The 56,622-nt window shown below is 50.3% G+C and carries 59 protein-coding genes and 1 other RNA gene; 58 read left to right on the top strand and 2 right to left on the bottom strand.

The window, feature by feature from the left end; genetic code table 11:
• The first annotated feature begins 44 nt into the window (after positions 1-44).
• The 28 genes from B5D20_RS05005 to B5D20_RS04860 all read left to right on the top strand — a co-directional run bounded on the left by B5D20_RS05005 (position 45) and on the right by B5D20_RS04860 (position 31,164).
• Positions 45-650 carry a DedA family protein gene (locus B5D20_RS05005; RefSeq protein WP_242946601.1) on the top strand — a complete coding sequence of 202 codons (606 nt, stop codon included), beginning with the start codon at positions 45-47 and terminating at the stop codon, positions 648-650.
• 4 nt (positions 651-654) lie between these two features.
• Positions 655-1,380, top strand: a complete 726-nt coding sequence (locus B5D20_RS05000) for a tRNA (adenine(22)-N(1))-methyltransferase (protein WP_078665133.1) — start codon at positions 655-657, stop codon at positions 1,378-1,380.
• Complete coding sequence (locus tag B5D20_RS04995) at positions 1,347-2,462, top strand: Nif3-like dinuclear metal center hexameric protein (protein ID WP_078665132.1); 1,116 nt, start codon at positions 1,347-1,349, stop codon at positions 2,460-2,462. Before B5D20_RS05000 ends, B5D20_RS04995 begins: the two co-directional genes overlap by 34 nt.
• Before the next feature lie 11 nt (positions 2,463-2,473).
• Positions 2,474-2,887, top strand: coding sequence for a ribonuclease HI family protein (locus B5D20_RS04990; RefSeq protein ID WP_078665131.1), 414 nt, complete (start codon positions 2,474-2,476; stop codon positions 2,885-2,887).
• A gap of 30 nt (positions 2,888-2,917) precedes the next feature.
• Positions 2,918-4,564 carry a nucleoside kinase gene (locus B5D20_RS04985; protein ID WP_078665130.1) on the top strand — a complete coding sequence of 549 codons (1,647 nt, stop codon included), beginning with the start codon at positions 2,918-2,920 and terminating at the stop codon, positions 4,562-4,564.
• 54 nt (positions 4,565-4,618) lie between these two features.
• Positions 4,619-5,005, top strand: an RNA gene (gene rnpB, locus B5D20_RS04980) — RNase P RNA component class A.
• Positions 5,006-5,130: 125 nt separating this feature from the next.
• Positions 5,131-5,712: a transcription factor FapR gene (gene fapR / locus B5D20_RS04975; RefSeq protein WP_078665129.1), complete on the top strand. Its 582-nt coding sequence runs from the start codon at positions 5,131-5,133 to the stop codon at positions 5,710-5,712.
• Entirely contained in the window at positions 5,696-6,700 is a 1,005-nt protein-coding gene (gene plsX / locus B5D20_RS04970) for a phosphate acyltransferase PlsX (RefSeq protein WP_078665128.1), read from the top strand. Before fapR ends, plsX begins: the two co-directional genes overlap by 17 nt.
• On the top strand, positions 6,687-7,682 hold the full coding sequence (locus tag B5D20_RS04965) for a beta-ketoacyl-ACP synthase III (protein ID WP_078665127.1): 996 nt from the start codon (positions 6,687-6,689) through the stop codon (positions 7,680-7,682). The genes plsX and B5D20_RS04965 overlap by 14 nt, the downstream gene beginning before the upstream one ends.
• Positions 7,683-7,703: 21 nt before the next feature.
• Complete coding sequence (fabK, locus tag B5D20_RS04960) at positions 7,704-8,651, top strand: enoyl-[acyl-carrier-protein] reductase FabK (protein WP_078665126.1); 948 nt, start codon at positions 7,704-7,706, stop codon at positions 8,649-8,651.
• On the top strand, positions 8,648-9,586 hold the full coding sequence (gene fabD, locus B5D20_RS04955; RefSeq protein ID WP_078665125.1) for an ACP S-malonyltransferase: 939 nt from the start codon (positions 8,648-8,650) through the stop codon (positions 9,584-9,586). Before fabK ends, fabD begins: the two co-directional genes overlap by 4 nt.
• 1 nt (position 9,587) lies before the next feature.
• Complete coding sequence (gene fabG / locus B5D20_RS04950; protein ID WP_078665124.1) at positions 9,588-10,331, top strand: 3-oxoacyl-[acyl-carrier-protein] reductase; 744 nt, start codon at positions 9,588-9,590, stop codon at positions 10,329-10,331.
• Positions 10,332-10,356: 25 nt separating this feature from the next.
• Positions 10,357-10,590 carry an acyl carrier protein gene (locus tag B5D20_RS04945; protein WP_107754271.1) on the top strand — a complete coding sequence of 78 codons (234 nt, stop codon included), beginning with the start codon at positions 10,357-10,359 and terminating at the stop codon, positions 10,588-10,590.
• 71 nt (positions 10,591-10,661) lie between these two features.
• The gene (locus B5D20_RS04940; RefSeq protein WP_078665122.1) at positions 10,662-11,627 is read left to right on the top strand and encodes an NAD(P)H-dependent flavin oxidoreductase; all 966 of its coding nucleotides are present in this window, start codon (positions 10,662-10,664) and stop codon (positions 11,625-11,627) included.
• Positions 11,624-12,865 (top strand): beta-ketoacyl-ACP synthase II, encoded by a 1,242-nt coding sequence (gene fabF, locus B5D20_RS04935; RefSeq protein WP_078665121.1) that lies wholly within the window; start codon positions 11,624-11,626, stop codon positions 12,863-12,865. Before B5D20_RS04940 ends, fabF begins: the two co-directional genes overlap by 4 nt.
• A 5-nt stretch (positions 12,866-12,870) precedes the next feature.
• Complete coding sequence (gene rnc / locus B5D20_RS04930) at positions 12,871-13,599, top strand: ribonuclease III (RefSeq protein ID WP_078665120.1); 729 nt, start codon at positions 12,871-12,873, stop codon at positions 13,597-13,599.
• Complete coding sequence (locus B5D20_RS04925) at positions 13,600-14,646, top strand: elongator complex protein 3 (protein ID WP_078665119.1); 1,047 nt, start codon at positions 13,600-13,602, stop codon at positions 14,644-14,646. It abuts the gene before it with no gap.
• A complete protein-coding gene (smc, locus tag B5D20_RS04920; RefSeq protein WP_159071837.1) occupies positions 14,615-18,175 on the top strand; it encodes a chromosome segregation protein SMC in 3,561 nt (1,186 codons plus the stop codon). The genes B5D20_RS04925 and smc overlap by 32 nt, the downstream gene beginning before the upstream one ends.
• Positions 18,176-18,521: 346 nt before the next feature.
• Entirely contained in the window at positions 18,522-20,246 is a 1,725-nt protein-coding gene (gene acsA / locus B5D20_RS04910; protein ID WP_078665116.1) for an acetate--CoA ligase, read from the top strand.
• 146 nt (positions 20,247-20,392) lie between these two features.
• Positions 20,393-20,797: a hemerythrin domain-containing protein gene (locus B5D20_RS04905; RefSeq protein WP_078665115.1), complete on the top strand. Its 405-nt coding sequence runs from the start codon at positions 20,393-20,395 to the stop codon at positions 20,795-20,797.
• A 273-nt stretch (positions 20,798-21,070) separates the two neighbouring features.
• On the top strand, positions 21,071-22,825 hold the full coding sequence (locus B5D20_RS04900) for an L-lactate permease (protein ID WP_078665114.1): 1,755 nt from the start codon (positions 21,071-21,073) through the stop codon (positions 22,823-22,825).
• A 90-nt stretch (positions 22,826-22,915) separates the two neighbouring features.
• The gene (locus tag B5D20_RS04895) at positions 22,916-24,310 is read left to right on the top strand and encodes an FAD-binding oxidoreductase (protein WP_078665113.1); all 1,395 of its coding nucleotides are present in this window, start codon (positions 22,916-22,918) and stop codon (positions 24,308-24,310) included.
• 5 nt (positions 24,311-24,315) lie between these two features.
• The gene (locus B5D20_RS04890; protein ID WP_078665112.1) at positions 24,316-25,632 is read left to right on the top strand and encodes a (Fe-S)-binding protein; all 1,317 of its coding nucleotides are present in this window, start codon (positions 24,316-24,318) and stop codon (positions 25,630-25,632) included.
• Complete coding sequence (locus B5D20_RS04885) at positions 25,616-26,167, top strand: LutC/YkgG family protein (protein WP_078665111.1); 552 nt, start codon at positions 25,616-25,618, stop codon at positions 26,165-26,167. Before B5D20_RS04890 ends, B5D20_RS04885 begins: the two co-directional genes overlap by 17 nt.
• Positions 26,167-28,302 (top strand): L-lactate dehydrogenase (quinone) large subunit LdhH, encoded by a 2,136-nt coding sequence (gene ldhH, locus B5D20_RS04880; protein WP_078665110.1) that lies wholly within the window; start codon positions 26,167-26,169, stop codon positions 28,300-28,302. The genes B5D20_RS04885 and ldhH overlap by 1 nt, the downstream gene beginning before the upstream one ends.
• A gap of 80 nt (positions 28,303-28,382) precedes the next feature.
• Positions 28,383-29,093, top strand: a complete 711-nt coding sequence (locus tag B5D20_RS04875; RefSeq protein WP_078665109.1) for a FadR/GntR family transcriptional regulator — start codon at positions 28,383-28,385, stop codon at positions 29,091-29,093.
• 24 nt (positions 29,094-29,117) lie between these two features.
• The gene (locus B5D20_RS04870; protein WP_078665108.1) at positions 29,118-30,131 is read left to right on the top strand and encodes an alpha-hydroxy-acid oxidizing protein; all 1,014 of its coding nucleotides are present in this window, start codon (positions 29,118-29,120) and stop codon (positions 30,129-30,131) included.
• Positions 30,132-30,645: 514 nt separating this feature from the next.
• On the top strand, positions 30,646-31,164 hold the full coding sequence (locus B5D20_RS04860) for a YhcN/YlaJ family sporulation lipoprotein (protein WP_078665107.1): 519 nt from the start codon (positions 30,646-30,648) through the stop codon (positions 31,162-31,164).
• Between the two features lie 2 nt (positions 31,165-31,166).
• On the opposite strand, the gene B5D20_RS04855 is transcribed toward B5D20_RS04860, so the two are convergent.
• Positions 31,167-31,673, bottom strand: a complete 507-nt coding sequence (locus tag B5D20_RS04855) for a hypothetical protein (RefSeq protein ID WP_078665106.1) — start codon at positions 31,671-31,673, stop codon at positions 31,167-31,169.
• Between the two features lie 120 nt (positions 31,674-31,793).
• Between B5D20_RS04855 and B5D20_RS04850 the strand changes: the two genes are divergently transcribed.
• The 26 genes from B5D20_RS04850 to B5D20_RS04730 all read left to right on the top strand — a co-directional run bounded on the left by B5D20_RS04850 (position 31,794) and on the right by B5D20_RS04730 (position 50,902).
• Complete coding sequence (locus B5D20_RS04850; protein WP_078665105.1) at positions 31,794-32,429, top strand: methyltransferase domain-containing protein; 636 nt, start codon at positions 31,794-31,796, stop codon at positions 32,427-32,429.
• A 185-nt stretch (positions 32,430-32,614) separates the two neighbouring features.
• Positions 32,615-33,967, top strand: a complete 1,353-nt coding sequence (locus B5D20_RS04845) for a radical SAM/SPASM domain-containing protein (RefSeq protein WP_078665104.1) — start codon at positions 32,615-32,617, stop codon at positions 33,965-33,967.
• Positions 33,968-33,989: 22 nt separating this feature from the next.
• Complete coding sequence (locus tag B5D20_RS13830) at positions 33,990-34,145, top strand: hypothetical protein (protein WP_159071838.1); 156 nt, start codon at positions 33,990-33,992, stop codon at positions 34,143-34,145.
• Between the two features lie 109 nt (positions 34,146-34,254).
• A complete protein-coding gene (gene trxB, locus B5D20_RS04840; RefSeq protein WP_078665103.1) occupies positions 34,255-35,544 on the top strand; it encodes a thioredoxin-disulfide reductase in 1,290 nt (429 codons plus the stop codon).
• Between the two features lie 110 nt (positions 35,545-35,654).
• Positions 35,655-36,425 (top strand): helix-turn-helix domain-containing protein, encoded by a 771-nt coding sequence (locus B5D20_RS04835; protein ID WP_078665102.1) that lies wholly within the window; start codon positions 35,655-35,657, stop codon positions 36,423-36,425.
• An 80-nt stretch (positions 36,426-36,505) separates the two neighbouring features.
• Entirely contained in the window at positions 36,506-36,700 is a 195-nt protein-coding gene (locus B5D20_RS04830) for a 4Fe-4S dicluster domain-containing protein (RefSeq protein ID WP_159071839.1), read from the top strand.
• A 107-nt stretch (positions 36,701-36,807) separates the two neighbouring features.
• Positions 36,808-37,041 carry a hypothetical protein gene (locus B5D20_RS04825; RefSeq protein ID WP_143311799.1) on the top strand — a complete coding sequence of 78 codons (234 nt, stop codon included), beginning with the start codon at positions 36,808-36,810 and terminating at the stop codon, positions 37,039-37,041.
• A gap of 83 nt (positions 37,042-37,124) precedes the next feature.
• Complete coding sequence (locus tag B5D20_RS04820; RefSeq protein WP_078665099.1) at positions 37,125-37,805, top strand: redox-sensing transcriptional repressor Rex; 681 nt, start codon at positions 37,125-37,127, stop codon at positions 37,803-37,805.
• A gap of 158 nt (positions 37,806-37,963) precedes the next feature.
• The gene (locus tag B5D20_RS04815; RefSeq protein ID WP_078665098.1) at positions 37,964-38,662 is read left to right on the top strand and encodes a DUF5714 domain-containing protein; all 699 of its coding nucleotides are present in this window, start codon (positions 37,964-37,966) and stop codon (positions 38,660-38,662) included.
• On the top strand, positions 38,662-39,885 hold the full coding sequence (locus tag B5D20_RS04810) for a sensor histidine kinase (RefSeq protein WP_159071840.1): 1,224 nt from the start codon (positions 38,662-38,664) through the stop codon (positions 39,883-39,885). The genes B5D20_RS04815 and B5D20_RS04810 overlap by 1 nt, the downstream gene beginning before the upstream one ends.
• Positions 39,863-41,176 carry a sigma-54-dependent transcriptional regulator gene (locus B5D20_RS04805; RefSeq protein ID WP_078665096.1) on the top strand — a complete coding sequence of 438 codons (1,314 nt, stop codon included), beginning with the start codon at positions 39,863-39,865 and terminating at the stop codon, positions 41,174-41,176. The genes B5D20_RS04810 and B5D20_RS04805 overlap by 23 nt, the downstream gene beginning before the upstream one ends.
• Before the next feature lie 96 nt (positions 41,177-41,272).
• Positions 41,273-42,358 carry a 4Fe-4S binding protein gene (locus B5D20_RS04800; RefSeq protein WP_078665095.1) on the top strand — a complete coding sequence of 362 codons (1,086 nt, stop codon included), beginning with the start codon at positions 41,273-41,275 and terminating at the stop codon, positions 42,356-42,358.
• 74 nt (positions 42,359-42,432) lie between these two features.
• On the top strand, positions 42,433-42,753 hold the full coding sequence (locus B5D20_RS04795) for a hypothetical protein (protein ID WP_078665094.1): 321 nt from the start codon (positions 42,433-42,435) through the stop codon (positions 42,751-42,753).
• Positions 42,754-42,909: 156 nt separating this feature from the next.
• Positions 42,910-43,890, top strand: coding sequence for a 4Fe-4S dicluster domain-containing protein (locus B5D20_RS04790; protein WP_242952042.1), 981 nt, complete (start codon positions 42,910-42,912; stop codon positions 43,888-43,890).
• A gap of 1 nt (position 43,891) precedes the next feature.
• Complete coding sequence (locus tag B5D20_RS04785; protein WP_078665092.1) at positions 43,892-44,578, top strand: formate dehydrogenase subunit gamma; 687 nt, start codon at positions 43,892-43,894, stop codon at positions 44,576-44,578.
• 27 nt (positions 44,579-44,605) lie between these two features.
• Positions 44,606-46,483, top strand: a complete 1,878-nt coding sequence (locus tag B5D20_RS04780; RefSeq protein WP_078665091.1) for an ASKHA domain-containing protein — start codon at positions 44,606-44,608, stop codon at positions 46,481-46,483.
• A gap of 5 nt (positions 46,484-46,488) precedes the next feature.
• On the top strand, positions 46,489-47,460 hold the full coding sequence (locus B5D20_RS04775; RefSeq protein WP_174182990.1) for an arsenic resistance protein: 972 nt from the start codon (positions 46,489-46,491) through the stop codon (positions 47,458-47,460).
• 22 nt (positions 47,461-47,482) lie between these two features.
• Positions 47,483-47,692: a hypothetical protein gene (locus B5D20_RS04770; protein ID WP_078665090.1), complete on the top strand. Its 210-nt coding sequence runs from the start codon at positions 47,483-47,485 to the stop codon at positions 47,690-47,692.
• Between the two features lie 76 nt (positions 47,693-47,768).
• On the top strand, positions 47,769-47,969 hold the full coding sequence (locus B5D20_RS04765) for an FmdB family zinc ribbon protein (protein WP_078665089.1): 201 nt from the start codon (positions 47,769-47,771) through the stop codon (positions 47,967-47,969).
• A gap of 97 nt (positions 47,970-48,066) precedes the next feature.
• A complete protein-coding gene (locus B5D20_RS04760; protein WP_078665088.1) occupies positions 48,067-48,222 on the top strand; it encodes a histidine kinase in 156 nt (51 codons plus the stop codon).
• A 3-nt stretch (positions 48,223-48,225) separates the two neighbouring features.
• Positions 48,226-48,807 carry a class I SAM-dependent methyltransferase gene (locus B5D20_RS04755; RefSeq protein WP_078665087.1) on the top strand — a complete coding sequence of 194 codons (582 nt, stop codon included), beginning with the start codon at positions 48,226-48,228 and terminating at the stop codon, positions 48,805-48,807.
• Positions 48,800-49,186, top strand: a complete 387-nt coding sequence (locus B5D20_RS04750; RefSeq protein ID WP_200803469.1) for a DUF302 domain-containing protein — start codon at positions 48,800-48,802, stop codon at positions 49,184-49,186. Before B5D20_RS04755 ends, B5D20_RS04750 begins: the two co-directional genes overlap by 8 nt.
• 160 nt (positions 49,187-49,346) lie before the next feature.
• Positions 49,347-49,535: a hypothetical protein gene (locus B5D20_RS04745; protein ID WP_078665086.1), complete on the top strand. Its 189-nt coding sequence runs from the start codon at positions 49,347-49,349 to the stop codon at positions 49,533-49,535.
• Between the two features lie 55 nt (positions 49,536-49,590).
• Complete coding sequence (locus tag B5D20_RS04740; protein ID WP_078665085.1) at positions 49,591-50,178, top strand: YeeE/YedE thiosulfate transporter family protein; 588 nt, start codon at positions 49,591-49,593, stop codon at positions 50,176-50,178.
• Positions 50,179-50,180: 2 nt separating this feature from the next.
• Positions 50,181-50,441 (top strand): sulfurtransferase TusA family protein, encoded by a 261-nt coding sequence (locus tag B5D20_RS04735; RefSeq protein WP_078665084.1) that lies wholly within the window; start codon positions 50,181-50,183, stop codon positions 50,439-50,441.
• On the top strand, positions 50,369-50,902 hold the full coding sequence (locus tag B5D20_RS04730; RefSeq protein WP_078665083.1) for a YeeE/YedE thiosulfate transporter family protein: 534 nt from the start codon (positions 50,369-50,371) through the stop codon (positions 50,900-50,902). The genes B5D20_RS04735 and B5D20_RS04730 overlap by 73 nt, the downstream gene beginning before the upstream one ends.
• On the opposite strand, the gene B5D20_RS04725 is transcribed toward B5D20_RS04730, so the two are convergent.
• A complete protein-coding gene (locus tag B5D20_RS04725) occupies positions 50,899-51,807 on the bottom strand; it encodes a LysR family transcriptional regulator (protein WP_159071841.1) in 909 nt (302 codons plus the stop codon). The genes B5D20_RS04730 and B5D20_RS04725 overlap by 4 nt on opposite strands.
• A gap of 169 nt (positions 51,808-51,976) precedes the next feature.
• Here B5D20_RS04725 and B5D20_RS04720 point away from each other — a divergent pair, with 169 nt between their 5' ends.
• The 4 genes from B5D20_RS04720 to B5D20_RS04705 are packed head-to-tail and all read left to right on the top strand — an operon-like array spanning position 51,977 to position 56,067.
• On the top strand, positions 51,977-54,172 hold the full coding sequence (locus B5D20_RS04720) for a molybdopterin-containing oxidoreductase family protein (protein WP_078665081.1): 2,196 nt from the start codon (positions 51,977-51,979) through the stop codon (positions 54,170-54,172).
• A 3-nt stretch (positions 54,173-54,175) separates the two neighbouring features.
• Positions 54,176-54,715 carry a 4Fe-4S dicluster domain-containing protein gene (locus B5D20_RS04715; protein WP_078665080.1) on the top strand — a complete coding sequence of 180 codons (540 nt, stop codon included), beginning with the start codon at positions 54,176-54,178 and terminating at the stop codon, positions 54,713-54,715.
• A 7-nt stretch (positions 54,716-54,722) separates the two neighbouring features.
• Positions 54,723-55,586 (top strand): NrfD/PsrC family molybdoenzyme membrane anchor subunit, encoded by an 864-nt coding sequence (gene nrfD, locus B5D20_RS04710; RefSeq protein ID WP_078665079.1) that lies wholly within the window; start codon positions 54,723-54,725, stop codon positions 55,584-55,586.
• 10 nt (positions 55,587-55,596) lie between these two features.
• Positions 55,597-56,067 (top strand): molecular chaperone TorD family protein, encoded by a 471-nt coding sequence (locus B5D20_RS04705; protein ID WP_159071842.1) that lies wholly within the window; start codon positions 55,597-55,599, stop codon positions 56,065-56,067.
• Positions 56,068-56,622 lie beyond the last annotated feature (555 nt).

The raw sequence follows: 56,622 nt of genomic DNA, 5'->3' as shown, positions 1-56,622 counted from the left end.
CGGAGAGTGTGATATACTTGGTATGAGAAAGGGTGTGAGAGGAAGTGTGGCAAACGTTTACTAACTGGGTTATGGAGGAAGTGGCCCGTTATGGCTATCTGGCAGTATTCATTGGAATGGTGCTGGAGAGTGCCTGTATACCCATACCCAGTGAGATTATCATGCCCTTTGGGGGCTTACTGGCGGCCCGGGGACAACTCAACTTCTGGTGGGTAGGGCTACTGGGGGCACTGGCCAATGTGGTTGGCTCCTGGCTGGCCTATCTGGCAGGACGTTTTGGGGGCCGTGCGTTTATCGAGAAATACGGCAAATATCTGCTGATTTCCCGCCATCATTTGCAACTGGCTGATCGCTGGTTTGAGGAAAAGGGAGAAATAACGGTGTTTGTTACCCGTTTATTGCCTGGTATTCGGACTTTTATTTCATTGCCGGCAGGGATAGCCAGGATGGATTTTCTGCGCTTTACTCTTTATTCTCTGCTAGGAGTTTTGCCCTGGTCCTATTTTTTAGCTTATCTGGGCTATCTGCTGGGAGAAAACTGGGATAAGCTGACAGCTTATCTTCATACCGCCAATTATTTCCTTTTAGGTACAGCCCTGCTGGTAATAGCGCTCTTGTATTTATGGCAGAAAAAACAACGGCGGAGGTAGCAAAATGGAGCTTTCCCGACGGTTAGAGGCCATTGCCAGAATGGTACCGGCTGGGTCGGTTCCGGCCGACATCGGTACCGATCATGCCTATTTACCCATCGCGCTGGTGGCAGCGGATCATTGCCCCCGGGCAATAGCCGGTGATGTACACCGGGGACCATATCAACTGGCAATGGAGAGAGTGATTAAGGCTGGCTTACAGGACCGTATCTCTGTGCGTTTGGGCGATGGTTTAACCATTCTCCGTCCGGGTGAAGCAGATGGGATTATTATCGCTGGCATGGGCGGCCAGACGATGATTCAGATTTTGACTGCCGGTGCGATGGTGCGGGAAGCCTGTAGTTACCTGATTTTGCAGCCGATGACGGATATTCCCCTGGTACGGGAACAACTGGCAGCCTGGGGCTGGTTTGTTCTGGATGAAGAGTTGTTGCAGGAAGAGGGCAAGTTTTATCAAATTATTAAATATGGGCGCCAGGAAAAACACTGGCCGCAGCCTTTTTCATCCCGGATTACCAGAGTCTTTGGGCCGGCGCTCTTGGCCCGCAAACATCCCCTTTTACTCCCTTATCTGGAGAAGCTGAAAAATGAGACCCGCAAGGTACTGACTGCCCTGGGACAAACTCACAGTCCAAAGGTGCTGGCCAGAAGCAGGGAAATGGAAAAATTCCTCGAACAATTGGGGGAGGTGGAAGCATGGCTAAAATCGGGCAAATCATCAGCTGGATAGAAGAACTGGCTCCCCGCAAATTGGCGGCGGAATGGGATAATGTGGGCTTAATGTTAGGGGATCCAGGGGCTGAAACAGATAAAGTGCTGGTGGCCCTTGATTGCACACCGGCCGTAGCAGAAGAGGCTATTGAGCAAGGAGCCGGGTTACTGGTAACCCATCACCCTTTGATTTTCAAACCTTTGAAAAATCTTCGCTTTGATACGGCGACTGGCCGGTTGCTGGCTCGTTTGATTCAAAATAACATTGCTGTTTATAGTGCCCATACCAACCTGGATAGTGCTGAAAAGGGGATAAATGCCACTTTGGCCCGGGCCCTGAACTTGCAGGATATTCAGGTGCTGGAACCCGGCTGGAGGGAAGAGTATATTAAAATTGTGGTGTTTGTACCGGCTGGCCATGAGGAAGCAGTGCGGCTGGCGATGGCAGAAGCCGGAGCTGGTCATATCGGCAACTATTCCCATTGCACTTTTCAAACCCAGGGTACCGGAACTTTTTTACCATTAACTGGCACAAATCCTTATCTGGGACAGGTAGGGCAACTGGAACGGGCAGAGGAATACCGGCTGGAAACCATTTGTCCCAAAAGCAAACTGAAACGGGTTTTGCAGGCCATGCTGAAGGTTCATCCCTATGAGGAAGTGGCCTATGATCTTTATCCTCTCCTCAATGAGGGCCCGGCTCTGGGACTGGGGCGAATTGGACTTTTACCCCAGCCCCTGACCCTGGCTCAGCTGGCAGCCAGAATCAAGGAAATTGTGTCGGTTGCCCGCCTGCGGTTAGGTGGTAGTCCAGAGCAAACCGTGAAAAAAGTCGCCCTCTGCAGCGGCTCAGGGGCTTCTCTGGCAGCCCGGGCAAAAATGCAGGGAGCTGATGTTTTACTCACTGGAGATGTCAAGTACCATGAGGCTCAGGACATGCTGCAGATGGGGTTGAGTTTTATCGATGCCGGGCATTTTGCCACTGAAGCCTTCTATCTACCCTACTGGGTACGGGAATTACAGCAGAAGGCCGCCGGCGCCGGGGCGATTGTAGAAATCATTCAGTCCACCAGGGAAAAGGAACCCTGGCAGGAAATATAGGAGGCTTAGTCATGAAGGCAATTCTGTTTACCGATGGTGGCTCCCGGGGCAATCCCGGTCCAGCGGGTTGCGGCTGGGTACTGCTAAACCCGGAGGGAGAGGTGCTGACCGAAGGCTGTCATTTTCTCGGGCTGGCAACCAATAATGTAGCTGAATATACGGCTTTGATCAAGGGACTGGCAGCAGCTCAGGCCCTGGGGGTGACTGAGCTGGTGGTGAAGGCTGATAGTGAACTGATGATTCGTCAGCTGAAAGGAATCTATAAGGTTAAAAATGAGGGTTTAAAACCTCTCTTTGCCCGGGTTAAGGAGCTGGCCCGAAATTTTCGCCAGGTCACTTACCAGCACATACCGAGAGAACAGAACCAGCGGGCCGATGCTCTGGCCAACCAGGCCATGGACAGGCAGGCGAGTTTTGAAGCTTGAGAAACCAGAGAAACCGGGGGAGGAAAACCAATGGCACAAGCGGAATTAAAACAGGGGCTGGCAACAACTATCACAGTTGCTGATTATCTAAAACAACAGCATATTATCCCTCGTTCCCCTATTGTAGCAGCCAAAGTCAATAATTTACTAAAACCCCTGACAGCGGAAATTGACCCGGAGCAGGATAAAATCGAATTCGTAGATTTAACTTCTGATGAAGGTTTGCGCATTTACCGCCGCAGTCTTTATTTTTTGTTAACCATTGCTGCCAAACAGTTATTTCCCGAGTGCCAGATCAGCATCGAACATTCCCTGGGTGCCGGGGTCTATTGTGAATTCCGGCCCGCCTGCCCCCTTGACCTCGAAGATGCAGCGCTGGCTCTGGAAAAAAGAATGCGGGAACTGGTCGCTGCCGACTTGCCTTTTACCACCTGGAAAGGCAGTAAAAAAGACGCTTATCAGATTTTATTACAGCAGGGGCACACTGATAAAGCCCGGATTTTACGGAATCGTGTTAGAGGTGAGGTGGAATTAGCCAGGTTTGGAGAGATCTATGATTATTTTACCGGTTTTCTGGTGCCCAGCACCGGCTATTTAACCGTTTTTGGCCTCAGACCCTATCTGGAGGGGTTTGTCTTACAGTTACCTGATAAACAAAACCCCTTCCAGGTGGTGCCCTTTTACGAACAGAAAAAACTGGCTCTGGTTTATGATGAAAGCAAAGACTGGATTCGCAACCTGGACTTACATAATGTGGAAGATATCAATAAAATCATTGGTTCCGGGCAGTTTGCCGACCTCGTTCTGGTGGCAGAAGCCAGACATGAAAAGAAAATCAGCGAAATTGCGGAGGCTATTAGTGCCTGCTGTGAACAGGCCCAGCTGGTACTGGTGGCCGGGCCCTCTTCTTCAGGCAAGACCACCTTTACCCAGCGCCTGCGTATTCAGTTGCTGGCCAGTGGCATCAAACCCCTGGCCATCTCCCTGGATGATTATTTTGTCAATAGAGAAGATACACCGAAGGACGAAAATGGAAATTATGATTTCGAGAGCATAGATGCCCTGGATTTGCCCCTCTTTAATCAGCATCTGGTCCAGCTGCTGGCTGGTGAGGAAGTGGAAATTCCCAGATTCAATTTTGTTACAGGCCGCAGAGAGTGGACCGGGAACAAACTGCAGCTAAAACCCCGTCAGGTTCTAATCATCGAAGGTATTCATGGTTTGAATGAGCGGCTGACGGCTCAGGTGCCATCCTCTCAGAAAATTAAGATCTATGTGAGTGCTTTAACCCATGTCAATATTGACAAAACCAATCAAATCCATTCCTCGGATATCCGCTTGCTGCGCCGCATTTGCCGCGATGCCCAGTTCCGGGGTAGTCCGGCGGCCAGAACCATTGCCATGTGGCCCGCAGTGCGGCGGGGGGAAGAGCGCAATATTTTCCCCTTTCAGGAAGAAGCAGATTTCGTTTTCAATTCCGGTCTGGTGTATGAGCTGGCAGTGCTGAAGAATCTGGCTGAACCTCTTTTGAAGCAGATCACTCCTGACCAGGCAGAATACAGTGAGGCAGTACGTTTGCTGGAGTTTTTACGTTATTTCCTGGCAGCACCGGCAGATGTAGTTCCAAACAATAGTGTTTTGCGGGAATTTATCGGTGGATGCTGTTTTTACCACTAATGGTTAATAGTTTTTCTTGTCAAAGAACTATCGTTCATGGTATTATTTCTTATGCGAGTAAACCGGATGGTCGCGGGAATAAAGGCCGAAAGGCGGATTCCTGAGGAAAGTCCGAGCTCCATAGGGCAGAGTGCCGGATAACGTCCGGTGGAGGCGACTCCAAGGATAGTGCCACAGAAACAAACCGCCTGGCTGAATAGAGGCCGGAGTCCTCGAGGCCGGAGCCCATGAGCCAGGTAAGGGTGGAAAGGTGAGGTAAGAGCTCACCAGCGGTTAGGCGACTAACCGGCTCGGTAAACCCCACTCGGAGCAAGACCGAATAGGGGAGCGTGAAGGCTGGCCCGGCCTGCTCCCGGGTAGGTTGCTAGAGGCGGCTGGCAACAGTCGTCCCAGATAGATGACCATCCTCGACAGAACTCGGCTTACAGGTTTACTCGCAATCCAAAATGAAACTTAGAGACCAATCCGGAGTGGATTGGTCTCTTGTTTTTTATAATGACTTGCATATTTTGAGAAGATTATATATACTACTATTAGTACCAGGTAATAAGAGAAGGTGCTTATTGATGGAAAGACCTTTGAAAAAAGATGAACGTCAGCAGTTACTGGCAGAACATATTCGGCATTCACCCTTCAGTACCGATGAGGAACTGGCCCAGCTCTTTGGGGTGTCGGTTCAGACCATCCGCCTGGATCGGCTGGAACTGGGTATCCCGGAAGTAAGGGAACGCATGAAACAACTGGCAGAAGGACAATGGAGCAAACTCAAGGCGCTGGCAGACACGGATCTAGTCGGGGAGCTGATCGAGCTGGAACTGGGTAAAAAGGGACTATCCCTCCTGACTATTGAGAGCAACATGGTTTTCAGCCGTACCGGGATTGCCCGGGGCCATCTGCTCTTCGCCCAGGCTAACTCCCTGGCCGTAGCGCTGGTGGATGCGCCGCTGGCTCTAACCGGGACTGTCCGGGTTTCTTTCCTGCGCCCTGTCCGGCTGGGCGAGCGGGTTATCGCCCGGGCCGAAGTAGTAAAAATCAAGCAAAACCGCTATTATATTCAGGTAACATCTTCGGTTAAAGGCCAGGATGTTTTAAAAGGCCTGTTTGTTGTATTTGCCCTGGAGGATGATGCTAATGAAAATCGTAGTTGATGCAATGGGCGGGGATCATGCTCCCCGGGAAATAGTAAAAGGGGCAGTGGCTGCGTGCCGGGAGCTCAATCTGGGTATAATTCTGGTAGGTCCGGCTGAACAGCTGCGGGAGGAAATAACGGCTGCCGGTGGGGATGGACTGATGATTGAAATTGTGGATGCACCGGAGGTAATCGGGATGGATGAACATCCCGGCCAGGCAGTCCGGAAAAAACGCAATTCCTCACTGGTTGTTGGCGTGAAACTGGTGAAAGAAGGAAAGGGGGCAGCCTTTGTATCTGCCGGTAATACCGGTGCCGCCATGGCTGCTAGTTTGCTGGGCTATGGTCGTATTAAGGGGATTAACCGGCCGGCTATTGCCACAGTCATGCCGACCCTGACGGGCCGCTGTCTGGTGCTGGATGTAGGGGCTAACGCCGAAGTAGATGCCAGTAATCTGTTGCAGTTTGCCTGGATGGGCAGTATATATGCAGAAAAAATCCTGGCTATCCCTAATCCCAGAGTGGGTTTGTTGAATATCGGGGAGGAAGAGAGCAAAGGGACTCCGGTAGTGCAGGAAGCCTACCAGTTACTGAAACAGCAGTCAGGACTAAATTTTATAGGCAATGTGGAAGGGCGCGACCTGCCCATGGGAGTGGCTGATGTCGTTGTCTGTGATGGTTTTACCGGTAACGTAGTATTGAAACTAGCAGAGGGATTAGCCAGAGCTTTGCTGGGTATGATTAAAGAAGCAGCTGCGCAGTCCATCCTGGCCCAGGTGGGTGGATTACTGATGAAGCCAGCTTTTACTGCCCTGAAGGAAAAAATGGATTACCGGGAATATGGTGGTGCCCCATTACTGGGCTTACAGGGAATAACTATCATCAGTCACGGCAGTTCTGATGCCCGGGCGATTAAAAATGCTATCAAAGTAGCAGCGCGTTGTGTTGAGCAACAAGTAACAGAAATTATTAGCCGTTTAGGAGATGAGTACGATGAGGGAAAATAAACTGAGAGCTACCATTGCCGGCATCGGTGCTGCTGTGCCGGAACAGATCTTGACCAATTTCGATCTGGAGAAAATGGTGGATACTAATGATGAATGGATTCAGACCCGAACAGGGATAAAGGAACGGCGGATTGCCCCTGAGCAGATGGCCACTTCCCATCTGGCCATCGAGGCAGCCCGGGAGGCCCTGGCCCAGGCCCGGCTTTCCCCGGATGAACTGGACCTTATTCTGGTGGCCACTGTGACCCCTGACTATCCCTTTCCAGCTACAGCTTGTTTGGTGCAAGCTGCCCTGGGGGCCAGCCGTGCAGCAGCCATGGACTTATCGGCGGGATGTACCGGCTTTATCTACGCTTTAACGGTAGGAGCCCAGTTTATTGAGACCGGTCTTTACCGGAATGTGCTGGTGATTGGGGCAGAAGTACTGTCCCGGATCATAGATTGGACTGACCGCAATACCTGTGTGTTGTTTGGTGATGGGGCCGGAGCGGCAGTGCTGACCCCTGCACAGCCCGGTTATGGGTTCTTATCCTTCGAACTGGGGGCTGATGGCGGCGGGGCTGAATTGCTGTATATGCCGGCAGGCGGAAGCCGCCAGCCCATTACTCCGGAGGTACTGGCTCAGCGACTCAACAAGATTTATATGAATGGCCGGGAAGTTTTTAAATTTGCAGTGCGCATTATGGGAGATGCAGCAGATGCGGCTATTCGCAAAGCAGGCCTAACTTATGCCGATATAGATTATTTTATACCCCATCAGGCCAATATCCGCATTATTGAAGCTGCTGCTAAACGCCTGGAATTACCTATGGAAAAAGTTCATGTTAATGTTGATCGCTATGGTAACACATCAGCAGCTTCCATTGGCCTGGCACTGCAAGAGGCGGTAGCAGCAGGGAAAATTTCTTCAGGCGACTATGTGGTTCTGGTCGGTTTTGGCGCTGGACTGACCTGGGGAGCGATCACCCTGCGCTGGGGTTAAAACGGGAGAGGAGGGAAAAGAATGTTATTCAAAACTCCCTTATGTGATTTACTGGGAATTGAATATCCCATTTTCCAGGGAGGTATGGCCTGGGTGGCTACTGCCGAACTGGCAGCCGCTGTTTCCGAAGCCGGTGGACTGGGAATTATCGGCTCCGGCCATGCTCCGGCGGAGTGGGTTCAGGACCAGATTCGCCAGGTTAAAGAAAGAACCAGTAAACCTTTTGGTGTCAATGTGATGCTCATGTCCCCTCATGTCAAAGAGGTGATGGAGGTTATTGTCCGGGAAAAAGTGGCAGTGGTGACTACCGGAGCGGGAAATCCCGGGGTTTACATGCCAGCTCTGAGAGAAGCCGGGATCAGAGTGATTCCGGTGGTGGCCTCAGTGGCCCTGGCCCAGCGCCTGGAACGCCAGGGGGTGGATGCCATCATCGCCGAAGGTACGGAGTCCGGCGGACATGTGGGAGAATTGACGACCATGGCTCTGGTACCCCAGGTGGTAGATGCAGTCAGGGTACCGGTAATAGCTGCTGGCGGTATTGCTGATGGACGGCAATTTCTGGCGGCTCTGGCCTTAGGAGCTGTCGGGGTACAAATGGGAACCAGATTTATGTGTGCCAGTGAATGTACCATCCATCCCGCAGTTAAAGAACAAATCCTTAAGGCTAAAGACCGGGATACAGTAGTTACCGGGCGTAGCACCGGGCATCCGGTCCGGGTAATCAAGAATAAGCTGGCTCGTCAGTTTGAGGAAATGGAAAAGCGCTGTGCCCCGCCGGAAGAGATTGAAAAACTGGGAGTAGGCAAAATGCGGGCGGCCATGATTGACGGAGATGTGGAATATGGCTCCCTGATGGCCGGGCAAGTAGCAGCGATGGTCAAGAAAATTCAACCTGCTGCTGAAATCATCCGGGAGATTGTGCAGGAAGCTGAAGCTGTCCACAGCCGGCTGAGGGGGTTGGGAGGATGAAACTAGCTTTTGTCTTCCCGGGCCAGGGTTCCCAGTATGTAGGAATGGGCAAAAACCTGGCTGAGACTTATCCGGAAGCAGCAGCTGTCTTTCAGGAAGCTGATGCAGTCCTGGGCTTTAAGCTTTCCGAACTCTGCTTTAACGGTCCGGAAACGGAACTGGTAAGAACAGCCAACACCCAGCCGGCTTTGCTCACAGTCAGTGTAGCTGCATTAAGGGTACTGGCCAATGCAGGGATTCAACCAGCAATGGTAGCTGGACACAGTCTGGGAGAATATTCAGCTCTAGTAGCAGCAGAAGTGCTGTCCTTTGCTGATGCTCTACGGCTGGTGCGGCGGCGCGGGGAACTGATGCAGGAAGCAGCACCTCCGGGAACCGCCGGAATGGCAGCGATCCTGGGCCTGGAGAGGGAACAGGTAGTAGCTGTCTGCCGGGAAGCTGAAACCCTGGGAGTAGTTGAACCTGCTAACTTCAATTGCCCCGGGCAGATTGTAATTGCCGGGGAAAAGGCGGCTCTAGAAAAGGCTATGGAGCTGGCCAAAGCCAGAGGGGCCAAACGGGTGGTGACTTTAAATGTCAGCGGACCTTTTCACTCCAGCCTGATGTTACCGGCTGCCAGGGGCCTGGCTCCTGCTCTGGATGAGGTAGAGTTTTATCCACCGCAGGTGCCGGTAGTGGTCAACGTTTCCGGGCGGATCTTGACAGATCCCAAAATGCTGAAACAATCCTTATTGTTACAGGTGCAAAAATCCGTACTCTGGGAAGATTGCATCCAGACCATGGTGGCAGCTGGAGTGGATATATTCGTTGAGGTAGGAGCTGGAAAAGTTTTAAGCGGATTGATTAAGAAAATAAATAAAGGGGTCAGGGTGTTTGCCGTGGAAGATGCAGAATCTTTCCAGCGCACCCTTGCAGAGTTGCGGGAGGTTGGATAAAATGGTGCTGGAAAACAAAGTTGCCCTGGTAACCGGTGCCTCCCGGGGCATTGGGCGCGCCATCGCTCTGGCTTTTGCCCAGGCCGGAGCTGATGTGGTGGTGAATTATTCCGGCAGTGCAGATGCTGCGCAAGCAGTAGTGAATGAAATCAAGGCCATGGGCCGTCGGGCCCGGGCGGTACAGGCCGATGTCTCCCAGCCTGAACAGGTAGAAAACATGGTGAACCAGGTGCTTTCAGATTTTGGACGCATCGATATCCTGGTCAATAATGCCGGGATAACCAGAGATGGTCTGCTTTTGCGGATGAAACGAGAAGACTGGCAGCGGGTAATTGATATCAACCTGACCGGGGTCTTCCTCTGCACCAAGGCGGTTCTAAAGCCGATGATGAAACAGCGTTCTGGCCGTATCATCAATATTACTTCAGTGATCGGCCTGACAGGTAATGCAGGCCAGGCCAATTACGCAGCTGCCAAGGCAGGGATTATCGGCTTTACCAAATCGGTGGCCAGGGAAGTGGGCAGCAGGGGAATTACCTGTAATGCTATTGCTCCTGGGTTTATCCAGACGGATATGACCGGGGTGCTGGGGGAAAAGGTCAGGGAAGAGCTGCTGGCTCAGATACCCCTGGAACGGCTGGGTCAACCGGAAGATGTAGCCGCTGTAGCCTTATTCCTGGCTGGACCGGCGGCCAGTTACATCACCGGTCAGGTTATAAATGTAGATGGCGGCATGGTCATGTAGTTGGGGAAGGAGGTGAATGGAAGCGATGGCAAGCGTATTTGACAGAGTAAAGAAAATTATCGTGGAACAGCTGGGTGTCGAAGAAGAGGAAGTAACCATGGAAGCAGCTTTTATCGATGACCTGGGAGCTGACTCTCTGGACATCGTAGAGCTGGTCATGGCCTTTGAAGAGGAATTCGGACTGGAAATTCCTGATGAAGATGCGGAAAAAATCCGCACTGTTGGTGATGCTGTAAACTACATCAATGAGCGCCAGTAGTGGTGCAAGGCGGAAAAGTCCCGTAGCCTGCTGCGGGACTTTTTTAAAAAAGATTGGAGGCGCAGACAACCGTGAAACTGCCGGAGCTGAAAATTGGACATCTAATCGCCCCTGTGCCCATTGTCCAGGGCGGCATGGCGGTGCGCATATCCACCGCTCCTTTAGCTGCTGCAGTAGCTAATGAAGGCGGAATTGGCCTGATAGCCGGGACAGGTATGAGCATAGAAGAGCTGAAAGCTGAAATACGTAAGGCCCGGGACTTGACCCGGGGCATTATCGGTGTTAATGTGTTATTTGCAGCCAGAGAATTTGCCAGTCTGGTCAAGGCAGCCATAGAGGAAGGAATTGACCTGATAGTTTCTGGTGCAGGCTTTTCCCGGGATATGTTTGCCTGGGGTAAAAGCAGTGGAATACCGATTGTACCCATTGTCTCCTCTGCTCGGCTGGCTGTGATGGCAGAAAAAATGGGTGCCGCTGCTGTGATTGTCGAAGGAAAAGAAGCAGGGGGACATCTGGGAACCGAGCGTTCCATTCGGGAAATCTTACCGGAGGTGAAAAAAGCCGTCCACATTCCGGTGATTGCAGCTGGGGGGATTGTGGATGGAAAAGATATAGTGGAGGCTTTCCGCCTGGGCGCAGATGGGGTGCAAATGGGAACCAGGTTTGCGGCCAGTGTGGAATCCAATGCTTCCGATGAGTTCAAGCAATTATATTTAAAATCCCAGCATGAGGATGTTATTCTGGTCGACAGCCCTGTGGGCTTGCCGGGACGTGGTTTGAAAAGCACTTTTACGCAGAAACTGGCTGCCGAAGGCGGAGCTCCCATCGAAAAATGCGTTAATTGCTTGAAAAAATGTTCCCGCCGTTTTTGCATTATGGCGGCTCTGACCGAGGCTACCAGAGGTGGAGATTTTAGTAAAGCCCTGGTTTTCTCCGGAGAAATGGTGGAAAAAATCAAAGAAATTTTGCCGGTAAAAGAGATTTTCCGCCGGCTGCTGGCTGAAGTGGCGGAAATAAAGGAAGAGGTGAAGACATGAAAAAAAGGGTAGTTATAACAGGACTGGGGATAATTGCCCCCAATGGCCTCGGTAAGGAAGAATTCTGGACCAATATCAAAAATGGCGTCTCCGGCATCAAGGCGGTTACCCGTTTTGACGCATCCGCTTTGCCTACCCGTATTGCTGGACAGGTAGATAATTTTGATCCCCAGCAGTGGATTGATAAGAAAGAGGCACGGCGCATGGATCGCTTCAGCCAGTTTGCTGTTGCAGCCACAGCTATGGCTATACAGGATGCTGGTCTGGACTTAGAACAGGTGGATAAAAAAAGGGTAGGTGTAATTCTGGGCTCCGGGATTGGCGGCATGGAAACATTTGAAGAGCAGACCCGGGTCTTGCTGGAAAAGGGACCCAATCGGGTTAGTCCTTTCTTCGTGCCGATGATGATTGCCAATATGGCAGCCGGTCAAATTGCTATCCAGTTTGGTTTTCAGGGGCCCAATATCACTACTGTGACTGCCTGTGCTTCTTCTACCAACTCCGTTGGCGATGCTTTCAAGCTTGTGCAACGGGGTGATGCTGATGTGGTGATTACCGGGGGTACAGAAGCTCCCATTACTCCGCTGGCTTTTGCCGGTTTTTGTGCCATGAAGGCCATGTCCACCCGCAATGAAGAGCCGAGCAAAGCCAGTCGTCCCTTTGATATAGAGCGCGATGGCTTTGTCATGGGCGAAGGAGCTGGGATTCTGGTACTGGAGACTCTAGAACATGCTCTGGCCCGTGGAGCCCGGATTTATGCTGAAGTGGTCGGGTATGGTTGTACCTGTGATGCCAGTCATATTACCGCTCCAGACCCGGAAGGGGCTGGAGCAGCAGCGGCTATGGCCCAGGCGCTGCAGGATGCGGGCTTACGACCGGAGGAGATCAATTATATCAATGCCCATGGCACTTCCACGCCTCTAAATGATAAATGCGAGACCATAGCGATTAAGCAAGTTTTTGCCGAACATGCCTATCGGTTGGCGGTCAGTTCCACTAAATCCATGACTGGCCATTTGCTGGGTGCAGCCGGGGGAATCGAGGCAGCTATCTGCGCTCTGGCTATTGCCGAAGATTTTGTACCACCCACCATTAATCTGGAAAAGCCTGATCCGGAATGTGACCTGGACTATGTACCCAATCAGGGACGGCAAATGCCGGTGGAAGCGGCTCTCTCCAATTCCCTCGGGTTTGGTGGGCACAATGCGACTATTATTCTAAAGAAGTTCCGGGGGTAGAAACAATGCAGGGAGATCCACGCGCTCTTGCGGCTCTGGTAGAACAACTGGGCTTTACCTGGAATAAACCTGAATTGCTGACCATTGCCTTAACCCATACTTCCTATGCCAATGAACGCAAGCAGAGACAGGAACACAACCAGCGGCTGGAGTTTCTGGGAGATGCGGTGCTGGAACTGGTGGTCAGCGATTACCTGTATAATACCTATCCTGATTACCCGGAAGGGGTACTGACCAAAATCCGGGCTGCTTCGGTCTGTGAGCCTTCTCTGGCCGCTGTGGCCCGGCGCTTGAATCTAGGACAGTGCCTGGCAATGGGTAAGGGAGAAGAAAAGAGTGGAGGCAGGGAAAGGCCTGCCGCTCTGGCCGACGCCTTTGAAGCTTTGACCGGTGCGATCTATCTTGATCAAGGCTTTACACGGGCCCGGGCCTTCGTATTGCAGCAGCTGAAGGATACAATAGATCATTATGCAGCCCAGGGTGGACAGCACGGGGACTTTAAGTCCGAGTTGCAGGAATGGATTCAGCAATACACCCAGCAGGAACTGCATTATACTCTGCTAAAGGAAGAAGGACCGGACCATAATAAAGTTTTTACCGCAGGTGTGAGTATCGGCGGGCAAGTTTGGGGCGTGGGCCAGGGTAAGACCAAGAAGGAAGCAGAGCAGGAAGCAGCCCATGAAGCCCTGATTAAGCTGCGGGATCAGGGTGCCTGGAAAGGATTGAAGAAATAAATGGCGAAACAACATATTTTGCCCCTTTTTATTCCGCAGCTGGGCTGTGGACAGGCTTGCAGTTTTTGTAACCAGCACACTATAACTGGCCGGGTCAAACCTCTTTTACCAGAGGATTTGCCCGGCCTTTTACCCGCTGGACCGGAACCGGTGGAACTGGCTCTATATGGTGGCAGTTTCACTGCCCTGCCTTTAAAAGTGCAGGTGGCCTGGTTGGAGAGCCTTCAGCCCTGGCGGCAGCGGGGCAAAATCAGCACTATCCGCCTCTCCACCCGGCCGGATGCCATTAACCTTGAGCAAATGCTATGGCTGAAGAGCTACGGGGTCACCACGGTGGAGCTGGGAGTGCAGTCTCTGGATGACCAGGTGCTGGCCCGGGCAGGCAGGAGATACAGGGCAGCCGATGTTATTACAGCCATTCTCGCCGGGCATGTTGCTGGTTTAAAAATCGGTATCCAGCTTTTGCCGGGGCTGCCGGGAGAGACACCCCAAACTGCAGTGGCAGGAGCCAGACGACTGGCAGCGGTAGCTCCTGACCTGGTCAGAATTTATCCTCTGGTAGTGCTGGCCGGGACGCCGCTGGCCCGGGAGCTGGAGGCCGGCACCTTTCAGCCCTGGGATTTTGCCCTGGCGGTGGATACAGCGGCCAGGTTGAAAATTATTTTTCAATCCCGGGGCATTCCGGTGATCCGGATAGGGTTACAGCCTGGTCAGGATTTGGTGCCTGGTAGTAGCGTGCTGGCTGGCTGTTATCATCCGGCATTAGGACAAATTGTCGATAGCCGGATTTTCCTCTGGTTGCTGGAAAGCTTGCTTCAGCAGGGAGTAGATCCTAACCAGCCCCTATTTGTCAATCCTCGTGATTTTTCTAACCTGCGGGGTCAGCATGGTGTTAATCTTTGTTACTTAAGCAGGAAATTTAACATAAAACCACGAATTTTAGGAGATGGCTCTTTGCCGCGGGGAACAATTCGGTGGGGAGATAAGTTGATAGACTGGAGTGATGAAGCCCTTGTTGCTAAAGCGCTTGGAGATTCAGGGGTTTAAGTCCTTTGCTGATCGAGTGGAACTGGCTTTTAACAGTGGTTTAACAGTGATTGTTGGTCCCAATGGCAGTGGTAAGAGCAATATAGCTGATGCCATCCGCTGGGTGCTGGGAGAGCAAAGCGTAAAAAACCTGCGCGGCTCTCGCCTGGAAGATGTGATTTTTTCCGGTTCCGTGAAGCGCAAACCGGTGGGTATGGCGGAAGTTTCCCTCACTCTGGATAACAGCAATGGCCGCTTTCCCCTGGAGTTTAATGAAATTACAGTAACCCGGCGGGTCTATCGCAATGGCGAGTCGGAGTTTTTGATCAATAAGACTCCCTGCCGCCTGAAAGACATCCATGAGCTGTTTCTGGATACCGGGCTGGGACGGGATGCCTATTCCATCATCGGTCAAGGCCGGGTGGAAGAAATACTGAATGCCCGGCCGGAAGACCGGAGGTCAATCATCGAGGAAGCTGCCGGGATTGTACGTTATCGCATGCGCAAACTGGAAGCGGAAAAAAAGCTGCAGGAAACTGAGGTTGACCTGGTCAGGGTGGAAGATATTATCAGCGAACTGGAAGGACAGCTGGAACCGCTGGCCCGACAGGCTGAAGTGGCGGAAAAATATCTGGCCTACCAGCGGGAAGAACAGGAGCTGGAAATCGGTTGTCTGGTAAGGCAGGGCCAGCAGGTGAGAGAGAAACTGGCTGAGTTGCAATGCCAGGTTCAGGAATTGGAAACAGCCCGGGAGGAAGCCGCTGCTGCCCTGGCCAGGGTGGAAGCGTCCCGGCAAAAGTTTCAGCGGGAATTAGAACCCCTGGAGGCGGAATTACAGGCTATTCAGGATAAATATACCAGCTTGCTTTCGGAAGGAGAACACACCCAGGGGCAGCTCCAGGTCCTTTCTACTCAGAAGCAGGGACGGCGGGAACAAGCTACCCTGTTACGACGTCAGCTGGAAGAAATCGAGACAGAGCTGGCAGACAGTGGTGAAACGGCAGCGGCTGATGCCCTGCTGGTGCAGCAGCTGGAAGGAAAACGTCAGCAATTGCAATCTGAGCTGGCCGCCGTAAATGAGCGGGCAGAGAGTTTGCAAAAAGAATTGGATACCATCAGGCAAGCCCTGGTTAGCCAGAAGGACAGCTCGGCTCAAGCTTTAAATGAGCTGACCAGACTGGAGCAACAGCAAACTGCCGGGGCAATTCGCCTGGCTGGTCTCAGAGAGAAGATTGAGCACTTGCGGAATCAGATACAGGAAATTGATAGAGCTATAACGACCTGGCAGGCCCGGGAAAAACAGAGTCAAAAATGGCAGCAAGAGCTAGAACGAGGAAGGCAAGAACATGAAAGTCGACAGGTTGGCCTTGCGCAGAGCAGGAAAGAGATGGAGGCAGAATTGGCCCAGCTGGAAGAGATTTTTAACCAGAAACAGCAACAATGGCAACTCCTCGCCTCTAAAGCCAGGGTCTTAGCTGATATGCAACAGGATTATGAAGGCTACCAGCGGGCAGTAAGAGAATTGTTATTGCGTCGCCAGAGAGGCGAACCCGCCTGCCAGGAAATCTGCGGAGTAGTGGCTGAGCTGTTACAGGTGCCCCAGGAATACGAAATTGCTGTTGAAGTGGCACTGGGCGGTGCTTTGCAGTATCTGGTAACAGAAACGGATCAGGGAGCCAAGCAAGCTATTGAATATCTGAAGGGCCATAACCTGGGTAGAGCCACTTTCCTGCCCTTAAACACTGTTACCGCTTCCACTTTACGAGAGGAGGAAAAGGCAACACTTCTCAAACGGCCAGGGGTAATTGGGATTGCGGCTGACCTGGTGAGTTATGCGGAAAAATACCGGCCGGTGATCAATAATTTATTGGGCCGTATTATTGTCTGCCAGGACCTGGATGCTGCTCTAGGGCTGGCCCGGGCCACCGGTTTTCGCTATCGGATTGTGACACTAGCCGGGGATATGTTAAACCCCGGGGGTTCTTTGACTGGTGGTTCCTATCAGCGTCGCAATGCCAATTTGCTGGGGCGGGCCCGGGAACTGGAGGAAATAAACCAGGCAGCTAAACAGGTCAACGGAGAGCGGGAAGAACTGAGAAAACAGATTGAGAAAATCCGCTCCAGCCTCAGGGAAAATCAGAAGCAAAAGGAGGAACTGGAAACCAGGACGGCAGAGCTAAGGCTCAAACTGGTTGAAGCCCAGCGTGACTGGCAGGAGGCGAGAAGTAGATGCCAGGAGCTGGAAGAACAGCGAGAGCAGCTGCTTCAGAATCTGGAGAGCTGTCAGCGGGAATATACTCAGGTCGAGCGTGAATTGGATTCTCTAGCCAGAAAGGCAGCCGAACTGGAAACAGTCCGACAGGAGACGGGTAATGCTATCGAAGCTGAAAACATCCGGCTGGCAGAGCAGGAAAAAGCATTGCAGAATCTGATGGCGCGTCAGACTGAGCTGAAGGTGGAATTGGCCCAGGTAGAGCAACAATTAACCGGTCTTAAAACTATAGATGTACGTCAGCGTCTGGAACGGAGACGGCGCCTTCAGCAGCTGGAGCAAATCCAGCGGGATCTAGCCGTACTGGAACAGGAAGGCGAAGCATTAGAACAAAGAAAGAACGAGCTGGCGGAACACTGGGCAAAACTGCAGCAGGAGACGGAAAGGGTCAGAGAAAAACTGCTGGAACTGCGCCAAAAGCGGCAAACCATGCAAATAGAGGAAAGAAAATTGCTGGAACTGTGGCAGTCCAGCCAGGAGCGGTTGCAAGAACTGGAACGGACTGCCCATCAGCTGGAGCTGAAACGTACCCGCCAGGAGGCCGAATGGGAAAATATTACCCAGCGCCTCTGGGATGACTTTGGCATGGTGTTTAACCAGGAACAGGTTATCGCCTATCAAGGTCTTGATTTGAAGCAAGCAATGCGCCGAATCAAGGAATTGAAGGCCCTGATGGCAGAACTGGGACAAGTCAATATCGGTGCGATCGAGGAATACCAGCGCATTCAGGAACGATATACTTTCCTGCAAAACCAGGCCCAGGACTTGAAAGAAGCCAAGGCTGCCCTGTATGATGTGATTGCCGAAATGGAAGCTATAATGGCTCAGCGTTTTGCCGAAACGTTTGCTCAGGTAGCTGAACATTTTAGCCGGGTATTTACGGAATTATTCGGGGGAGGTCAAGCCCGTTTGCAGTTGACTGATCCTGAGAATTTACTGACTACCGGGGTGGATATAATCGCTCAGCCACCGGGCAAAAAAACCCAGCAGCTTTCTCTGCTTTCCGGGGGAGAGAAGGCTCTGACTGCCATCAGCTTGCTCTTTGCTATCCTGGAAGTACGGCCTAGTCCCTTTGTGGTCCTGGATGAAATCGAGGCAGCCCTGGATGAGGCCAATGTTGCCCGTTTTGCTGAATATGTCAAAAACTTTAGTGACCGGGTACAGTTTCTGGCGGTTAGCCACCGCAAAGGGACAATGGAAGCGGCAGACATTCTGTATGGGGTCACTATGGATGATTCCGGCAGCAGTAAAGTTCTGGCCCTGGAAATGACCCGTTGAACAGCCATTCAATAAGCTGAATGGCTGAACTGCAATGAATAAGAAAAATCAAAGATTTTAAAAAAGCAGTCATTTCCACAGGTGAATGGCTGCTTTTTTGGTTTGAATGGTTTCTCAGTGGGGACAAAAAACGAAGGTGAACGGTCAGAAGAACAATTGGCGGGCAAAGGCCAATTTTTGGTTATTCACCGCCAAACCCATTCGATTTTCTAAAATTGATGCTACAATACCTATAAGAAATATCGAACCAGCAGGGGAGAAGGGGAAGGAGGGTTGTACAAACTTTTCCGGTGAGTGATGAGAGGTAAGCAGGGACCAAAATAAAAAAGAACAGGGGGATGGATCGATGGAGAAAACTGAAATTCTGGCACCCAGTCCGGGTAAACACAACCTGGAAAACTATGAAGAGGCCTATAAAAATTTCCGCTGGGAAGATGTTGAAAAGGAATTTTCCTGGTATACTACCGGCAAAGTAAACATGGCCTATGAGTGTGTTGACCGCCACTGTGAGACCTGGCGCAAAAATAAAGTGGCTCTTTACTACAGTGATGGGGTACGGGATGAAAAATACACCTTCCAGGACATGAAATTCATGTCCAATAAGGTTGCCAATGTTCTGAAGAAGCTGGGCATTGAAAAAGGAGATCGGGTCTTTATCTTTATGCCGCGCAGTCCGGAACTATATTTTGCTGTACTGGGCATTCTTAAGATCGGCGCCATTTGCGGTCCGCTGTTTGAAGCCTTTATGATGGACGCAGTACGGGACCGGATGCAGGATTGCGATGCGGTTGCCCTCTTCACTACTCCTAAACTGATGGAACGGGTGGACTTGCCCAATTTGCCAGCATTAAAGCATGTAATCCTGGTTGGTGCCAAAGATGAGGACTTAACCGATCCCCGTTTCCATAGTTTCGAAAAGCTGATGGAAGAGGCTTCCCGGGAATTCGATATTGTCTGGGTAGACCGGGAAGACCCGATGATGATCCACTATACCTCAGGTTCTACCGGCAAGCCCAAAGGGGTATTGCATGTCCATAATGCCATGATTCAGCATTATCAGACAGCCAAGTGGGTACTGGACCTGCAGGAAGAGGATATCTACTGGTGTACCGCTGACCCTGGCTGGGTAACCGGTACTTCCTACGGGATTTTTGGGCCCTGGCTCAATGGCGCTTCCAGTGTGATTCGGGGTGGCCGGTTCAGTCCTGATGACTGGTATGCGACTATCGAAAAATATGGGGTAACTGTCTGGTACAGTGCTCCTACCGCTTTCCGGATGTTGATGGCAGCGGGTGATGAACTGGTCAAGAAATATGACCTGTCCAGTCTGCGTCACATTCTTTCCGTCGGTGAACCTCTTAACCCCGAAGTAGTTCGCTGGGGGATGAAGGTCTTCGGTATCCGCATCCATGATACCTGGTGGATGACTGAAACTGGCGGTCAATTGATCTGTAACTATCCTTGCATGCCCATCAAGCCCGGTTCTATGGGCAGACCTTTCCCGGGAGTCTATGCGGCGATTGTAGATGATCAGGGGAATGAATTGCCTCCCTATCGAATGGGTAACCTGGCCATTCGTAAAGGCTGGCCTTCCATGATGCGGGCCATCTGGAAGAATGAAGAGAAATACAAGGAGTATTTCCGCCTGGAGCCCTGGTATATTTCCGGCGACTCCGCCTACAAAGACGAAGATGGCTATTTCTGGTTCCAGGGCCGGGTTGATGATGTCATCAACACCTCCGGTGAACGGGTTGGTCCTTTTGAGGTTGAGAGCAAACTGGTAGAACATCCGGCTGTGGCAGAAGCAGGGGTTATCGGTAAACCCGATCCGCTGCGGGGTGAAATCATCAAGGCCTTCATCTCTTTACGGGAAGGCTATACCTGGACACCGGAATTGGAAGAAGATATTAAGCAATTTGTTAAAAAAGGTCTGGCAGCTCATGCTGCGCCCAGAGAAATTGAAGTACGGGATAAACTGCCAAAGACCCGTTCCGGTAAAATCATGCGGCGGGTACTGAAAGCCTGGGAACTGGGCCTGCCCACCGGTGACCTTTCTACAATGGAGGATTAAAAGGCTGATAACCCTCTTGCCCCTTTTTGTCTCCCTCCCCGGAGACTATCTTGGGGCAAGGGGGTTATTTTTCTGGTGTGACCGGGTTCACAGAAAAGATGGGAAGTTTTAGTTAAAATATAAAAAAGTGCTGTGAGGTGGTTGAAATGGCCGGGTTGGTAGATGCTTTGAAAAGTGATCATGCTGTGATTCTGGCGACCCTGAACAAAATTAAGGAAGTGGGCATATCCAGTAAAGAAGGACGGGATAAGCTTCTGGAAGTCAAAAACCTGCTACTGCACCATCTACAGAGAGAAGACAGGGAACTTTATCCCCATCTACGGCGAGCAGCAGAGGTTGATATCTCTTTGCGCCAGACTCTGGAGTTATTCGCCAAAGACATGGATGAGATTTCGCGGCTGGCTATGGAGTTTTTTCAGAAATACGCCCAGGGTGGGGCCGGGATCGAATTTGCGCGGGATTTTGGCCGTTTATATGCGACTTTGGGAGAAAGAATCAGGCGGGAAGAAAACATAATCTATGTTCGCTTTCAGCAATTAGAGAAAAAATAAGGGGGCAAGTGCCCTCTTATTTTTTACTGAATTTGTACTAAAAATAACTTTTGAAATTATCAAAAAATTTGCTTCTTTCAGCAGGAATTGTGATAAAGTTGTCGAATATGTTAATGGCAAAGTGGTCAGGCCAATAGTCCATCAAACAAGATGACAGGTCTGAAAGCCTGACAATAAGCGATTTTTAAGCCGGGGGTGAAATGAAGGGGGAAAAAGACAAACTAGTTATAATGAAAACGCTGGCACAAAATTGGAAAGGAGAGGTAAAAAATTATGACCTGGAAAATGGTGATTGATCCTTTAAACAACATCGGCCTCTCTGCATTGATGGCAGCTGTGCCCATTCTCTATATGTTCTGGGCTCTGGCTGTCAAGCGGATGAAGGGGCATATCGCCGGGGTCACAACAGTTATTCTGGCGGTACTGGTAGCGATTTTCGGTTACGGCATGCCTGCTAAACTGGCCCTTCTCTCAACGGGCTATGGTATGCTTTATGGTCTGTTCCCCATTGCCTGGATAGTTGTTACTGCTGTTTATCTCTACAACATTACTGTTAAAACCGGTCAATTTGAAATCATTAAAAACTCCATCGCCTCCATTACCGATGACCGGCGTTTACAGGCCTTATTGATTGCTTTTTCCTTTGGTGCCTTCCTGGAAGGGGCAGCTGGTTTCGGTACACCGGTGGCTATCTCCGGTGCGATGCTGGTCGGTCTGGGCTTTAACCCCCTCTATGCTGCCGGGATTTGTTTGATCGCCAATACTGCACCAGTAGCCTTTGGCGGTGTGGGTATTCCTATAATCGTAGCTGGACAGGTAACCGGGATTGATGCGATGGCGATTAGCCAGATGGTAGGCAGGACTTTGCCGTTCCTGTCTGTGATGGTACCTTTTTACCTGATTATACTGATGGCTGGATGGAAGAAGATGGTGGAAGTCTGGCCGGCGGTGCTGGTCAGCGGAGCTTCCTTTGCCATAGCCCAGTGGTATTCTGCTAACTACCTGAGCCCGATGTTGCCGGATATTATCGCATCTCTGGTATCCATTGTCGCTCTGGCTGCTTTTCTCAAAGTCTGGAAGCCGCCCACAACCTGGCGCTTTGCTGATGAAGCCCCCAGCCTGGGGAAAGAAAAATTGCAGTATAGTGCCGGGCAGGTTTTGAAAGCCTGGGCTCCCTTTATCATTCTGACCATCTTCATCACAGCCTGGGGCTTGAAGCCGGTTAAAGATGCTCTGGATTATTTCGGTCTGGTCAAGTTTGAAATTCCTGGCCTGCATAATATGATCATCAAAGGCGAAAAACCTATGGAAGCGATCTTTAAGCTCAATTATCTGAGTGCAGCAGGTACGGCTATCCTGATTTCGGCTTTTGTTTCCATCATTATGCTGGGCATGCCTATTTCCGAAGGGATCAAAACCTTCTTTGAAACCCTGAAGACTCTGCGTTATCCTATTTTGACCATAGCTTCCGTTCTGGGCTTTGCCTATATTGCCAACTTCTCTGGTATGTCCATTACCATGGGTACAGCTTTAGCAGCAACCGGTAAATTCTTCCCCTTCTTTGCACCTTTCCTGGGCTGGCTGGGTGTATTCATTACCGGTTCCGATACCTCGGCCAATGCTCTGTTTGGCAAACTGCAAGCAGTTACGGCCGATAAAATCGGCGTTGACCCGGTGGTCACAGTGGCCGCCAATACTTCGGGTGGGGTTACCGGTAAGATGATTTCTCCCCAGTCCATCGCAGTTGCTACTGCTGCCGTTGGTCTGGTTGGACATGAAGCCGATCTCTTCCGCTTTACGGTTAAACATTCCTTGATTTTTGCCACCATTATCGGTGTTTTTGTAACCTTGCAGGCATATGTACTGACCTGGATGATTCCCAAGTATAAAATGGTAGAAGCAGCGGCTGCTGCAGCTGCTCAAAAAGTATTCCCGACTCTGGGTGCGACTTACCTGGGGTATACAGTGGCACTGGTTGCTCTCGTTTTTATCCTGGTTCTGGTCATGAACCGGAAAAAGACAGCGTAAGTTGTGATGGCGGACAGGGAGGAAAAGCTCCCTGTCTCTTCCCTTTAGTGTGGTCAGACCATCAGACCTTAATAACAAGGAGGAGAAAACATGCTGGAGCATAAGATACTGGAGCAATTGCAGGAAATAGTCGGTACCCAGAATGTCCTGACCAAAAAAACTGACCTGATCACTTACAGTTATGATGCTACTGCTGATATGCCCCGCCAGTTACCTGATGTGGTGGTCTTGCCGGCAACTACGGAGGAAGTAAAGCGGATAGTAGAACTGGCCCGGTCGAACCAGCTGGCTATCTATCCCCGGGGAGCCGGGACAAACCTGAGTGGTGGCACCATTCCCTTGAAAAGGGGGATAGTTCTTTCCTTCCAGCGGATGAATGCTATTCTGGAAGTGGATGCCGATAACTTAACGGCCACCGTTCAGCCGGGGGTCATTATCCAGGATCTGAACAATGCGGTGGCTAAATTTGGTCTGATTTATCCCCCCGATCCCGGGACAGTGGCTACTGCCACCATGGGCGGCTCGGTTTCCGAGTGTTCCGGCGGATTACGTGGCTTAAAGTACGGGGTGACCAAACACTATGTCATGGGTATGGAAGTAGTACTGGCCAGTGGTGAAGTGGTACGATTTGGTGGGAAAACAGTGAAAAATGTGACTGCCTATGATTTTGCCTCTCTGTTTGTAGGTTCAGAGGGTACTCTGGGCATTATAACTGAAATTACGGTAAAATTGATTCCGGCGCCCAAATATCGTCGTTCCCTGTTAGCCCTCTTTGATCGTCTGGAGGACGCCGGTAACACCGTTTCCGGGATTATTAGAAATCATGTGATTCCGGCAACCCTGGAAATTATGGATAAAAAGACGATTGAAACTGTAGAAAATTACGCTAAAGTCGGTTTGCCAACCGATGTAGAGGCGTTATTACTGATAGAAGTAGATGGGATGGTACCGGAATTGGTAGAAGCAGAAGCTCAGGTGGTTCTGCGGGTAATCCAGGAGAATAATGGTAAGGTGCGGATGGCTGCCACTGACCAGGAACGGGAACAACTGTGGGCAGCCCGGCGGGCAGCATTGCCAGCTCTAGCCCAGCTCAGTCCGACTACAGTGCTGGAAGATGCAACTGTTCCCCGGACGCGAATTACCGACATGCTGCTGGCAATTCAAAAAATTGCCGAAAAGTACCGGCTGAATATCGGTACTTTTGGACATGCCGGTGATGGCAATTTGCATCCCACCATTCTGGCGGATGCCAGCAATCAAGAGGAGATGATCAGAGTCCATCAGGCGGTGGACGAGATTTTTGCTGCTGCCCTCAGCATGGGCGGAACTTTATCGGGAGAGCACGGGATCGGTATAGCCAAAATGAAGTACCTGAAGGATGAACTGGGTCAGCCAGGGTTGGCCTTAATGCGTCGGGTAAAAGAGGCCCTTGATCCTGATTATCTGCTCAACCCCGGCAAAATGGTCCCATTGAAAGGGGAGTAACTGCCATGGCTACACTTTACGATGATTTGCAACAGGTTAAACCGGAACTGGCCAAATGCATGAAATGCGGTAATTGTATGGCAGTCTGTCCTATATATATCACCGAGAAAACGGAAGCCGGGGTAGCCCGGGGGAAAATCACCCTGGCGGAGGCTTTGCTGGCAGGAGATTTGGACCTGCAGGATGAAGATTTAATCCACAAACTGTTTAACTGTCTGGTTTGTAAATCCTGTATGCAGAATTGTCCCTGTGGTGTAAAGTTTGACCGCATTATCCTGGCCTTGCGGGCAGAGATCGCCCGGCAGAAGGGGTTACACCCGCTGAAAAAAGCCATTTTTGCAGCCTTGAAAAAACAGGGTTTATTTGATCTGGGTATGCGTCTGGGCGGCAGTTTTCAGGGCCTGGTTTTCCGCCGCCATCCGGAAAAGAAAGCCTACTATCCCCGTTTTCGCATGGGTTTAAGTATGAAGCGAATCTTGCCTGCCCTGGCTCCAGTTCCTTTCCGCAGCCAGGTTCCTTCTCGCATAACCGGGGAACCAAAAGGAGAAAGGCCAGTACGGGTTGCTTTCTTTACGGGGTGTTCGATAAATTATATTTACCCCCAGATCGGTCATGATGTTATAGAAGTACTGAAAGAAAACGGGGTGGAAATAGTAATACCCCGGGATCAGTGCTGTTGCGGGATTGCTGCTTTTGTCCACGGAGATATCGAAACTGCCCGGGAGCTGGCCCGCAAGAATCTGGAAGCTTTTGCCGATTGTGGTACTGATTATATTATTACTGCCTGTGGCTCCTGCGGGGGTTCCTGGCAGCATGAATTCAAGGAATTGCTGGGGGATGACCCCATATATGGACCTAAAGCCGAATACTGGAGCAGCCGCACATATGATATTTCTACCTTTCTAACCAGAGTTATCAACTACCGCAAACCTCAGGGAGAAATAAATGTAACAGTAACCTATCACGACCCCTGTCATTTGAAAAAGACCATGAAGGTTTATCAGGAACCGAGGGAAATCCTGCGGGCGATTCCTGGGGTGGAACTGAAGGAGATGAACAAGCCCGATGCCTGTTGTGGTAGTGGCGGTTCTTTTAGCTTAACCCATTATGAAACTTCTATGGAAATTAACCAGCGCAAAATTGCGGATGCCAGTCAGACCGGGGCGGAAGAAGTGATTACCGGCTGCCCGGCCTGTATGATGCATCTTGCCGATGGTATCAATCAGTTTGGCAAGGGTCAGGAGGTAGTCCACTATATTTCGCTCCTGGCTGAGTCCTACCGGAAGGAAAAAGGAGGAAATAGCTGTGTGGGAAGCTTTTAAGACCCGGGCTGAAGCTGTGGGGGCAGAAGTTTATCGTTTTGCCAGTCAGACAGAAGCTCTGGATTTCATTTTAACTTTCCTGGTACAGGAGGGGGTGGCAAACAGACCTGGGGCTTATGCGTTCTGGGCAGATTCGCCCCTGATTCAGGGAATGGACTTAAGTGCTCTTGAGGAAAAAATTCCTGGCCTGAAATTCGCCTGCACTAAGGAACTGGCCGCCCAGGCGCGGATTGGTATCAGTCAAATGGACTGGGGTCTGGCGGACACTGGTACTCTGGTACAGGTTGCTACTCAGGTGGAGCAAAGACTGGTTTCCACTCTGCCGGAAATTCACCTGGCTATTCTGGGGACCCGGCAGATTCTGCCGGACATGGGCACTCTCCTGCCCCGGGTTAAGCCTACTGAAGCCAGCTACCTGGCGTTTATTACCGGTCCCAGTCGTACCGCTGATATCGAGCGGGTACTGACCATCGGGGTGCATGGACCTGGACGACTGGTGATAGTGCTGGTGGACGATCTGGGAGGTGGCAACTAATGACCGAGCAATTTAAACAGTCGATTGAACAGGCCCTGCACAATCCCAATCTGACCGGAGCGCTGGGTCGGTTTTCCGAGGCCTATGTCATCAGCCGGGCCAAAGCCTATGAAGGGATTGATTTTGAAGGTTTGCGCAGTCGTATAGCCGAAATCAAGGGAGGAGCGGCTGAACGGCTGGAAGAGCTGGCCCAGCAGTTTCAGCGAGAGGCGGAAGCCAGGGGAGCAAAAGTCTTTCGGACCAGCAGTCCCCAGGCGGTAAAGGAATATATATTAAACCTGGCCCGGGAAAAGGGAGTCAAACTGGTGGTCAAATCCAAGTCCATGGCCTCTGAGGAGATTCACCTCAATCCCTATCTGGAACAGGCCGGACTGACAGTGAAGGAGACTGACCTGGGGGAATGGATTATCCAGCTAGCTGGCCAAAAGCCCTCTCATATGGTGATGCCAGCAATTCACATGACCAAAGAAGAAGTGGCGGATTTGTTCAGCAAAGAAGTTCAGGAACGCCTTACCAGTGATATTCCGCGCCTGGTCAAGGTGGCCCGCCAGGAACTGCGCCAGTATTTTCTGGCAGCGGATATGGGCATTTCCGGGGCCAATATAGCAGTAGCGGAAACGGGCACCCTGGTGCTGGTGACCAATGAAGGGAATGCCCGGCTGGTCACTACTTTGCCCCGCATCCATGTGGCCATAGTAGGGCTGGAAAAACTGGTTCCCTCTTTTACCGATATAGCTCCGATTCTGCAGGCGCTGCCCCGCAGTGCTACCGGGCAATTGCTGACCAGCTATGTTTCCATGATCACCGGGTCCACCCCCAATCCCGACGGGTCGGGAAAAGAACTGCACATCATCCTCATGGATAATCGCCGCTCGGAAATGGCCCGGGATCCCAAATTCAAGGAAGCTCTGCAGTGTATCCGCTGCGCTTCCTGTCTCAATGTTTGTCCTGTTTACCGGCTGGTAGGGGGCCACGTTTTCGGGCATGTTTATGCTGGTGGCATTGGCACCATCTTGACAGCCTGGTTTGATGAGCTGAAGAAATCGGAAGAAATTCAGGGCCTTTGTATCATGTGTGGACGCTGCCGGGAAGTCTGTCCGGGCAAAATCGATATCCCGGAATTGATTGTGGAAATCCGGCGGCGGCTGGTCAAGGAAGAGGGGCAATCCCTGACTCAGAAGGCCATCTTTTCCGGGGTATTAAGCAATCGCCGCCTCTTTCATTCCCTGTTGCGGGCAGCATCCCTGGCGCAAAAACCCTTTGCCAGGGGAGGTTTTATCCGGCATTTACCTCTGTTTTTCTCCGGGCTGGCTGAGTTTCGCAGTTTACCCACCATTGCTGAAACGCCGTTGCGAGACCGGGTGAAGCAGATTAAACAAACCCCTGCTAGGGAAAAAGCAGTTTTTTATGCTGGCTGCCTGATTGATTTCGCCTATCCGCAGATGGGAGAAGCGGTCATCAAGGTATTGAACAAAGCAGGAATAGAAGTAGTTTTTCCGGAAGGGCAGACCTGCTGCGGAGCGCCGGCCCGCTACAACGGGGCTTTCGAAGTAGCGGCCCAGAATGCAGTGGATAACCTGAAAGCCCTGCTGTCAACCGAGGCAAGTTATGTGGTTTCCGCCTGTCCTACCTGTACCGCGGCCTTAAAACATGAATTCATCAGCACCCTGGAAACCCAGGGGCGGCAGGAATGGTTGTCCCGGGCCAGAGAACTGGCAGCTAAAACGGTGGATTTCTCAAGTCTGGTGAAAAAATTGGTGGATGAAGGACGGCTGACTCTGCTGGAAGGCGAGACACTGGAAAAGGTGACATACCACGACTCCTGCCATTTAAAACGAACCCTGAAGGTATGGCAGCAACCACGGGAACTGTTGCAAAAAGCTGGATACCAGCTGGCGGAAATGTTCGAAGCCGATATGTGCTGCGGTATGGGGGGGTCTTATTCCCTTAAATTCCCGGAAATCTCTGCCCCCATTCTGCAAAGGAAATTGCAGAATATCAAGAACACCGGCGCTACCACCGTGGCCATGGATTGTCCTGGCTGTGTGATGCAGATTGCCGGCGGTTTCGATAAACAAGGGGAAGGGATTCGGGTCAAGCATACAGCTGAACTTCTTGCGGAAAAATTAAAATAAAAAATCCCCTGCGTCTGAAGGAACTTGCCCCGCTTGTGTAGAAAATATTTTAATATTCTGTTCTTGCAGGGGGTAAAGTTATGGAATTTCGGCCTATAAAGCCCAAAAAAATATATGAGGAAATTGTCGAACAGATCAGGGATTTGATGGCGGAAGGCGATTTGAAACCGGGAGATAAACTCCTGTCCGAACGGGAATTAGCGGAAAAACTGCAAGTCAGCCGGGCTTCGGTGAGGGAAGCCCTCAGAGCCCTGGAAATGATGGGTTTTGTGGAAATACGCACCGGTGAGGGCACCTTTGTGCGGGAAGCCTGTAGTGACGCCATCATCCAGCCCCTGGCCATGTTTCTCTCCATCGAGCGGGGCAATTTCTTTGAAATTTATGAAGTGCGGAAAATATTCGAAACGGCGGCAGCGCGTTTGGCTGCGGAACGGGCTACACCGGAGGAAATCCAGAAGATAGAAGAAGCGCTGAAACAGATGGAAGATAATGTGGCAGATTTCGAGAAAGGGGAAGTTAGTGATACCGCCTTTCATTATGCCATTGCCGAAGCCACCCATAACGGTTGGCTGGTGCGATTGATGCGTACCATTTCCGACTCCTTTCACAGTGCAATAGTAGCGGCCCGCAAGCAGTTGTTCCTGACTCCGGGAAACGGGGAAAAGCTAATGGAACAGCACCGCCGCATTTATGATGCCATCCGGAACAAACAGCCCCAGGCGGCGGAGCGGGCCATGCTGGATCATCTCCTCTTTGCTGAGGCGGAACTGGCCAAAAAGATCAAAGAATAATTGCTAGACTGGAGGGGAAGAAAAATGGACTTGGCAGCTATCAGAAAAAACGCCAGGGAAAAATTACAGGGCTATTGCCGGGTTTGTCCGGTTTGTGATGGGCGGGCCTGTGCCGGTGAAGTACCAGGGATGGGAGGTCTGGGCACTGGTAGTGCTTTTCGAGCCAATCTGGCGGCCCTGGCAGCCTATCGCTTCAACATGCGGACTATTCATGAAGTTAAAGAGCCAGATACTACCCTGGAGCTATGGGGAGAAAAACTGGCCCTACCAGTACTGGCAGCACCCATGACCGGCACTCCTTATAATATGGGTGGCCAGTTAACCGAGGAAGAATTTATCGAGTATATTATTGCCGGGTCGTTGCAAGCCGGTACGCTGGGCATGAGCGGGGATGGAGCTGACCCGACCATGTATGACAGCGGCCTGAAAGCCATTGCCAGACACCAGGGCAAAGGTATTGCCATTATCAAACCGCGGGCCCAGGAGGAGATCATCAAGCGCATCCGCCAGGCAGAGGCAGCCGGGGCGCTGGCTGTTGGTGTGGATATAGATGGCGCTGGCCTGATCACCATGGCCCTCAAAGGGCAACCGGTAGGCCCCAAAACCCTGGCGGAAATCAAAGAGCTGGTACAGGCTACAACATTGCCCTTCATTCTCAAGGGCATCATGACTCCGGAAGAGGCAGAACTGGCTGTGGAGGCAGGAGCTAAAGCCATAGTAGTTTCCAATCATGGTGGAAGGGTACTGGATTTCACACCGGGAGCTGCCGAAGTATTGCCGGAAATCGCCAGCCGGGTCAAGGGCAAAGTGCTGATTTTTGCCGATGGAGGAGTACGCAGCGGGGCCGATGTCCTGAAACTGCTGGCCCTGGGGGCAGATGCCGTTCTGGTAGGCCGTCCTCTGGTAGTGGGAGCTTTTGGGGGCGGTCAGGAAGGAGTTGCCTTCCTGCTCAACAAAATGAAAGGCGAACTGGTTCAGACTATGCTTTTGACCGGAACTGCCTCGGTTAAAAATGTAAAGCGGGAAATCCTGTTCTAAAAAACAAGACCGGAAGCGCAGAGGGCGTTTCCGGTCTTGTTTTTTAGACAAAAAAGTAAATACAAGTTATATAATTTGCATAAATTATACAGAAGCATTTTCAGTTATCTGACGGTAGGCGGTTTCCCTGAACTTGCCTTGTCGAAAGACGATTATTATGCCCAGAGGATGCTACGGGAAGATGTAGTGGATAAGGTATTAAAGCGAGACATTCCGTCGCTATTTAACATCCGTAATGCGGCAGTTCTGGAGAAAGTGTTCCTATACCTGTGTTTTAACTCATCTCAAATTATTAATATTACGACGATGAGTAAGGCGAAATAGTTGCTGCCATTGTCGTAACCAAAAGGCCGAAGGATTTCGGCGTGATGCCTCATCCTACCAGAATACCCATTATGCGAATCCCAGCCCACGTTTTTTTGTATTTATTAGGGCATGCTGAAAAGACTCGTATGAGTTGACAGTGGGTAGTTGCGGTTAAAATAAAACACAAAAGGAACAAGGAGGACTGACAATGAAAAAGGGTTTACCCCTCTTTTTAGCGCTAATTCTATTTACTGGCCTTGCCTTTTTTTATCTCTACCGTGATGCGGGATTACCGCGAGGGGCAGAAAACCTGCTGCAGCAACCTCAGCGAAAAGTGGGATTGAGACCGGAAAATCCGGCACCTCAGCTGCCCCTGCCGCCTCATCCCCTGGGGAGAGCAGGTACCGCGGGGAAGGCTCCGGCCACTCCGGCTGATGGGGCTCAGGCTGCTGCCGCCTGGGAACAATTCCTGGCAAAAAAACCGGGGATAGAACAACCGGTGGTAGTTATCTGGCATAACCGGATCTATATCGCTGTTCCTGAACTGACGCCGGAAAGCGAGCAGAAAATCAGGCAGATAGTCAAGGAACAGGAACCCGGCTGGCAAGAGGTGATCATAACCAGTAGCCCGGAAAACCGGGCCAGATTGCAAAAAATAGCTGCTGCCATTCGTCAGGGACGGATGGCAGCGGACTTTGCCAGTGAATTAAGTCAGATCAAATCCTGAACTTATTGACCTGGTGGTGGGGTGGGGAGTTTGCTCAGTAACTCAGTGGACTGGACTAGATATTTTTTACCCACTTTAGTTATACGAAACTTAAGGTAGACTTGACCGGTGCCTGCTGGTCCAATGGGGAAAAAGAGACTGTGGGTTACCACCAGCCGCTCATAGGAATCTCCTTCCAGTAAAGCCGCTTCAAAATCAGCGCGATTGAAGCGGATTGTTCCTACTTTATACTGGCGCGCTATTTTTTGCAGGGCAGCCGGATAACTAACCTCCAGCCAGCGGCGGTTGGCGGGACTGCTCATTTTTTTGGCTTTATCCAGCTGGTTTTTGGCGATCGCCCGTGCGTAGGCATCAGCAGTACCCATAATATCCAGGGGCAAGTCTTCTACTGGCGTGGGCAGCTGGGCCAGAGGTGGTGGTTCGGCTGGTTTGGGCTTGCGCTGGGGGGTACAGGCAAAAAGTACAGGCATCAGCAATACAATTAAGATAATAAAACGAATTTGGCGCATAGGACTAACCTCCTTGTCCGGATTTACACTATTAGTATGTCCAAAAATTAAAATCGCTTTTGACATTTTCAGCGAAAAAATGTTATAATATAGCTGTTGATACCCGGAGGGGGTAACGGTATGGAGAAAGAAATCATTCAGCGTTATACCAGAGAAGCAACAGCTTGCTCCAATCTGAGCTGTGGTTCCAATCTGGAGCTGGCTGATTTACAACCAGGTGAGTGGGTACTGGACCTTGGTTGCGGTCGTGGTGCTGATGTGCTGCGGGCTGTAGACCTGGTCAGGCCAGGAGGCAAAGCGGTTGGTCTGGATTTGACTCCAGCCATGCTGGAACAGGCGCGAGCAGCTGCCCGCCAGGAGGAGAAAGCAGAGGAATGTGAATTTATTCAAGGTGACCTGACCCGGCTGCCTTTTCCGGAGGCAACTTTTGACTGTGTGCTCAGCAACTGTGTGATTAACCATGTCCACGATAAATTTCGGGCCTACCGGGAAATCGCCCGGGTTCTGAAGCCGGGAGGCAGAATGGTAATCAGTGATGCTGTCTCGCTGGTACCACTGCCGGAGGAAGTAAAACAGGATCCACAGGCCTGGGCCGATTGCTGGGGAGGAGCCATTACGGAAGAGGAATATCTGGCAGCCATTGAGGCGGCTGGTTTCCAGCAAATAGTTATCCTCAAACGGCGAGAATACCTGAAGAACGGGTATCCTTTTGCTAGTTTGACCCTGCGTGCCAGTAAAGGCAGGGAAGGGAGGTGACATTATGCGTCCTGTAACCAAAAAACAGGAGAAAAAGTGCTGCAGCGGAGCCCTGAACCTGGCTCAGTGCTGTTCCAAACAATCCAAAGTGGTGGCTGGTTGCCACGACTAATCCAGTTTAAGGCAGGAGCCGGCAGTGACAGCTAAGCTGTCCTGTCGGCTGCTTGCCGTCAAGGAGGGCAAGCATGTACTGGAGTAAATATAACCTGATTTTGCCTTTGTTCGAGGGCAAGGAATATGCCCTGGTCAATGCGCTCATGGGGCTGGTGGATTTTGCTACAGCGGAGGAAGGAGCGCAGCTGGAAGCCGCGGCAGCTGGTCGCTGGGAAGAGGTAGGACCGGAATTATTGAGTTATCTGCAGGACAGAGGTTATATCCTGCCTGATGCCACCAGTGAAAGCCTGTTGCTGGCTGATAAATATGGGGAATTTCAGCAGGAATTAGCCACTTCTCCCACCCATATTTTGTTAGTGCCTACCTATGCCTGTAACCTGGCCTGTACCTACTGTTTTCAGCAGGGCATGAAAGAGGGAGAATTAGTCACTAAAGAAGTTGTGGATGCTTTTTTTCAACATATCAGCAGTAAATTTGGCCAGGAACAACCAAGGCCTTTTATTACTCTCTTTGGCGGTGAGCCGCTGATTGCCAGCCCCCGACAACTGGAAATTATTGATTATATTGCTCGTCAGGCAAAGACTAATGATTTCGAACTGGCTGCCGTAACCAATGGGTACGACCTGGAGCAGTTTGTTCCATTATTCCAGGCCAGTGGGGTAAGGATCAAAGAAATCCAGGTGACTATCGATGGGCCCCAGGAAGTTCACGATGCCCGTCGGGGTACAGCTGATGGTCGGGGTACTTTTGCTGAAATAATGAGAGGAATTAGGGCAGCGGTAGCGGCTGGTTTCCCCATCAATTTCCGGGTAGTAGTAGACAAAGAAAATTTACCTTCCCTCTTGCCCCTGGTGCGTTATCTGGAGGAACAGGGCTGGTTGGATTTGTCTCCTGGCCAGTTTAAAACTCAGCTGGGAAGAAATTATGAACTTTATGATTGCTACGCCAGGCCCCAGCATTTGTTCAACCGCCTGGAAATGTGGGCTGCTTATGCCGCTCTGACTAAAAAAGAACCCCTCTTGCAAAAATTCCATCAGCCGGATTTCAAAGGCATCCGTTACCTGATAGAAAACGGAGAAATGCTGGTACCGGCTTTTGATACCTGTCCTGCAGCCAAAAAAGAATGGGTTTTTGATCTGCACGGCTATATTTATGGTTGTACCGCCACTGCCGGTCGGGCGGAGCATCGGCTGGGCATTTTCTGGCCGGAAGTGATATATGACCAGGAAGCCGTCAGACTCTGGCAAACACGGAATGTGCTGACAATCCCAGAGTGTCGGGATTGTGCCGTAGCCCATGTTTGCGGCGGGGGATGCGGGGCGGTAGCCTGGAGTCGAACTGGCAAGGTTCAGGCACCGGACTGCAGACCGATTAAAGAACTTTATACCCTTGGTTTAGAATATTACCGGGATAAACTGGGGTAAACTAAGTCCGGAGGTGAGACCTGTGCCACAGGTAGTGCTGACGGAAGCGGAACGGGGTATTCTGGTGCAGGCGGCCCGCTATTGTTTGCAAAAATGCCGGGGTGGTGGGCCAGCTGCAGGTTGTGAAGATTGCAGTTTATTAGAGCGGGCATTAGGAAAACTGGAACAGGCCACCTGATCAGGTGGCTTTAATTTTTTTGAAGCAAAAATTTTGTTGACAGTAAGCTGAGCGGAATGGTAGAATAAGGCCAGGGAAATACCTATACGGGGTATAAGGAGGAAGAAAAATGAGTGAATTTGTAAAAGAGATCAGTGCAGCTGAATTTGAGTCTGAGGTATTGCACAGTGAACTGCCGGTAGCAGTTGATTTTTATTCCACAGATTGTCCGCCCTGTGCATATCTGGCTCCCAGTTATGAACGGATCGCTGAACAATATGGTTCTATGATGAAATTTGTGAAAATCTATCGCCAGGGCAACCGGGAACTGGCCAATCAGCTGGGAGTGAAAGGCAGCCCGACTGTATTGTTTTTCAAGAACGGGGAAGAAGCAGGCAAGCGATTGACGGGATATATCTCAAAACCTCAATTGCGCCTGGCTGTGGAAGAAATCACCGGGCCCCGTGTCAGGGAAGGTGGTTTGGCCAAGGTAGAGTGTGATGTTCTGATCCTGGGCGGTGGTCCTGCTGGACTTTCAGCGTCCATATATGCCGGCCGGGCCAAACTGCACACTGTGCTGGTTGACGAAGGATTGCCAGGTGGCCAGGCGGCTACCACTTTCCACATTGCCAACTATCCCGGTACTCCTGGCACGGTGCGGGGTAGCGAATTGATGCAAAACATGGTCAACCAGGCCAAATCCTTTGGAGTGGAAATTCATGACCTCAAGGAGATTTTCCAGGTGGATCTGACTGGAGAAAGAAAATATGTGCGTACAGAAGATACCGAGTATTACGCCAAGACAGTGATTATCGCTACCGGGGCGGAACCGCGAAAACTGCCGGCTGAAGGGGAAGAAGAATTCAGAGGCCGGGGTGTTCACTACTGTGCTACCTGTGATGGGGCTATGTATCAGGATGCGGATAATGTAATTGTTGTCGGAGGTGGAAACTCAGCAGTAGAAGAAGCGGTATTTCTGACCCGCTTTGCCAAACAGGTTACTATTGTGCACCAGTTTGATCACTTCCAGGCTTCCAAAATTGCTCAGGAGGAGGCCCTTAACCACCCGCAGATTAAAGTGGTGTGGGATTCAGAAGTACGGAAAGTTAACGGAGAAGGACACCTCACTTCAGTTACAGTGGAAAATGTAAAAACTGGAGAGCTTACTGATATTCCTGCCAATGGGGTATTCGTCTATATTGGCACCCAGCCCCGGACCCACTGGTTTAAAGGCCAGGTAGAAATGAATGAATGGGGTTATATTCAAGCCAATGAAGATATGGAGACCAATCTGCCTGGAGTTTTTGCTGCCGGGGATGTACGGGTGAAAAAATTCCGCCAGGTGATTACAGCTGCTGCTGATGGAGCTATTGCCGGTATCATGGCGGAGAAATACCTGATGGAAAAAGCCAGAGGTTAAGAAAGATAGCTGCAGTGCTTAACTGCAGCTTTTTTATTGACGCCAACCAGAAACAGTAGTAAACTAGTTACGTAATATATATAAAGTTGGCGAAAAGGGTGGGAGAGAGGATGCAGATTAATGGCAACAAAATTCGGGAATTACGGGAAGCCCGCGGCTATAACCTGGTGGATTTTGCTGCAAAAGCCGGGTTATCCCCTTCCTATTTGAGCGAAATAGAACGGGGAGCGAAAAAGCCTTCACTGAAAACCCTGGGGCGTATTGCCAGTGCCTTGAATGTACCCCGTGAGGAGATAGTAGACATTTCCCAGGATGATGAAGGCCTGACTTTTGGGGACCGGGTAAGGCTGGCCCGTAAGAATAAGGGCTGGACGGTAACAGAACTGGCGCTAAAGGTGGGGTTATCTCCGGCCTATATCAGCGAGGTTGAAAAGGATAAAGTAATACCGGCAGTGAGTACCATGCGGCGTCTGGCCCAGGTGCTGGAAGTGAGTGTACCTACACTTCTCAATGAAAATGCCGCTTTAGGTCTGAAAGTGCGCATGCTGCGGGAAGAACAGGGCTTGACCCAGGCGGCTCTGGCTGGTGCGGCAGGGATTTCTGCTGGGATGATCGCCCAGATTGAACAGGGAAAAGTCCAGCCCTCTTTCCGCACCATTGAGCGAATTGCCCAGGTACTGGGGGTATCGCCCTGTTATTTTGTCATGGATAATGAGAAACCGGAGGAAATTATCACAACCTTCAGCCCGCAATTGCGAGAACTGTTACAGGAAGAAAATGTGCAGGCTATCCTGCGCCAGATCTGTCATATGACAGAAAAAGAAATCCGTTTTATTCTTAATTTCATTCAGCTCTATCGGAAATCACGGTTGGATGAATGAATTTTCTTATTGACAGCGAAAAACTTGTAGAATATAATTTGATTAGAATATACCCTATCAGGGTAGGGTGGAGGGAGAAGATGTCTTCGACAAAAAGGGCCTTTCTTGATCCTGCTATTTGTAAAAACTGTCAGAGCTGCCCTCCCGCGGAACAATGCCCGGCCTATGCTATTGTAAGGGAAGATGAAGACGATTTTCGTTTTGTCGATCCCATGTGTGTAGGCTGTGGCAAATGTATTACCAATTGCCCTTATCAGGCTATCCGGTTGGTGTAAAGGGGGAAGCACTATGCTGGAATGCAGTGATTGTGCCGCCATCCTGGGTGATTACCTGCGGCCCAAATTTTATGGTTCTGAAAAAGGAAAACCTGCAGGCCGCGAATGTGAAAGAAATTATTGCCCAAACTGTGGCGGTATTAATTATGCGCTGGATTGTACTTTTTATCACAATTGCATCTATTCAGTATGGAAATGCCTTTAAGCCGGATGATGGCATGATGCCTGGTATGATCAAATTTGCCCTGAAAGGGGCGGATTCTGGCGGAAAAAACAGAAAGCCTGGGCGGCAATGTAAACCGTCTGGCTACGCTGTTTCTGCGATCCGGCTCTTGTATTGAAGCGGTACAATCTGCTATAATATACCCTAAGGGGGTAGGCGAGTGCTTGCACCCGCCTTTATTCACAATGGAGGGTGAGCGGTATGAAAAATAAAGAGATTCCGGAACTGGTAGTCCGACGACTCAATCTCTATGCCCGCTGTCTGGGCTATCTGGAGGAAATGGGGGTATTAACTGTTTCATCTAAGGAACTAGGGGATCGCCTGGGCATTGCTGATACGCTGGTGCGGAAAGATTTGTCCTATCTGGGGGAATTCGGTCATCGAGGGGTAGGTTACTATGTCAGCCAGTTGCGCCATTCCATCCGCAAAATGATGGGGGCGGACAAACCCCGAGCATTAGTAATCGTTGGCGCTGGCAACCTGGGGCTAGGAATTGGCAAATATCACCAGCATTTTCTGGATAATCACCGGGTGGTGGCATATTTTGATACTGATCCGGAGAAAATCGGTCAATCGGTAGAGGGAATTCCGATCTATCCCATGGAAAAGATGGAGGAGATAGTTGCTGGCATGGGAGTGGAGCTGGCGGTACTGGCGGTTCCCAAGGATCAGGCCCAGCGGGCGGCTGAAAAACTGGTACTGGCCGGGGTGAGGGGGATTTTGAACTTTGCTCCTATTGCCCTGCAATTGCCGCCTACAGTGAGGGTTGCCTATGCCGATTTGACCCTGGAACTGCAAAACCTGGCCTATTTTCTTGAAAAAGAAGCTAATAGCACTAGCCCGGCCGGCTTTGTCATCAGTCGTCGGCGTAAGGAGGGGTAGATTTGGAAAAATTTTTGGAACTGATTCCGGGCATCTTGCTGGTTCTCTTTATTTTATGGATGCTCCCCAAGAGCGGTACTGGCGGCGGTTGAGCGGGGGGCGCCTGTGAGGTTCCCTGGTCCAGGGAACAGGATGAAAAAAAGAGGAGGAAATAACCTGTGCAAAGAGATGCCTGTTTTGTCTGTGGTCAGCCCTTGATATATAATGACCAGACAGTTGAACAGACCTGTGTTTTCTGTGGGGAAAAGGAAATGAATGCTATAACTTGTCCTAACGGGCACTATCTCTGTAACCGTTGCCATGGCCTGGATGCCCTGGGGGTGATCCGGGAAACAACTCTGAAATCCTCAGAAACAGTGCCTGAAGTCCTGGCGGAATTTTTAATGCAACACCCCACGGTTGCTATGCATGGACCGGAACATCATGCCCTGGTGCCAGCGGTACTGGTAGCGGTAACGGCTAATTTACTGGGCCTGGAGGAAAAGGAGGCCCTGGTGAAAGAGGCTATCAAACGGGGTAGCAGGGTACCAGGTGGACATTGCGGCTACTTTGGCGCTTGTGGAGCCGGGGTCGGTGTGGGCATTGCTGTCTCCGTGCTGACAGGAGCGACACCGTTGAAAAGGGAAGAGTGGTCCTGGGCGAACCGGGCAACTGCTATGGCTTTAGAGAAAATGGCGGATACCGGCGGCCCCCGTTGTTGCAAACGCTGTACCATGCTGGCCCTGGCAGCCGGGAGGGAAGCCATTGCCCGCTTTTTGCAGGTGGAACTGCCCGCGGCTGCTGACTGGAAATGTCGTTATTTTTCCCGCAATCGCCAGTGTCTGGGACGGCAATGTCCCTTTTGGGGGGATAAATGATGACGAAAGTTCAACGTTATTTATTGCTGGTGGTCGCCATTATGGCTGCCACTTTATTTTTCTTCGGTTTGCGCCAATTTGCACAAACTGAGGAACATATTCGGTCTATTTATTTGGAACGGGGAGCCGGAGTGGCCTGGCAAGTGGAAAACCGCTTGCGTCAATCCGGCCCAGTTAAACTCGATGAGGTGTTGTTAAGTATTGTTGGCCAGCGGGAAATAGCCGGATTGGTCGTATATAACCGGGAGTTAAAGGCGCTGGCACGAGCAGGCAGTATTGACCCCAGGCCATTAAAGTTAGAGAAATTGCCCCATGTGGAACCAGGTGAACAGGGGCTTGTGGTCTGGGTTCCGGTTCACTTGCCCGGGATTGACGGCGAGGGGGAAGGAAACAGTGGCGAACACAGACCGCGGGTAAAAGGGTTGCAGATTGTGTTTGAACCTATTACAGCCCAAAGCCTGCGCAGGGCGTCCTACTGGCAGCTAATTGCCAGCCTGGGGATTAGTCTGGGGTTTGTGTTGATGTCCTGGAATTTGTTGCAAAAAGAAAAAGAGGATATAAAAAAAGAAAAACTGGCTGAAATTGGTTTGCTCATGGCGGGCATTGCCCATGAAGTGCGAAATCCCGTGGCTGCGGTCAAAGGATTGGGACAACTGCTGTTAATGGATGAGTCTGATCCGGAAAAAAGGGAATATTTACAGAGCATTGTTGAAGAAAGCGGGCGTCTTGAGGAGTTTGCCGCTATTTTACTGACCTATACCAGGAGCGGAATTTTGCCGGTTGAGCCTATTTATATAAAGGAAATATTCGAGGAACTGGCATGGAAGTACGGGCCGGAACGCCTGATTGTGGAAATGGACAAGCAAGAGGCCAGGGTATTAGCAAACGGCGAAGCCTTGCGTCATGTCCTGTTAAATCTGCTGCAGAACGCCTGGCAGGTCATGGGAAGAAAAGAGGAAGCGCTGGTGGTAAAATTTAGAGAAGAAAAAGACTGGTTGTGGGTAGACATTTTTGACCGCGGACCGGGTTTCGGCGAAAAAGTACTGCAAATGGAAGGACTAATGGAATCGGACAAACCCGGCGGATACGGGCTGGGCCTTGCTTTATCCCGTAAAATAACCGAGCTGATGGGTGGCGAATTGATCCTGGCCAATTATAATGGCGGGGGTCGGGTTACACTCAAGCTGAGGAGGTGGGAGGATGAAAAAGATACTGGTTATTGATGATGAGAAATCCGTACGTTTGATGCTTGGTGGGATGTTAAAAAAGCTTGGCTTTGAAACGGAAGCAGCAGAAAATGCAGAAAGAGCCTTTGCACTCTGGCGGCAACAACATTTTGATGCTGTTTTTTGCGACTTGCGTTTGCCGGATAAAAACGGTATTGAGGTGGTGCGGGAGTTACGAGCTCAGGGTTTTGACGGTGCACTTCTGGTAATTACGGCCTATGGTACAATTGAAACTGCCGTTCAGGCTATTCAGGCAGGAGCTGATGACTTTCTGACCAAACCACTGTCTGGTCCAGAGCAGTTACAGACCGTATTAAATAAAGCATTGGAACGCCGTAAACTGTTGCGTCGGGTGCAAGCGGAAAAATACCGGGATGGGGTTCCGGAGTTTATAGGAGTGGACCCTTTGAGCAGGAATCTTTTAGAGAAAATCAAGGTAGTTGCCCAGGTGGACACAACCGTTCTGTTGACTGGCGAAACGGGAACAGGCAAAGAAGTAGTGGCCCGCCTCTTACATGCATTCAGTCAACGCAGGGATGAACCCTTTCTGGCGGTCAACTGCGCGGCGTTGACGGAAAGTTTACTGGAAAGCCAGCTATTTGGGCATGAAAAAGGGGCTTTTACCGGTGCCCAGCAGAGTTATCCCGGTTTATTGCGTCTGGCTGATGGTGGAACCCTGTTTTTGGATGAAATCGGAGAATTGCCTTTATCGTTGCAGGCCAAACTGCTTCGGGTTTTGCAGGAACGGGTTGTAATGCCGGTAGGAGGAGTGAAGGAAATCAGGATTGATGTGCGCCTGGTGGCGGCCACTAACCGGGATCTTGCGCAAGAAGTAGCCGCTGGACGTTTTCGGGCCGACTTGTATTATCGTTTGAATGTGGTTCAGCTCACCATACCACCATTAAGGGAGCGGAAAGGGGATATTCTGCCTCTGTTGCAGCATTTTTGTGCCAGGCAGGCGGCCAAACTGGGCAAGCCGAAGCCGGAATTTGATGAGGAATTAGAGGCCAGGGCGCTGGCATATTCCTGGCCGGGGAATGTGCGGGAATTAGCGAATGTGGCTGAACGATCCATGTTGTTTTGGGACGGGCGTCAGGAAACCTTTGATCTTGATTTGCCGGTCCTGCCTGAAACTGGTGAAAGTGAAGTAAATCTTTACCGGTTAGAACGTAAGGCCATAGAACGGGCACTGGTCCTGGCCGGGGGTAACAGGAAAAAGGCAGCGGCTTTATTAGGGATCAGCCTCAGGACTTTATACTATAAAATGCAAAATTATTGCATTAAATAGTGCAATTTTTGCAATTTAAATCCACTAAAACCGCCTTTGTTGGCGGTTTTTTGTTTGGCACGGTTTTTGCCTTATATTCTGGTGGAGGTGGTTTGAATGCAGAAAACACAATTATGGCGCAGACTGATTCTCACGAGCATGGTAGTTTTGGCAGCCTGGCTGGGCCTTAGGCACCAGTTAGTAGGAGGTGGACCAAAGGGAGCGGCCCCCCTTGATTCGTTTTGCCCTTTTGGGGCGGTGGAAACAGCTGCAACACTGGCAGTCAGCGGCACCTTTATAGAAAAAACCAACTGGTCAAATCTGATTTTATTTGGTGGCCTGGTTTTATCTGCTTTCCTGGCCGGTAGCTTTTTTTGCGGCTGGCTCTGTCCGCTGGGAGCATTACAGGATTTCTTTGCCTGGGCAAGCAAAAAAATATTTGGGCGGCAGCTGGAACTCGGGAGAAACCTGGATCATATTTTCAGTTATGGACGTTACCTGATGTTGGTAATAATTGTGGTTGCTACCTACTACGCAAATGAACTGGTTTTTGAAAGTTACGATCCCTACAAAGCCTTCTTTCACTTCAAGTTTGAGGATTATATACCTGTGCTGGTAATTGGCCTGTTTATAGCTGGCAGTATGGCCATATCACGCTTTTGGTGCCGCTATCTGTGCCCCCTGGGCGGTCTGGTGGGATTATTTAACAAACTGGGTTCATTACGACCCGGTCGTAAGGCTGAGACCTGTATTAGTTGCCATCGCTGTGATCGGGTTTGTCCGACAGCGGTAAAAATAACTGAACGGGAAAAAATAACAGATTCATCCTGTGTCAGCTGTCTGAAATGTGTAGATGCCTGTCCTGTACCGGAGACACTGACCATAAAGAGCAAGGGTTTATTTCTGGTGCTGGGGTTATTGGCTTTTTTCCTGCCACCCCTGATTACACAGGTGACAGGGATATGGCAGTCTACTCCGGTTGCTGCCGAAATAGAACAAATTAATGATCCGGCTCAGATTAAAGGGTGGATGACACTGGAAGACGTTGCCCGGGCTTTCGGACTGGATAAAAATCAGTTAGCAAGGGAATTGGGGTTATCCGAGGCGGAGACCGGCGAGCATCTAAAGGAAGTAATGGCGGAAAAAGGCAAAGATATGGATTACCTGAGAGCCTATATTGCTGAAAAATTGAAGGAAAAATAAAATTTAGTAGTTCCTCTCGCAGGGGTAGAGCATAAGATGAATTAAAACTCCTACCCTGCGGGAGGTATATTTTTATGTTTTACTGGCCCTATTATTGGCTATATTGCTGTTACAAACAACCCAATCAGCAGCCAGTCTGTCCGCACCCCACTCCTGCTCCCACGCCTTCATTGCCTGAAATCACAGAAGCCATTGAGCAATATTTGAACAGTCCGGAAGGTAGACAGCAGTTGAGCAAAATAGCGGAAGAATATATCAGCAAACCGGAACAACAGACCCGCATTCGCAGCTGGCTGCGAGCCAATTTGCCGGAATTATTGAAAAGCCCGGCTGTCCGCAGTGTGTTACGGGAAATAGTAAAGGATATATTGAGTGAAGGGGAACCCCTTGGTTGATGGCAAACAGGTGCGCTGGCACCTGTTTTTTGTTTGACGTTAATTATTTCCATCACAAATACAAAAAGTATTGACATAGATAAAAGAGTTGAATATAATAAACTACGACAAATACATATACCCAGTAAGGGTATAACGAAAAGGAGGTAGATTTTGGTGAAAGTATCGAGACGAGAATTCCTGAAAAGAAGCCTGACTGCCGGCGTGGCGGGAGCCATGATTTTGAGTCAGGGCCCCCAGCAGGCCAATGCTGCGAGCGGAGAACAGGGTTATGGCACTGTCATAGATTTGACTAAATGCACCGGTTGCGGTGTTTGTGTAGACGCCTGCCGGAATGCGAACCAGCATAAATTCCCTGAGCCGAAAGGCCCTATTCCGGTAAACTGGCCGACCGGAAAATTTGAGGACTGGTCCAAAAAGAGAAGTATTAAAAATCGTTTAACTCCTTATAACTGGACTTATATTCAAAAAGTAAAAGTTAAACATCAAGGACAGGATGTAGAGATTAGCATTCCGCGGCGCTGTATGCATTGCGATAACCCGCCCTGTGCTAATCTCTGCCCCTTCGGTGTCAATAACAAAACCCCTGAAGGAGCGGTAGTGATTGATGAAAATGGTTGCTTTGGCGGTGCCAAGTGTCAGGCTGTTTGTCCCTGGCATATTCCTCAGCGGCAAGGCGGAGTGGGGATTTATATGAAAGTACTGCCCGGTCTAATTGGAGGCGGGGTCATGTATAAGTGTGATCTTTGCCTGGACCGGGTGAAAGAAGGCAAACAGCCTGCCTGCGTGGAAGCCTGCCCGCACGGAGCTATCAGTTTCGGGCCCAAGGAAGAAATGCGGAAATTGGCTCATCAACGGGCTGAAGAAATTGGCGGTTACATCTATGGTGAAAAGGAAAACGGAGGTACTTCCACTTTCTATGTATCTGCCGTACCTTTTGAAGAAATCAATAAAGCCCTGATTGAACAAGGGGTGGCCGATCCCGAAAAACCCGGCAAACCTGCAATGCCGGTAAAAGTGAAAAATGCTTCCGATGATCCGAAAGAGGCTATGACCAGTATAGCTATTGCTCCTGTGGCCGGTTTGGTAGCGGCCGGTATTACCGCCTACAAAACCTTAACCAGGGAGGGGAAATAAAATGGCTATTTTGCATGAGGAAGGAAAAGTTATTCGTCACAAACTGGCGACGCGCATAATTCACTGGCTGGTGGCTCTTTCTACCTTTACTCTGTTTTTTAGTGGCATAATGCAGATGCCAATGGCAAAACGCTATGGGATAGCTTCTATCCCTGGTCTGCAATGGTCGGCCAATTTTGCTCTGACCTTGAAAATCCATTACTGGGCGGCAGCGGTATTGATTTTTGCAGCTTTCTATCATCTGGCTTTGATGATTATTCTCAAAGAATACGATATCCTGCCCCGGCAAGGTGATTTAAAGGAATCCATTCATATCATCAAATGTATGTTAACCGGGCAACCGGAACCGGAGCATGACAAATACCTGGCAGAACAGAGAGTTGCTTATGGCTATATGGCCATAAGTTTTGCCCTGATCATTATTACTGGTGCCTTGAAGGTCTACAAAAACATGCCGGGAGTGGACTTGAGTCCTGATACTGTGTGGTGGCTGGCAACATTGCATAATATCGGTACTGGTATGCTGGCTTTTGGAATTGTAGCACACCTGGCCGCTTTTCTGATCAAGGAAAACCGCCACCTCTTGCCCAGTATGCTTAACGGAAAAGTCTCACTAGAATACTGTTTGCGGCGGCATCCCTTGCGGATGGCCAAATTGATGGGAATGGGAAAAAAGGAAGGCGCTTAAGAGAGTATAGAAGGGAGAGGAATGAGGATGAGCAAAGTGAAGGTGTTATTTTTACCCGACCAGGTAACAGTGGAAGTGGAACAGGGAACCAGTCTTCTGAAAGCAGCTGCGGTGGCGGGAATCAGTATTAAAAGTACCTGTGGCGGGGCCGGGACCTGTGGCAAATGTCTGGTTCAGGTAAAGGAAGGAGAGGTGCGGGTGGACAGTACCCGCAATCTTTCACCGGCCCAGCAGAAACAGGGGATGGTCCTGGGGTGTCAAGCTTTTGCAATCAGTGATGTGACAGTAGAAGTGCCGGCTGATTCCCGTTTGCGCCGGCATCAGGTACTCATTGGAGAATTGGAACAGCCTGATCTGGGGGATTTTCCCTTTGAACCTTTACTGCGTACAGTAACTCTGGATTTAACTCCCCCAACCTTAGATGATATCACCGTAGACAGCCAGCGTTTGCTGGCGGCTCTGGCCGTACAGGGATATCAGCCGGTACATTTGCCCTTGCGTTTACTGCAGCGTTTGCCGGAAGATCTGCGGACTGCGATGTGGAAAGTGGATGTAATCATGTCCCTTACTGATTGCGGCTGGCAGGTAATAGCGGTGGAACCAAACAACCCCGGCAAGGAACGCTTTGGTTTAGCGGTGGATATCGGCACCACTACAGTGGTAGTCAGCCTGCATAATCTGGCTAACGGCCAAACAGTGGCCAGGGCTGGCACATATAACCTGCAGGCCCAGTATGGCGATGATGTGATCAGTAGAATGATTCACGCTACGGAAAACAAAGACGGACTAACAGAACTGCAGCAGGCAGTTGTCAAGACGATTAATGATTTGATCCGGCAAATTGAAAAAGAAACCCAGATCAATCGGGAAGATATCTATGGTCTGGTAGCAGCGGGCAACACTACCATGTCCCAATTGTTTCTTGGCATTTCGCCCAAATACATTCGTCTGGAACCCTACATTCCAACTATATCCAGCGTGGCGGCAGTAGATGCCGCTGAGATCGGCGTTAAAATTCATCCCCGGGGCATGGTCTATTTGATTCCATCGGTCGCTTCCTATGTCGGGGGAGATATTACTGCCGGGGTACTGGCTACCCGTTTGACTGATGCGGAGGAAATCACGCTTTTTATTGACATCGGCACCAATGGAGAAATGGTGCTGGGCAATCGGGACTGGCTGGTGACCTGTGCCTGTTCCGCCGGTCCGGCTTTCGAAGGGGGCGGTATCACCTTTGGCATGCGGGCCATGGAAGGGGCCATCGAACGGGTGAAAATTGACTCCTCTACCGGAGAAATTGAGTACAAGACGGTGCAGGATGCCAAACCGATTGGCATTTGCGGATCAGGCTTAATCGAGTTGCTGGGCCAGCTGCGCCGGGCCGGTCTGATTGACCGTACCGGCAAGTTCACCGACCAGGTCCAAACTGACCGGCTGAGAGAGCGGGACGGAGAAAAGGAATACGTATTGGCCTGGGCCAAGGATAGTGGCAGCGGCAAAGATATTGTAATAACTGAAAGCGATATCAAAAACCTGATCCGCTCTAAAGGAGCCGTTTATGCCGGAGTGCGCAGCCTGTTAAGGGCGGTGGACCTGCCGCTTGAGGCCATCGACCGTATCTTCATTGCCGGCGGTTTTGGCCATTATCTCAGCATTCCGGAAGCGGTAGAAATCGGCTTGTTGCCCGATGTGGAACGAGATAAGTATGCTTATGTCGGCAATACTTCCTTGAAAGGGGCGCAATTGGCCTTGTTGTCGGTCTCTGCCTGGCATCGTGCTCGGCAGATCGGAGAAATGATGACCTATATTGAACTTTCTGCCGGCAATACCTTTATGGACGAGTATGTTTCAGCTTTGTTCCTGCCCCATACCGATCTGACCCAGTTTCCATCAGTGAAAGGATGATGACTATGCTGAAAAAAATTTTCCACTGGCCGGGTAAAAACCTGGTTTTAGCTATACCGATTGTTTTACTGATCGGGTTTATGGTAGGATACCAGTGGGATACTTCCTTTTTGAAAAAATATATCCTGGTGGCAACGGTGTTAATGATCTATCCCACCATGATCGGCTTTAAAATTAAAGAAGCTTTTGACCTGTCCCACTGGCAGGTGCTAGTGACCAGTTTACTGCTCAACTTTATTGTAATTCCCGGTATCGCATATATACTTGGCAAAACCCTGCTCACCAATGAACCGCTGCTGTTTGCCGGCCTGGTGCTGGCTTCCCTGTTGCCCACCAGCGGTATGACCATTTCCTGGACCATGTTGTTTAAAGGCAATGTGGCGGCGGCGGTGAAAATAACTGCTATCAGTTTGATTTTAGGTAGCCTGCTGGCGCCCTGGTACTTGCTGGTGATGGTAGGCAAACTTATTCCCGTTAATGTCCAGCAGACTTTCATTACAATAGCTTTAGTAGTATTTTTGCCTATGTTACTGGGGAATATCACCTATCGCTGGCTGATGAAAAAATACACTCAGCAGGAATTTCAGCAAAAAATTAAACCCATTTTCCCCAGCGCCAGCGTGTGGGCTATGCTGTTTGTCATTTTCTCTTCCATTAGCATGAAGGCAAAAATGATTGTAGAAAACCCCGGGCTGATTGGGCAGGCTCTAACGGTACTGGCAGTCTTTTACCTGTTGAATTTCTTCCTCAGTACAGTAGTGGGCAAACTCTTATTAAAACGCAATGATGCAGTAGCCCTGGTCTATGGGACGGTAATGCGCAATCTGTCTCTTTCCCTGGGATTAGCAGTGACTACCTTTGGTCCCAAGGCAGCCCTGATTGTAACCCTGGCCTTTATCCTGCAGGTGCAGGGAGCTGCCTGGTATGGCAAAATGGCGGAAAAACGGCAATGGCTGGGTAAGCCCCAGACAGCATAATCAAGATGGGAGGTAATGGGAGATGGAATGGGAAAAACTGAGCAAAGAGGAACTGCTGGAGCGGCTGGCTAAAGCCAAAGAGGAACTGGAAGAAGTGGAAGAAGAACGGATGTTTGTTCTTTCTCAAACCGGTCTCCACGTGTCCGGTGGTACTGTAAGGAAATATGAGGAAGAAGTTAACCGTTTGCGGGAGCTGGTGAAAGCTATTGAAGCCAGATTGGCACAAATGTGAGATACGGGGCATAGGTATTTATTGACGGCGAAAGAGATGATTAGTATAATTAAAGTAAGACTTGGAGGTGATACCTATGCCAAACTATGATTTTCAATGCCTGGAATGTGGACATAAATTTACCAAACTGGTTCCTCTGCAGGAAAAGGATAAAGTTCGCTGTCCTGAATGTGGCGGACATGTGAAACAGCTGTTTGGTAGTTTTGGCTTTGCTGTTAAAGGCGGCAGCGGCTCCTGTTCTTCTTCCTCTTCCTGCGGTTTTGGCGGATTCAGTTGAGGTTAAACCAGGAGAACCGGTGGTTCTCCAGCAGGGAGGCGGCGGGTTCAAACCCGCCGTTCTTTCTAAGCGGCCCTACATAATAGGGGGTGGTTATATGAAAACTAATAATGCTGAACAGGAGATAAAGGAACTGGAAGCCCGAATAGCTGACCTTAAGAAGCGCTGGCCAGCCCATTCTCTGCGTCCTGCCATGGTACAAGAACTGGAAGAGCTGGAGGAAAGGCTGGAAGAGCTAAAAAGGGAGAGATAGAGCATGACCCATCGCTTTGACCCAAAACAAATGGCCAAGCTGGATAGTCCGGTACGACGGCAAATTTTACCCCCGGAACTGGTAATCAGCAAACTTCCGCTGCTGCCAGGTCAGGTTATTGTTGATTTTGGCTGTGGCAGTGGTTATTTTACTGAACCACTGGCCCGACAGGTTGGTTTGAATGGAAAAGTTCTTGCAGTAGATGTGGCTCCGGAAATGCTGGCAGCGACCCGTGAGAGATGTGATCAGGCAGGCTTGCTCAATGTGGAATATGTACAGACAGATGGGGTAAATCTGCTCCTCCCACAGCCAGCTGATGGGGTTTTCCTGGCCAATGTACTGCATGAGATAGAGAAACCGGTAGAATTTTTACAGCAGTTAGCTGCTGTAATGACTACTGCTGGTTGGCTGGCTATTGTTGAGTGGTTGCCCCAGCCTATGGAATGGGGGCCGCCCCTTTCTGAACGGCTAACCATTCAGGCTATTTATGAGCTGGTAGAAGGTAGCGGTTGGGAGTTGTTGTGCTGGGAAAAATTACCGCCAGCCCATGGGCTGGCCATAGCGAGGAGGAAATATGATGATTGATTTAGGGATCAGCAAAAAGGTTTCAGGGGAGTTCAGCCAGGTAGAGGAAAAAGTCAGAACAGCTTTACAGAACAATGGTTTTGGTGTGATTACCGAAATAGATGTTAAAGAAACTCTCAAGAAAAAGTTAGATGTGGACTACAGGAATTATAAAATTCTGGGGGCATGTAATCCGCCTATGGCTTATAAAGCTCTATCCCTGGAGCCTGCCATCGGTCTGATGTTGCCCTGTAATGTGATTGTGGCAGAAGAAGATGATGGCATTCTGGTATCGGCTATCAACCCCATGACTATGATGGGGATCATGAACAACGAAGGTTTACTTGAGGTAGCTACCCAGGTGACTGAAAAATTGCAAAAGGTGATTGCTGAAGTTTAAGGAGGAGATAACCATGGCAGAGCAAACTGTTATACAAATTTTTGGGTCCCGCATTGCCAGTGCCTGTTTTTCCGGTGGTTGAGGGCCATCCATATCTCCGGAGGAGATAGCTTACTCGCTGGATCGTGATTTCCGTCGTCTCTATGACAACCGGGTGATTGTGAAATATATCGATGTCGATGATGACGAATTGGATGAATATCCGGAAGTGGAAAAACTGGTAAAAGATAACCAGACCCCCTTGCCCATTGTGGCAATTGATAAAGAACCCTTATGGGCGGGATATATTTTCTATCCCTATATCGTAACTGAACTTAATAACCGGGGAATTAAACCTACGGCTAAATAGCAAAAAGCGCCCCTGCGGGGGCGCTTTTCTGTTATAATATTCATGAGGTGAGGAAATGAGAAAACAGTGGTTTTTATTCAGTTTAGGCCTCCTGGTGATGATTTCAGTTGCCTGGTACTTATCCCGTCAGGCCGGGGGCCTGGCCGGTGCCTGGCTGTTTGGAATCATTTTTGGTTTTACGCTGCAGCGCAGCCGGTTTTGCATGGCCAGCATGCTCAGGGATTATTTTCTGTTCGGTTTTAAGCAACCTGCCCGTGCGCTATTTTTGCTGATGCTAGTCACTACAATCGGATTTACTATTGTGAGGGTATGGCGGCAAGCGACCGGACATACGATTGTCGGTTACTGGGAGCCCTGGGGATGGGGCACGGTGATTGGCGGCCTTTTGTTCGGCCTTGGTATGGTGTTAGCTGGAGGCTGTGCTTCCGGTATGCTGATGCGCATGGGGGAGGGTTATGCCATGCAATGGCTGGCCTTTATCGCCTTTCTGCTTGGTACCGGGCTGGCTGTCTGGCTCTTTCCCTGGTGGCAACAGGCCTTGAGGGCTCCTGTCGATTTGGCTACCCGTTTTCCTCTTTGGGGCCTGGCCACCACACAAATTGCGATCTTGACTCTGATCTGGTATAAACTACGGGGGGAGTAACTATGGCGGAAATATTTTTGGAAGCCTGGGGGGAAATGTGTCCCCTGCCATTATTAAAAGCGGAAAAAGAATTGAAGCAGCTTAAGCCGGGAGATTCGCTGGTTTTGGAAACAGATCACAGCTGTACAGCCCGCACCTTTGAAAACTGGGCTCGCAAGCACCAAGTGGTTTTGGAAGTGGAGGAAGTGGAATGCGGCGTATGGCAAATTCGCATCACCGTCCCTGGTACAAACGGGATTGGCCCTACTGGGCAGGCGCAATAGTATTGGCTATAGCCAATACCTTAATGCTGGCAGTTTATGCACAACCCTGGCGCATTACAACTGCCCTGGCGGGCTGGTGGGGAGCGATTTTAGAGAGCATAGGTTTCTCGCCAATTAGCTGGAGTTACTACCAGATTGAAGGGATGAAGCCTACTCTCAGTCAATGGGTTGCCGGCTATTTTGGTACCTGGCTGGTGGCCGGCATGGTTCTGGGATCTTTTCTGTCCAGTACTCTGGCGGGTCAATGGCGATGGCGGTCCATGGCCAATAGAACTATGGCGCTTCTCGCCCTGATTGGCGGCGGTCTGATGGGGCTGGGTGCCCGCCTGGCTTCGGGATGTAATGTGGGGGCTCTGGCCAGCGGAATTCCCTCTTTTTCCTTGCACTGTTACCTGTTTCTGCTGGCCGTAACGGCAGGAGCCGCCGTTGGAGCTTATCTGTTGCGCCGCTGGTTTGCTTAACAGAAGACCCGCTGGGCGGGATCAGATAAGAAATTCAGCAACAGCTTAACGCCAGGTGTCAATTTGGTTTGTTCCTTAGTAAGCAGATAAAAATAGAGCGGCATGTTGAGGCCTTCCAGCGGGAGGGCCTTTACTGTTTTCGTGCGGATTTCCCGCCGCATGACCGAACGAGGCAAAATGCTGATACCCATCCCTGCTTCCAGAGCTGATTTGATAGCGGCGATACTGTTTAATTCCAGGGTTTTTGGCAAGGCTTCAACACTGAGTCCCAGCTGTTGCAGATAATAGTCTATGGCAGAGCGCAGGCCGGAGTTCCGCTCTCCAGTAAGAAAAACTGCTCTTAATAAGTCCTGGGCGGTTACCTGAGCTGTTCCGGCCAGAGGGTGTTCAGCCGGTACGGCTACCAGCAGTTCGTCCTGGCCACAGGCATAATTGGTCCAGCCGGGATAGGTAGTGGCTCCTTCCAGCAAAGCCAGTTCCAGTTCGCCGTCAGCAAGCAATTTCACGATTTCTGCGGCTCTTTCCCGGCGTACTTTGACACAGTATTGTGGGTATTTTTCTTTAAAAACATATAAGGCACAGGGCAAGGGAAAGTCTGCTACCAGTGTGCTGGCCCCCAGTAAGATCTGTTCCTCACATTTTTGGGAGTAAACATTCAATTCCTGCAGCAGCTGTTTTGCTTTTTCCAGGATCTCCTTACCATGTTCATAGACGAGAAAACCAGCGGGTGTTAGCATCAGCTGACGGCCCTGACGGTTTAGGAGCTGGACGCCAAGAGTTTCCTCCAGTTTTTTTAACTGGGCGCTGACTGCCGGTTGTGACATATGCAACAATTTGGCTGCGGCGGAAAAACTGCCCTCTTTGACAATGGTGATGAACAATTGAATTTGATGTAAGTTGAGCATAATATGTCCTCCTAATATATATAAACGTTTGGTTATAATTCTATCAAAATAACGAATAAAAGCAAGGCAGGAAATAAAAATAGTAGAGCGAATTATAAAAGTGAACACAAGAACTAATAGAAACCAAAACGGATTGTGTTTCTCTGAACAAGTGAGAGGAGGAGCGATTATGCTACAAAAAGCCATGACACGCCGCTCGTTTCTAAAAACTACGGCGGTCACCGGGGCCGCCCTGGCCGCTTCGCAGTGGCTAAGTTTCGGCGATTGGCTGACAGCAGCGGAAAAAGCAGAAGTGGTTGTTAAGCCGACGCTGTGTAATGGCTGTTCCAGCCGCTGTGGTGTGCTGGTGCATTTAAAAAACGGCCGGATCTGGAAAATTACCGGCAATCCTGACCATCCGGCCAGCAAGGGTAAGGTATGCGCCCGCGGACAGGGGGTGGCCAGCTGGGTTTATCATCCGGACCGTTTAACACAGCCGTTGAAACGGGTCGGGGATAACAAGTTTGAACCAATTTCCTGGGAACAGGCCTTTAAAGAAATTGGCGAAAAGCTGCAGGAAATCCGGCAGAAATACGGTGGAGAAACTATTTTCTATGCTCACAACCCCAAGGAAATCGGTGAGTTTTACGGGGAACGGCTGGCCTATGCCCTTGGTACTCCTACTATCCTTTCTCATCACGTGATGTGCAGCCTTAACCGGGATGTAGGCATGCAGTGGACTTTGGGTGGAGTTCCTTCGGCCGATGTCAGCAAAGCCAAATATATGATTTTTATCGGCCGTAGTTATGCTGACGGGATTAAACCTTCTTCCATTTCTGCCCTGCTGAAGGCCAAGAGCAAAGGGGCCAAGATTATTGTCATCGACCCCCGTTACAACAGCACGGCGCCCCTGGCCGACAAGTGGCTGCCGATCAATCCTGGTACCGACCTGGCTTTCCTGCTGGCTATGGCGCATGTAATCATTCGGGATAAGCTTTATGATGAAGAATTTGTCACTAAGAATGCTGTCGGTTTCCCGGAATTTGCTGCAGCCATGGCTCAGTACACACCGGCCTGGGCGGAAAAAATCACCGGCATCAAGGCTGAGACCATTGAGGAAATCGCTACCGATTTTGCCAAAGCCAAACCCAAAGCTTTTATTGAGCCAAGCTGGAAAGGGGGCTTTGGTTGCAGCTATCAGAACAGCACCGAAACAGCCCGGATGGTGGCCCTGGTCAATGCCTTAATCGGCAATATCAACCGGCAAGGCGGTCTTGTTTTTGGCGCCAAACCGAAGCTGGGCAAATTAGATCATACCAAATTCCCGGAACCGGAAAAACCGAAAGTCAGACGTCTGGATGAAGTTGGTGAAAATGACACTTATCCATTAGCTTTGCCGTCCAAAGGCATTATTCAACTGGTAGCGCAAAAAGCCAAAGAAGGCAAAGCCAAAGCAGGAATTGTTTATCACTTCAACCCAATCCGCAATGTGCCAGATCCCCAGCATATGATTGAAGGGTTTAAGAATCTGGAATTGCTGGTTGTTATCGACATGTTCATGAGCGAAACAGCAGAGCTGGCTCACTATGTGTTGCCAGAACCCACTTATCTGGAACGGACAGAACTAGTGGAGCCGCAAAAAGGCTGGGTCCCGGCTGTGGCTATCAGAGCTAAAGTTATGGAACCACTGCACAAAGAAACCAGGCCTTTTGATGAAATAGTGACCGGGATTGCCCAAGCGGCTGGAGTTGGCCAGTATTTCAACTTCACTCTGGAGGAAGTTAACCGGATTATGCTGGCCGGAGCAGGCGTTACTTTGGAACAGTTGCTGGAAAAAGGAGTTATCAGCTTCAAAGACCAGGAGATGCCGGAAGGTTTCACAGAACTGAAAACCCCCAGCAAAAAAGTGGAATTTGCTTCCCAGGCCTTTGCCAAGGCTGGTTTCAGCGCGGTGCCCCGTTGGATCGAGCCTCTGGTCAAACCCAATCCTGAACAGGGAGAATTCCGGTTGTTGCACGGCAAGCAGGGTATTCACTCCCATACCTCTACTGCCAACTTGCCTGTACTGCTGGAAATTACCAAACAGTATGACATGGAAAGGCTGTGGATACCGGCTAAACGGGCCAAAGCGCTGGGTATCAAAGATGGTGACTGGGTTATTGTCGAGAACGATCGCGCCAAAGGACGGATCAGGGCTAAAGTGACAGAACTTTTGCATCCTGATGTTGTATACCTGCCCGGCCATTATGGCAGTTTTGCCAAAAAGATGCGTTATTCCAAAGGCTTTGGCATCAGCATGAACGACTTTATCAAATACATGATCGAACCCATGTCCGGAGCCGTCAATGCGATGGAAGTGGTCGTCAAAGTCCGGAAGGAGGCGTAAGACATGGCACGTTACGGGATGTTAATCGATACCAGGAAGTGTGTAGCCTGCTTTTCATGCAAAGTAGGCTGTCAGATGCAAAATGAACTGGAACCGGGTCAGGCTTTTACCCGGTTAGAGCAGAGAGAAAGCGGGGTGTATCCCGATGTCCGGGTGGAAAATGTCTTTATCCAGTGCCAGCACTGTGAAGACGCTCCCTGTGTCAAAGTTTGTCCCACCACTGCCAGCTACCGGCGGCCTGACGGTGTTGTCCTGGTTGACCCTGACAAATGTATCGGCTGTAAATACTGCATGGTGGCCTGTCCTTACCAGGCCCGGATCCAGGATGAGAAAACCGGGGTGGTGGAAAAGTGCCGTTTCTGTATTGAACTGGTGGAAGCGGGCGGTGAACCCCACTGTGTAACTTCCTGCATTACCGGTTGTCGGATCTTTGGGGACCTGGATGACCCCAAAAGTGAAATCAACAAGGAAATCATCAAACGGGGAGCCAAACCGCTCCGGCCTGATCTGTGTACAAAGGCCAAAATCTTTTACGTGAGGTGAGGACTTTATGGCATGGGGAACGATCATCGCAGCCTACCTCTTTTTAGCCGGGGTTAGTGCCGGCGCGTTTCTGACGGCAGTCAATGCCCCCCGCCTGTGGCCGCGGGGTAAGTGGGAGGCTTTGACTAAAAGCGGCATTTTACTGGCAATACCCTTAATGGCTCTTGGTTTGTTGTTACTGGTATTTGACGCTGAAGCGGGCTTGAAAGCGCCCTGGCGCTTTTTGTACCTCTTTTTGAACTTCCCGGGTTCAATGATGACCAACGGTACTATCATCATCTCCCTGTATATGCTGGTACTGCTTTACTGCGGCTGGCTGGTATGGAAAAAGCAAGAATTGCCGCGCTGGCTGGTAACAACCGGCAACCTGCTGGCGCTTGGTACAGCTGGATATACGGGCTTGTTGATCGGTGTAGTAAACACTGTTCCTCTCTGGAACACGGCAGTTTTACCGGTGTTATTCCTGGTTTCTGCGCTGTCGACGGGGATGGCAGCAGCCGTTATCACTGCCCTCTGGCTGGATGGTGGAATTATTGGTCAGCTGCAGGGTATGAAAAAAGTGCACCTGGGTCTGCTGATTGGAGAGTTGATTTTGCTGTTTTTCCTGGTTTATGTAACCGGCACTTCTTCCGATGTAGCCCGGCAATCGGTAGATTTGCTGTTGACCGGCAAATTTGCTGCTCTCTTCTGGGGTGGACTTATCGGCCTGGGCCTGGTACTGCCTCTACTCATTGAATGGTGGGAAATGGGCAATGCTAAACATGAAAACAAAGCTTTGACTGTCTTAAGTGAAGTGATGGTACTGTCTGGAGGATTTATTCTGCGCTACCTGATTCTTGCCGCAGCCCTGCCGGTTAATCTCCTCGGTTAGGGGGATGAAAATGAACAGTGAAATATGGTTTGAATTGGCCGATGCCCTGAAGGAGCCGGAAGACTGGAATTACCGGGACGATTATCTGGAAGCCTTTGTTCATCCTAAGACCAGGATTATCCCCGTGGAATCCCTGTTTCGGCCCTGGAGCGAAGGGGAGAAAACTGAACTCCCCTTCGCCCGGCAAAAGGGCTATCTTTTATCAGACCGGGCCCTGCATATGAGAGAGCTGTTAAATCAGTATGGACTGGAAATACCGCCAGAAATGCAGGAGACCCCGGATCACCTGATAATCGAGCTGGAATTTCTGGGCTTTTTGCTGGCAAACGGAAAAGGGGAGGAAGCAAAAGCCTTTGTGGGGGAGCATTTGGACTGGGTACCGGAATTGGTAGAAAATGCAAGGGGGAAATTGCCTGCTGATAACCGGTATCTAAAAGTGTTACAGGAAATTGAGGCAAAAATCAAAGAATACTTTGCCTAGAGAATGGCCCTGTACATTTTGTACAGGGCCATTCTATTGAGGCTTATCAGGTGCCGTCCTCATTCTTCCCACGTCCTTTTCCTGAGTCTTGCTCTGTCTCGGGCTCCGCTTGCTCAGGTTGTTCAGATTGGGATGGCAGTTCATCCTGGGATGGTAGTTTGCCCTGTAATTTCTCTGGCCGTTGTTGAAGTTTGCGTTTATCAGGCAGTAGCGTTGCATTAATTTTATGAATGGTAGTCAACTATGTTTTGGTCATTACGCATTATGGTATATATGACATTTATGTAATTATATGTAATTAAGGACTCCAGTTCTTTGGCCAAAAGGGCTAGTGGTAATAGAGGGTAGTCCTATTCCACATTTTGTCAGCCATTTTGCTTTACAATATAATTGGGTCATAACTCACTTCATTCAGAAAATTTGTTTCTCCGTCCATTACTTGCCTTACTGTTAACTCATATATTGCTTCGTAATTTAGTCTTCGTCGTCCTTTGGACGTTCGCTTTTTCTGTTTACATAGTTTTTTCCTAAATACCTCGTAGGGCTCATAAAGAC

Source organism: Carboxydocella sporoproducens DSM 16521, from assembly GCF_900167165.1.
Lineage (GTDB): Bacteria > Bacillota.
The sequence above is the reverse complement of the archived record's forward strand: the minus strand, read 5'-3'. Positions and strand labels throughout refer to the sequence as shown.

Excerpts from the sequence above, each read along its gene's own strand:
- B5D20_RS05000 (WP_078665133.1), top strand. The coding sequence starts at position 655 with ATGGAGCTTTCCCGACGGTTAGAGGCCATTGCCAGAATGGTACCGGCT.
- B5D20_RS04995 (WP_078665132.1), top strand. The coding sequence starts at position 1,347 with ATGGCTAAAATCGGGCAAATCATCAGCTGGATAGAAGAACTGGCTCCC.
- B5D20_RS04990 (WP_078665131.1), top strand. The coding sequence starts at position 2,474 with ATGAAGGCAATTCTGTTTACCGATGGTGGCTCCCGGGGCAATCCCGGT.
- B5D20_RS04985 (WP_078665130.1), top strand. The coding sequence starts at position 2,918 with ATGGCACAAGCGGAATTAAAACAGGGGCTGGCAACAACTATCACAGTT.
- fapR (WP_078665129.1), top strand. The coding sequence starts at position 5,131 with ATGGAAAGACCTTTGAAAAAAGATGAACGTCAGCAGTTACTGGCAGAA.
- plsX (WP_078665128.1), top strand. The coding sequence starts at position 5,696 with ATGAAAATCGTAGTTGATGCAATGGGCGGGGATCATGCTCCCCGGGAA.
- B5D20_RS04965 (WP_078665127.1), top strand. The coding sequence starts at position 6,687 with ATGAGGGAAAATAAACTGAGAGCTACCATTGCCGGCATCGGTGCTGCT.
- fabK (WP_078665126.1), top strand. The coding sequence starts at position 7,704 with ATGTTATTCAAAACTCCCTTATGTGATTTACTGGGAATTGAATATCCC.
- fabD (WP_078665125.1), top strand. The coding sequence starts at position 8,648 with ATGAAACTAGCTTTTGTCTTCCCGGGCCAGGGTTCCCAGTATGTAGGA.
- fabG (WP_078665124.1), top strand. The coding sequence starts at position 9,588 with ATGGTGCTGGAAAACAAAGTTGCCCTGGTAACCGGTGCCTCCCGGGGC.
- B5D20_RS04945 (WP_107754271.1), top strand. The coding sequence starts at position 10,357 with ATGGCAAGCGTATTTGACAGAGTAAAGAAAATTATCGTGGAACAGCTG.
- fabF (WP_078665121.1), top strand. The coding sequence starts at position 11,624 with ATGAAAAAAAGGGTAGTTATAACAGGACTGGGGATAATTGCCCCCAAT.
- rnc (WP_078665120.1), top strand. The coding sequence starts at position 12,871 with ATGCAGGGAGATCCACGCGCTCTTGCGGCTCTGGTAGAACAACTGGGC.
- B5D20_RS04925 (WP_078665119.1), top strand. The coding sequence starts at position 13,600 with ATGGCGAAACAACATATTTTGCCCCTTTTTATTCCGCAGCTGGGCTGT.
- acsA (WP_078665116.1), top strand. The coding sequence starts at position 18,522 with ATGGAGAAAACTGAAATTCTGGCACCCAGTCCGGGTAAACACAACCTG.
- B5D20_RS04905 (WP_078665115.1), top strand. The coding sequence starts at position 20,393 with ATGGCCGGGTTGGTAGATGCTTTGAAAAGTGATCATGCTGTGATTCTG.
- B5D20_RS04900 (WP_078665114.1), top strand. The coding sequence starts at position 21,071 with ATGACCTGGAAAATGGTGATTGATCCTTTAAACAACATCGGCCTCTCT.
- B5D20_RS04895 (WP_078665113.1), top strand. The coding sequence starts at position 22,916 with ATGCTGGAGCATAAGATACTGGAGCAATTGCAGGAAATAGTCGGTACC.
- B5D20_RS04890 (WP_078665112.1), top strand. The coding sequence starts at position 24,316 with ATGGCTACACTTTACGATGATTTGCAACAGGTTAAACCGGAACTGGCC.
- ldhH (WP_078665110.1), top strand. The coding sequence starts at position 26,167 with ATGACCGAGCAATTTAAACAGTCGATTGAACAGGCCCTGCACAATCCC.
- B5D20_RS04875 (WP_078665109.1), top strand. The coding sequence starts at position 28,383 with ATGGAATTTCGGCCTATAAAGCCCAAAAAAATATATGAGGAAATTGTC.
- B5D20_RS04870 (WP_078665108.1), top strand. The coding sequence starts at position 29,118 with ATGGACTTGGCAGCTATCAGAAAAAACGCCAGGGAAAAATTACAGGGC.
- B5D20_RS04860 (WP_078665107.1), top strand. The coding sequence starts at position 30,646 with ATGAAAAAGGGTTTACCCCTCTTTTTAGCGCTAATTCTATTTACTGGC.
- B5D20_RS04855 (WP_078665106.1), bottom strand. The coding sequence starts at position 31,673 with ATGCGCCAAATTCGTTTTATTATCTTAATTGTATTGCTGATGCCTGTA.
- B5D20_RS04850 (WP_078665105.1), top strand. The coding sequence starts at position 31,794 with ATGGAGAAAGAAATCATTCAGCGTTATACCAGAGAAGCAACAGCTTGC.
- B5D20_RS04845 (WP_078665104.1), top strand. The coding sequence starts at position 32,615 with ATGTACTGGAGTAAATATAACCTGATTTTGCCTTTGTTCGAGGGCAAG.
- trxB (WP_078665103.1), top strand. The coding sequence starts at position 34,255 with ATGAGTGAATTTGTAAAAGAGATCAGTGCAGCTGAATTTGAGTCTGAG.
- B5D20_RS04835 (WP_078665102.1), top strand. The coding sequence starts at position 35,655 with ATGCAGATTAATGGCAACAAAATTCGGGAATTACGGGAAGCCCGCGGC.
- B5D20_RS04830 (WP_159071839.1), top strand. The coding sequence starts at position 36,506 with ATGTCTTCGACAAAAAGGGCCTTTCTTGATCCTGCTATTTGTAAAAAC.
- B5D20_RS04820 (WP_078665099.1), top strand. The coding sequence starts at position 37,125 with ATGAAAAATAAAGAGATTCCGGAACTGGTAGTCCGACGACTCAATCTC.
- B5D20_RS04810 (WP_159071840.1), top strand. The coding sequence starts at position 38,662 with ATGACGAAAGTTCAACGTTATTTATTGCTGGTGGTCGCCATTATGGCT.
- B5D20_RS04805 (WP_078665096.1), top strand. The coding sequence starts at position 39,863 with ATGAAAAAGATACTGGTTATTGATGATGAGAAATCCGTACGTTTGATG.
- B5D20_RS04800 (WP_078665095.1), top strand. The coding sequence starts at position 41,273 with ATGCAGAAAACACAATTATGGCGCAGACTGATTCTCACGAGCATGGTA.
- B5D20_RS04795 (WP_078665094.1), top strand. The coding sequence starts at position 42,433 with ATGTTTTACTGGCCCTATTATTGGCTATATTGCTGTTACAAACAACCC.
- B5D20_RS04785 (WP_078665092.1), top strand. The coding sequence starts at position 43,892 with ATGGCTATTTTGCATGAGGAAGGAAAAGTTATTCGTCACAAACTGGCG.
- B5D20_RS04780 (WP_078665091.1), top strand. The coding sequence starts at position 44,606 with ATGAGCAAAGTGAAGGTGTTATTTTTACCCGACCAGGTAACAGTGGAA.
- B5D20_RS04775 (WP_174182990.1), top strand. The coding sequence starts at position 46,489 with ATGCTGAAAAAAATTTTCCACTGGCCGGGTAAAAACCTGGTTTTAGCT.
- B5D20_RS04770 (WP_078665090.1), top strand. The coding sequence starts at position 47,483 with ATGGAATGGGAAAAACTGAGCAAAGAGGAACTGCTGGAGCGGCTGGCT.
- B5D20_RS04765 (WP_078665089.1), top strand. The coding sequence starts at position 47,769 with ATGCCAAACTATGATTTTCAATGCCTGGAATGTGGACATAAATTTACC.
- B5D20_RS04760 (WP_078665088.1), top strand. The coding sequence starts at position 48,067 with ATGAAAACTAATAATGCTGAACAGGAGATAAAGGAACTGGAAGCCCGA.
- B5D20_RS04755 (WP_078665087.1), top strand. The coding sequence starts at position 48,226 with ATGACCCATCGCTTTGACCCAAAACAAATGGCCAAGCTGGATAGTCCG.
- B5D20_RS04750 (WP_200803469.1), top strand. The coding sequence starts at position 48,800 with ATGATTGATTTAGGGATCAGCAAAAAGGTTTCAGGGGAGTTCAGCCAG.
- B5D20_RS04740 (WP_078665085.1), top strand. The coding sequence starts at position 49,591 with ATGAGAAAACAGTGGTTTTTATTCAGTTTAGGCCTCCTGGTGATGATT.
- B5D20_RS04735 (WP_078665084.1), top strand. The coding sequence starts at position 50,181 with ATGGCGGAAATATTTTTGGAAGCCTGGGGGGAAATGTGTCCCCTGCCA.
- B5D20_RS04730 (WP_078665083.1), top strand. The coding sequence starts at position 50,369 with ATGCGGCGTATGGCAAATTCGCATCACCGTCCCTGGTACAAACGGGAT.
- B5D20_RS04725 (WP_159071841.1), bottom strand. The coding sequence starts at position 51,807 with ATGCTCAACTTACATCAAATTCAATTGTTCATCACCATTGTCAAAGAG.
- B5D20_RS04720 (WP_078665081.1), top strand. The coding sequence starts at position 51,977 with ATGCTACAAAAAGCCATGACACGCCGCTCGTTTCTAAAAACTACGGCG.
- B5D20_RS04715 (WP_078665080.1), top strand. The coding sequence starts at position 54,176 with ATGGCACGTTACGGGATGTTAATCGATACCAGGAAGTGTGTAGCCTGC.
- nrfD (WP_078665079.1), top strand. The coding sequence starts at position 54,723 with ATGGCATGGGGAACGATCATCGCAGCCTACCTCTTTTTAGCCGGGGTT.
- B5D20_RS04705 (WP_159071842.1), top strand. The coding sequence starts at position 55,597 with ATGAACAGTGAAATATGGTTTGAATTGGCCGATGCCCTGAAGGAGCCG.